The organism is Coprococcus sp. AF102-57, from assembly GCF_027686195.1.
Taxonomy (GTDB): domain Bacteria; phylum Bacillota; class Clostridia; order Lachnospirales; family Lachnospiraceae; genus Allocoprococcus; species Allocoprococcus comes.
In genome coordinates, this window is record NZ_JAQCSY010000014.1 from 18,747 (window position 1) to 76,417 (window position 57,671).

At 41.9% G+C, this 57,671-nt stretch carries 49 protein-coding genes and 2 pseudogenes (1 of these 51 only partly in view); 16 read left to right on the forward strand and 35 right to left on the reverse strand.

The window, feature by feature from the left end; all coding sequences use genetic code 11:
• The 5 genes from PGZ10_RS10070 to PGZ10_RS10090 form a co-directional block, all read left to right on the forward strand.
• Positions 1-1,318: HD domain-containing phosphohydrolase (locus tag PGZ10_RS10070; protein WP_270541320.1), on the forward strand; the 1,318-nt coding region annotated here is incomplete at its 5' end.
• Between the two features lie 21 nt (positions 1,319-1,339).
• The gene (locus PGZ10_RS10075) at positions 1,340-10,285 is read left to right on the forward strand and encodes a Cna B-type domain-containing protein (RefSeq protein ID WP_270541321.1); all 8,946 of its coding nucleotides are present in this window, start codon (positions 1,340-1,342) and stop codon (positions 10,283-10,285) included.
• Positions 10,286-10,400: 115 nt separating this feature from the next.
• The gene (locus PGZ10_RS10080) at positions 10,401-12,011 is read left to right on the forward strand and encodes a SpaH/EbpB family LPXTG-anchored major pilin (protein ID WP_270541323.1); all 1,611 of its coding nucleotides are present in this window, start codon (positions 10,401-10,403) and stop codon (positions 12,009-12,011) included.
• 136 nt (positions 12,012-12,147) lie between these two features.
• Positions 12,148-13,002 (forward strand): class C sortase, encoded by an 855-nt coding sequence (locus PGZ10_RS10085; protein ID WP_270541325.1) that lies wholly within the window; start codon positions 12,148-12,150, stop codon positions 13,000-13,002.
• Positions 12,986-13,687, forward strand: coding sequence for a pilin N-terminal domain-containing protein (locus PGZ10_RS10090; RefSeq protein ID WP_117814247.1), 702 nt, complete (start codon positions 12,986-12,988; stop codon positions 13,685-13,687). The genes PGZ10_RS10085 and PGZ10_RS10090 overlap by 17 nt, the downstream gene beginning before the upstream one ends.
• 163 nt (positions 13,688-13,850) lie before the next feature.
• On the opposite strand, the gene PGZ10_RS10095 is transcribed toward PGZ10_RS10090, so the two are convergent.
• The gene (locus PGZ10_RS10095) at positions 13,851-14,276 is read right to left on the reverse strand and encodes a hypothetical protein (RefSeq protein ID WP_270541326.1); all 426 of its coding nucleotides are present in this window, start codon (positions 14,274-14,276) and stop codon (positions 13,851-13,853) included.
• Between the two features lie 152 nt (positions 14,277-14,428).
• On the opposite strand from PGZ10_RS10095, the gene PGZ10_RS10100 reads away from it, so the two are divergent.
• The 5 genes and pseudogenes from PGZ10_RS10100 to PGZ10_RS10120 all read left to right on the forward strand — a co-directional run bounded on the left by PGZ10_RS10100 (position 14,429) and on the right by PGZ10_RS10120 (position 17,410).
• Positions 14,429-14,896: a recombinase family protein gene (locus PGZ10_RS10100; protein ID WP_270541328.1), complete on the forward strand. Its 468-nt coding sequence runs from the start codon at positions 14,429-14,431 to the stop codon at positions 14,894-14,896.
• Positions 14,897-14,951: 55 nt separating this feature from the next.
• Complete coding sequence (locus tag PGZ10_RS10105) at positions 14,952-15,251, forward strand: hypothetical protein (RefSeq protein ID WP_270541331.1); 300 nt, start codon at positions 14,952-14,954, stop codon at positions 15,249-15,251.
• A gap of 107 nt (positions 15,252-15,358) precedes the next feature.
• Positions 15,359-15,565, forward strand: a pseudogene (locus tag PGZ10_RS10110) (8-oxo-dGTP diphosphatase MutT); the annotation flags it as partial.
• 2 nt (positions 15,566-15,567) lie between these two features.
• Positions 15,568-16,578, forward strand: a complete 1,011-nt coding sequence (locus PGZ10_RS10115; RefSeq protein WP_270541333.1) for an O-acetyl-ADP-ribose deacetylase — start codon at positions 15,568-15,570, stop codon at positions 16,576-16,578.
• A 169-nt stretch (positions 16,579-16,747) separates the two neighbouring features.
• On the forward strand, positions 16,748-17,410 hold the full coding sequence (locus tag PGZ10_RS10120) for a vWA domain-containing protein (RefSeq protein WP_270541335.1): 663 nt from the start codon (positions 16,748-16,750) through the stop codon (positions 17,408-17,410).
• Positions 17,411-17,474: 64 nt separating this feature from the next.
• Here the strand turns inward: PGZ10_RS10120 and PGZ10_RS10125 are convergent, their stop codons facing one another.
• Positions 17,475-19,361, reverse strand: a complete 1,887-nt coding sequence (locus PGZ10_RS10125; RefSeq protein ID WP_270541337.1) for an ATP-binding response regulator — start codon at positions 19,359-19,361, stop codon at positions 17,475-17,477.
• A 125-nt stretch (positions 19,362-19,486) separates the two neighbouring features.
• On the opposite strand from PGZ10_RS10125, the gene PGZ10_RS10130 reads away from it, so the two are divergent.
• Both PGZ10_RS10130 and PGZ10_RS10135 read left to right on the forward strand, forming a co-directional pair.
• On the forward strand, positions 19,487-20,380 hold the full coding sequence (locus PGZ10_RS10130) for a NifB/NifX family molybdenum-iron cluster-binding protein (RefSeq protein ID WP_117558367.1): 894 nt from the start codon (positions 19,487-19,489) through the stop codon (positions 20,378-20,380).
• Between the two features lie 114 nt (positions 20,381-20,494).
• A complete protein-coding gene (locus PGZ10_RS10135; protein ID WP_270541339.1) occupies positions 20,495-22,027 on the forward strand; it encodes a hypothetical protein in 1,533 nt (510 codons plus the stop codon).
• 6 nt (positions 22,028-22,033) lie between these two features.
• Here PGZ10_RS10135 and PGZ10_RS10140 read toward each other — a convergent pair whose 3' ends face one another.
• The gene (locus PGZ10_RS10140; RefSeq protein ID WP_270247173.1) at positions 22,034-22,177 is read right to left on the reverse strand and encodes a hypothetical protein; all 144 of its coding nucleotides are present in this window, start codon (positions 22,175-22,177) and stop codon (positions 22,034-22,036) included.
• A gap of 143 nt (positions 22,178-22,320) precedes the next feature.
• Here PGZ10_RS10140 and PGZ10_RS10145 point away from each other — a divergent pair, with 143 nt between their 5' ends.
• On the forward strand, positions 22,321-23,715 hold the full coding sequence (locus PGZ10_RS10145; protein ID WP_270541340.1) for an MATE family efflux transporter: 1,395 nt from the start codon (positions 22,321-22,323) through the stop codon (positions 23,713-23,715).
• An 80-nt stretch (positions 23,716-23,795) separates the two neighbouring features.
• Positions 23,796-24,500, forward strand: coding sequence for a DNA alkylation repair protein (locus PGZ10_RS10150; RefSeq protein WP_270541341.1), 705 nt, complete (start codon positions 23,796-23,798; stop codon positions 24,498-24,500).
• A gap of 21 nt (positions 24,501-24,521) precedes the next feature.
• On the opposite strand, the gene PGZ10_RS10155 is transcribed toward PGZ10_RS10150, so the two are convergent.
• The 4 genes and pseudogenes from PGZ10_RS10155 to PGZ10_RS10170 form a co-directional block, all read right to left on the reverse strand.
• A complete protein-coding gene (locus PGZ10_RS10155; protein ID WP_055157081.1) occupies positions 24,522-25,598 on the reverse strand; it encodes a tyrosine-type recombinase/integrase in 1,077 nt (358 codons plus the stop codon).
• Positions 25,599-25,773: 175 nt separating this feature from the next.
• Positions 25,774-26,772, reverse strand: a pseudogene (locus PGZ10_RS16840) (Gfo/Idh/MocA family protein); the annotation flags it as partial.
• 27 nt (positions 26,773-26,799) lie between these two features.
• Positions 26,800-28,170 carry a sodium-dependent transporter gene (locus PGZ10_RS10165; protein ID WP_117834759.1) on the reverse strand — a complete coding sequence of 457 codons (1,371 nt, stop codon included), beginning with the start codon at positions 28,168-28,170 and terminating at the stop codon, positions 26,800-26,802.
• A 278-nt stretch (positions 28,171-28,448) separates the two neighbouring features.
• A complete protein-coding gene (locus tag PGZ10_RS10170; RefSeq protein WP_055157086.1) occupies positions 28,449-28,868 on the reverse strand; it encodes a LysM peptidoglycan-binding domain-containing protein in 420 nt (139 codons plus the stop codon).
• A gap of 235 nt (positions 28,869-29,103) precedes the next feature.
• Between PGZ10_RS10170 and lexA the strand changes: the two genes are divergently transcribed.
• Positions 29,104-29,724: a transcriptional repressor LexA gene (gene lexA / locus PGZ10_RS10175; protein ID WP_055157087.1), complete on the forward strand. Its 621-nt coding sequence runs from the start codon at positions 29,104-29,106 to the stop codon at positions 29,722-29,724.
• Between the two features lie 273 nt (positions 29,725-29,997).
• On the opposite strand, the gene pepV is transcribed toward lexA, so the two are convergent.
• The 10 genes from pepV to PGZ10_RS10225 all read right to left on the reverse strand — a co-directional run bounded on the left by pepV (position 29,998) and on the right by PGZ10_RS10225 (position 38,677).
• Positions 29,998-31,365, reverse strand: coding sequence for a dipeptidase PepV (gene pepV, locus PGZ10_RS10180; protein ID WP_117558351.1), 1,368 nt, complete (start codon positions 31,363-31,365; stop codon positions 29,998-30,000).
• A gap of 78 nt (positions 31,366-31,443) precedes the next feature.
• Positions 31,444-31,893, reverse strand: coding sequence for a D-aminoacyl-tRNA deacylase (dtd, locus tag PGZ10_RS10185; protein WP_055157091.1), 450 nt, complete (start codon positions 31,891-31,893; stop codon positions 31,444-31,446).
• Between the two features lie 143 nt (positions 31,894-32,036).
• Complete coding sequence (locus PGZ10_RS10190; protein ID WP_270541343.1) at positions 32,037-32,672, reverse strand: cytidylate kinase-like family protein; 636 nt, start codon at positions 32,670-32,672, stop codon at positions 32,037-32,039.
• Positions 32,673-32,755: 83 nt separating this feature from the next.
• Entirely contained in the window at positions 32,756-33,673 is a 918-nt protein-coding gene (locus PGZ10_RS10195) for an RluA family pseudouridine synthase (RefSeq protein ID WP_022221013.1), read from the reverse strand.
• Positions 33,663-34,190, reverse strand: coding sequence for a signal peptidase II (lspA, locus tag PGZ10_RS10200; RefSeq protein WP_270541345.1), 528 nt, complete (start codon positions 34,188-34,190; stop codon positions 33,663-33,665). The genes PGZ10_RS10195 and lspA overlap by 11 nt, the downstream gene beginning before the upstream one ends.
• Before the next feature lie 25 nt (positions 34,191-34,215).
• Complete coding sequence (locus PGZ10_RS10205) at positions 34,216-34,992, reverse strand: YlmH/Sll1252 family protein (protein ID WP_008370265.1); 777 nt, start codon at positions 34,990-34,992, stop codon at positions 34,216-34,218.
• Between the two features lie 17 nt (positions 34,993-35,009).
• A complete protein-coding gene (locus PGZ10_RS10210; protein WP_008370263.1) occupies positions 35,010-35,555 on the reverse strand; it encodes a cell division protein SepF in 546 nt (181 codons plus the stop codon).
• A 28-nt stretch (positions 35,556-35,583) separates the two neighbouring features.
• Entirely contained in the window at positions 35,584-36,282 is a 699-nt protein-coding gene (locus PGZ10_RS10215; RefSeq protein ID WP_008370261.1) for a YggS family pyridoxal phosphate-dependent enzyme, read from the reverse strand.
• Between the two features lie 17 nt (positions 36,283-36,299).
• Positions 36,300-37,715: an HlyD family efflux transporter periplasmic adaptor subunit gene (locus PGZ10_RS10220; protein WP_118198276.1), complete on the reverse strand. Its 1,416-nt coding sequence runs from the start codon at positions 37,713-37,715 to the stop codon at positions 36,300-36,302.
• 17 nt (positions 37,716-37,732) lie between these two features.
• Entirely contained in the window at positions 37,733-38,677 is a 945-nt protein-coding gene (locus PGZ10_RS10225; RefSeq protein WP_118198277.1) for a TIGR01212 family radical SAM protein, read from the reverse strand.
• A gap of 79 nt (positions 38,678-38,756) precedes the next feature.
• Here PGZ10_RS10225 and PGZ10_RS10230 point away from each other — a divergent pair, with 79 nt between their 5' ends.
• Entirely contained in the window at positions 38,757-38,963 is a 207-nt protein-coding gene (locus tag PGZ10_RS10230; RefSeq protein WP_022221010.1) for a DUF378 domain-containing protein, read from the forward strand.
• A 122-nt stretch (positions 38,964-39,085) separates the two neighbouring features.
• Here the strand turns inward: PGZ10_RS10230 and PGZ10_RS10235 are convergent, their stop codons facing one another.
• From PGZ10_RS10235 to mutS, 18 genes are all read right to left on the reverse strand, one after another.
• Positions 39,086-40,072 (reverse strand): D-alanyl-D-alanine carboxypeptidase family protein, encoded by a 987-nt coding sequence (locus PGZ10_RS10235; protein ID WP_243014308.1) that lies wholly within the window; start codon positions 40,070-40,072, stop codon positions 39,086-39,088.
• Positions 40,056-40,451, reverse strand: coding sequence for a methylglyoxal synthase (locus PGZ10_RS10240; protein ID WP_008370250.1), 396 nt, complete (start codon positions 40,449-40,451; stop codon positions 40,056-40,058). The genes PGZ10_RS10235 and PGZ10_RS10240 overlap by 17 nt, the downstream gene beginning before the upstream one ends.
• 14 nt (positions 40,452-40,465) lie before the next feature.
• Positions 40,466-41,590 carry an FtsW/RodA/SpoVE family cell cycle protein gene (locus PGZ10_RS10245; RefSeq protein ID WP_055157102.1) on the reverse strand — a complete coding sequence of 375 codons (1,125 nt, stop codon included), beginning with the start codon at positions 41,588-41,590 and terminating at the stop codon, positions 40,466-40,468.
• Positions 41,587-41,817, reverse strand: coding sequence for a cell division topological specificity factor MinE (locus PGZ10_RS10250; RefSeq protein WP_022221008.1), 231 nt, complete (start codon positions 41,815-41,817; stop codon positions 41,587-41,589). Before PGZ10_RS10250 ends, PGZ10_RS10245 begins: the two co-directional genes overlap by 4 nt.
• 11 nt (positions 41,818-41,828) lie before the next feature.
• Positions 41,829-42,620 carry a septum site-determining protein MinD gene (gene minD / locus PGZ10_RS10255; RefSeq protein WP_117558341.1) on the reverse strand — a complete coding sequence of 264 codons (792 nt, stop codon included), beginning with the start codon at positions 42,618-42,620 and terminating at the stop codon, positions 41,829-41,831.
• Between the two features lie 13 nt (positions 42,621-42,633).
• Complete coding sequence (locus tag PGZ10_RS10260; protein ID WP_242999992.1) at positions 42,634-43,278, reverse strand: septum site-determining protein MinC; 645 nt, start codon at positions 43,276-43,278, stop codon at positions 42,634-42,636.
• A 19-nt stretch (positions 43,279-43,297) separates the two neighbouring features.
• Positions 43,298-46,138: a penicillin-binding transpeptidase domain-containing protein gene (locus PGZ10_RS10265; protein WP_416810409.1), complete on the reverse strand. Its 2,841-nt coding sequence runs from the start codon at positions 46,136-46,138 to the stop codon at positions 43,298-43,300.
• A gap of 61 nt (positions 46,139-46,199) precedes the next feature.
• On the reverse strand, positions 46,200-46,727 hold the full coding sequence (gene mreD / locus PGZ10_RS10270; RefSeq protein ID WP_173826051.1) for a rod shape-determining protein MreD: 528 nt from the start codon (positions 46,725-46,727) through the stop codon (positions 46,200-46,202).
• 2 nt (positions 46,728-46,729) lie between these two features.
• On the reverse strand, positions 46,730-47,617 hold the full coding sequence (gene mreC / locus PGZ10_RS10275; protein ID WP_117823648.1) for a rod shape-determining protein MreC: 888 nt from the start codon (positions 47,615-47,617) through the stop codon (positions 46,730-46,732).
• Positions 47,618-48,640, reverse strand: a complete 1,023-nt coding sequence (locus tag PGZ10_RS10280; protein WP_118198279.1) for a rod shape-determining protein — start codon at positions 48,638-48,640, stop codon at positions 47,618-47,620. It abuts the gene before it with no gap.
• A 21-nt stretch (positions 48,641-48,661) separates the two neighbouring features.
• Positions 48,662-49,372 (reverse strand): RadC family protein, encoded by a 711-nt coding sequence (gene radC / locus PGZ10_RS10285; RefSeq protein WP_008370231.1) that lies wholly within the window; start codon positions 49,370-49,372, stop codon positions 48,662-48,664.
• A gap of 66 nt (positions 49,373-49,438) precedes the next feature.
• Positions 49,439-49,699, reverse strand: a complete 261-nt coding sequence (locus tag PGZ10_RS10290) for a DUF4321 domain-containing protein (protein WP_008370229.1) — start codon at positions 49,697-49,699, stop codon at positions 49,439-49,441.
• A 105-nt stretch (positions 49,700-49,804) separates the two neighbouring features.
• The gene (locus tag PGZ10_RS10295; RefSeq protein ID WP_118198280.1) at positions 49,805-51,457 is read right to left on the reverse strand and encodes an NAD(P)/FAD-dependent oxidoreductase; all 1,653 of its coding nucleotides are present in this window, start codon (positions 51,455-51,457) and stop codon (positions 49,805-49,807) included.
• On the reverse strand, positions 51,450-52,685 hold the full coding sequence (locus PGZ10_RS10300) for an aminoacetone oxidase family FAD-binding enzyme (protein ID WP_270541347.1): 1,236 nt from the start codon (positions 52,683-52,685) through the stop codon (positions 51,450-51,452). Before PGZ10_RS10300 ends, PGZ10_RS10295 begins: the two co-directional genes overlap by 8 nt.
• 1 nt (position 52,686) lies before the next feature.
• Positions 52,687-53,982 (reverse strand): methionine gamma-lyase family protein, encoded by a 1,296-nt coding sequence (locus tag PGZ10_RS10305; RefSeq protein WP_117558327.1) that lies wholly within the window; start codon positions 53,980-53,982, stop codon positions 52,687-52,689.
• Entirely contained in the window at positions 53,982-54,947 is a 966-nt protein-coding gene (miaA, locus tag PGZ10_RS10310; RefSeq protein ID WP_182438560.1) for a tRNA (adenosine(37)-N6)-dimethylallyltransferase MiaA, read from the reverse strand. Before miaA ends, PGZ10_RS10305 begins: the two co-directional genes overlap by 1 nt.
• A 9-nt stretch (positions 54,948-54,956) precedes the next feature.
• Positions 54,957-57,077, reverse strand: a complete 2,121-nt coding sequence (gene mutL / locus PGZ10_RS10315; protein WP_118198282.1) for a DNA mismatch repair endonuclease MutL — start codon at positions 57,075-57,077, stop codon at positions 54,957-54,959.
• A gap of 33 nt (positions 57,078-57,110) precedes the next feature.
• Positions 57,111-57,671, reverse strand: the final stretch of a protein-coding gene (gene mutS, locus PGZ10_RS10320) for a DNA mismatch repair protein MutS (RefSeq protein ID WP_330674269.1). It continues 2,091 nt past the right edge of the window; the window shows 561 of its 2,652 coding nt (coding positions 2,092-2,652); its start codon lies beyond the right edge, outside the window; its stop codon occupies positions 57,111-57,113.

Below are 57,671 nucleotides of genomic sequence, written 5' to 3' on the forward strand. Positions count from 1 at the left end.
GTTAAAGCAAGCAGGAATCATAAAAGCCTATGAAGGTACAAATGGTGGCTATATGCTGGCAAAACAACCGGAGAATATTTCTCTGATGGAAATTATATCGTGTGTAGAGGAAACAATGGCAATTAATCGTTGTTTGGAAGAAGATCGTTTTTGTTCCAGAAATTTAGAAGATACCTGCAAGATACATAAAATATTGTTGAGTTTGCAGAATACATACAATAATAAATTAGAGAGCGTAAAAGTTTCAGATGTTATCCGCCCTGGAGAAGATGAATATTTTGGACGATTTTATGTTGTATTAAAACTGAACTTGAAGGAAAAAAGCTACGAGTGTGTATATTCACATATCCGTGAAGTGTATGAGAAAGTAAGGAAAACAGAAAGCTATGAAGAGTTCATAAGCCAATATGTAGAAAGATACGTGTATGCTTCTGACAAAAAAATGGTTCATGACTTCTTATCAAGTGAAGGATTAGAAGAAAGACTAGTTGATGGATGTATGGAAAAAGATCTTCCATATCGCAGGATTACTGGAAAAGATAAGAATGCATATGTTTGGATGGAAGCAAAAAAATATATAGATGCAAATGAGAATACTGCAATTATTACCTTACATAATGAGAAGATTGTCCAGAACACAGTTATAAAGATGGAACGAGAACTCATAAAAAAAGAACAAGATATGACAAAGCAGTATTGGGATATGGTATCACTTTTAACTACTGTATTGAATCATAATCAGATAGTTGAATCAGGGCATCAAGATGATATTAGCTTTTATACAAAACAGGTATATCTTCAATTGCAGAAGAATTATCCGGAATATGGGATTACAGATGAAGAAATTTCGTCAGTAGCTCATTTGGCACCGATTCATGATATTGGAAAGATAAAAGTACCACTTGAAATTTTAAATAAGAATGGAAAATTGACAGATGAAGAAATGAATGTAGTAAAACAACATCCATTAGTAGGTGCAGCGATGACCCGGAGATTCCCAGAAGGAGTAATAACGGAAAAGCTGAACCAATATAGTTATGAAATATGCAGACATCACCATGAAAGATATGATGGATCAGGATACCCGGATGGTTTAAAAGGAAATGCGATTCCAATGTGTGCGCAGGTCGTTGGGATTGTTGATGCTTACGATGCATTGATCAATGATCGGCCATACAAAAGAAAATATGAACATGAAGAAGCGATACGGATGATTTCAAATGGTGAATGCGGAGCGTTTTCTAAAAAACTGATCCTATGCTTGACGGCGGCAGCAAAGCAGCCAGAGTGGTTAAAAGTAACAAAAAGTCAAGCATGACAGAAGATTTGAGGCAATTTTATGAACAAGAAATTGAGTGTTTTAAGACGAATTACAGCAGTTGTTCTGTGTGTTACATTATTATCTTCGCAAGTCGTAGTTGCGAATGCTGAAGATTCAGAAAAAATGGGTGTGCAGACCAATAGTGAAATTACAGATATATCGGAACAGGATGGTTTCAGCAGTGATGCATCTGAAATATCTGATATCACGGAAAGTGATATTCCTGATTCTTTTGAAGGAGAATCAGAGCCAAATACAGATATTAGTTCTGAAGTAACAGAGGAATTTGGTAATTCTGAAGATCAAGGATTTACAGATGGAGAAGAAACAATTATCGAGGATGAAAACACCTCAGATACTTTGGAAGAAGCAAATCCAGATTATGAAGATGGAAAAATATGTATCTACAATTACCAGCAACTTCTGCAAATCGGTACAGGAATACAGATGTTTTCCGGAGACAAAGATGGAAATGTTGGTGAAGGGGATAAGGTTCTTGCAGATGGTGCAGAACTTACCTATGCATCAGACGCTTCCTATTGTTTGATGAATGATATTCCAATAGATAATGAAAATGTCTGGAACTTCCCATCAGATTTTACAGGTAGCATCACTTCATCATCAGAGCGCACGGGCAACACAGTATATGATTCAGTGACTGACACGATTTATGTGTATAACCGATACCAGCTTGAATTGATGAAAGGGGAATCATCAGACAGCGAACCTGTAATGAGCGAGGATTACATTGCTGAAAAAGTTGGAATGGGACAGGTTTTTACACTGGAAGATGGTTCCTATCTTACTTACAGCAAAACACATAATTATGTGCTTGCTTCTTCATTTACAACAGAAACACCGGAGCTTCTTGCAAATAAGGCTGGGACAGAGGAGACAACTCAGGATATTACTAGCGCATATCCGTCCGACTATGAAGGAAGAAATTATTTCGGTCAGGTGGTAAAAAAGATTGGTGATAAAAATTATATTCTGATTGGAAATGAAACACAGCTTCGGGCAATCGGAACAGATACGGATGTGACAGAGCCAATCTGGCGAGTATATGAAACAAGAGAGAAAAAGTCGGGATTGTTAGGAGGATATACAGACTGGAAACCAGCAGCTGATACACAGACATACAAGACAGAACTGTATTATCCGGGTGATGCGGATATTGTAAAGTTTAATGACACATATAATTGGTCTGGAAAAGAATTGTATGGAAATAAAAAAGGTGACCATAAGCTGGGAGATACAGATGAGCAGGATGGTGGGGCTTTGTTAGGAACAGGTGCCACAAAACGATATCACTATGTGAGCAGTACGATTCAGGAGTCAGCTGATATGACAGTAACTGCAACAGAAAGTACTTCCAGTGATTCCAAAGTGGAATCCGTTGAAGCAGATGCAACCGTAAAAGATAGCAATTCGATTGATATGACTCCATCAGACAGCGAGGCAGCAGCTGAGACAGGAAGTAATGATGAAACCTTTACAAGTGGTGAGGATGAAAGTGATTTTTCAGATGATGCGAATCCGGAAAGTATTACGGTTGATGAGAACAAAACTTACGTCCTTACCTATGATACATCCAAAAGTAGTAATACCAATATTGCAGGCACAGGATATAAATATAGCAAGGATGCGAATTACATTATCTTTCGTGATATTGATCTTTCCAAAGAGAGTACCAATTCTAATGGGAAAGATGATAACTGGACACCTATAAAGAACTTCCAGGGAAATATGGAAGGTCGTAAGGGAATGACAGAAGGAGCTAATGTCAAAATCAGTAATGTAAAGATTGTACAGGACGCAGCAATCAATCAGAGCGCTTATTCAAATGGAAGTAGCTCAGACACGGAATATGGTGTTGGATTTTTCAGAAGTTTATCGACCCCATATGACAGTTCATTACAGATTTCATCAAAACAGGTTTTCGTAAAAAATCTCACCTTATCAGGAGTGTCTGTTTTAACTACAACGAGTTCTATAAAAAAAGATTTTAGTTTGCTTGGTGGAGTGTTGACCTTAGTTTTAAAAGTCCTGGGATTATCAAGTGGGTTGGAAAAGGATCCAAAATCTTTTTCAACAGGTGCTTTTGCTGGCGTTGTAAAAGGGAACGTACAAATATCAGACTGTCATGTAGAAGGATTATCAGGAGTATCTAATGCAAACAGCTGGACGGGTGGTTTTGTTGGGTACAGTTCAGGTATTACAAAATATGAAGCTCTATCAGGAGCACTTAAAGGAGTAACGGACGCACTTAGTAAGTTATTAAACCTGATTCCGGTATTAGGCCTTGGTGATCTGATTACAACGCTTTTGAATGGAGGCGTTCTAAGTGTCGGAAACCTGATTCCGATTGGTTATGTGAATCCGGTGTTCAGCAACTGCTCAGTAGCTGGTAGTGATACGATATCCGGACAGAATTATACAGGTGGATTTGCAGGAGAATCAATAGGTGCTGTAATGACTGGATGTTCAGTGAATGGTGCTGAGAGCGTCAATGGTATAGATTACTCTGGAGGCTTTATTGGCCGTGCTTCCAATGCAGTTGTTGCAGGTGCACTGGATCATCTGGGAATCCAAATTGCTGATTTTCCGGTTAATACTGTAATGCTTGGATGCAGTATTAATGGCAGTGCAAATGTATCTGCAACAGGAGGTTCTGGTAAGGAAAGTGGTTATGCAGGCGGATTTATAGGAGAAATGCGTAACAGTTATGCTGTGGATTGCAGTATTTCTTCTCTTGGTACAGTGTCCGGAAAAGATTATACCGGAGGATTTGCAGGTCTGGCAACCCTTGGTGCTGTTACATCTATTGATGAAAATAAAGGTCTGCTTGATCTCGTGAAAAATCTTCTTACAGGTTTATTAAACGGTACTACAACGGATATGGATATCCTGAATCTTGTAGGACTTCGGCCTTCCGTTATAAGTGGATGCACCATTGGTGGAAGTACGATATCCATAACTGCCAGTGGCAAAAATGCCGGAGGACTTGTAGGATATGCCGGAGCTGTTCAGGTTTCTAATACTTCAGAACTTGCAGACGGTTCAAAATCGACTACAAAAGCCTTGAATCGTGTACTTGCAAAAAACAGTATTTCTTACAGTTTTAATGATCATTCTAATAGTATTATTGCATCAGAAAGCATGTCCGTTTCAGCATCAGAGAATGCCGGAGGAGTCTTAGGTTACGCTAAAATGACCAGTGTCAGTGATGTCCTTGGCGGAACAGTTACAGCAGCAGACTATATGCGTTTTGAATGTAAAGATTGTTCCGTAAACGGAGGCTCTTCCGGGCTTACTGTCACTGCGTCAGATCAGGAAAATGGTTGTGCTGGAGGTGCTATTGGTTATGGAACCGGTGGAGAAGTAAGGAGAACATCCGTCACAAATCTGAATTCCGTAATGGCTGGAAAGTCTGCAGGAGGATTTGCCGGATATTTCGGAAGCGGCACCCTTGCCAATGTTGGAGGTATTAAACTTCTTGGATTACCGCTACTAAAAATTGACAGCCTTCTTTCTGTAGGCCAGATGATTGAGACATTTACAGTTGACAGCACTGTTACAGGTGTTTCCTCAGGATATAGTGTGTCTACTGGCAATGAGAAAGGTTATAGTGGTGGCTTTATTGGAGAATGCATTAGTGGACGAGCAAGGGACACAAAAATCAGCAACCTGAAAACGGTTACTGCATCTGCAGCATCCGGAAAAGCCGGGGGCTTTGTAGGTTTTGCCAAAGCCGGAGATGCATTAAGTGCCGGGGATTCCACTACATCACAACTGACAGGAATCGAATTGGAGAACCTGCTAGGCGTTGTCAGTGCACTGAGACCGGAGTTCAATAATACTTCTATTGCATATGTTTCGAATGGTTCTGACCCTCAGGTATCCGCTGATATGGCGGGCGGCTTTGTGGGAGACGGACAGGCAGTAGATATCAACTATGGAAACAACAATTCTGGATTCAAAGCTGACACAGACACGAATTCATCTTCGAATGAATCTACAGGTGAAAAGAATAGTGAAGAAGCAGATTTCATTTCAGCAGTCACGAATAGCGAGAATGAAACAACAGAAGGTGAGACTGGTGCGATTGCAACAACAAATATTACCGGACTTTCCTATATAAAGGGAACCAGCTATGCCGGTGGTTTTGCAGGAAGGCTGATGCCTGGTGATGTGGCACAGACAGGTTCTATTAAGTTACTGGGTCTCTTAAATGTAAATCAGCTTCTCAGTGTCATGGATGTGGCGTATCCGAGAATTTCCGACTCTTCTATCGAGGGAGACAGCTTAGTTGTAACAGCATCTGGAAAAAATGATGATGTGGCGCTTGGAGATGCCGGAGGATATATCGGTAATGGAAAAGCAGTCATGGTGAAGAACTCTGATGTGACCAATGTAAAAGAAGTCACTGCACCGTATCATGCCGGTGGCTATATCGGAATCATGCGTTCCGGAAGTGCGGCGGAGGCAGGAGATGCCACAGGAGATCTTTTGAACAGTGTCCTTGGTAAGATTCTGAGTCTGAAGGAACTGGCAAGTGTCCTGCAGGCTGCATCCAGCAAAATTACAAACTGCAAAGTTGCTGGTACCGCAGATGGTTTGACTGTTACGGCTGACAGGGGATTTGAAAACGCAGAAGGCTATGCAGGCGGCTTCGTTGGAGAGATGCAGAGCGGTCATGTAGATAATTCATCAAATGCTGTTGACGCTGGAAAAGGAACGGCAGTAGAAAATCTTCTGAAAGTAGAAGGTCTTCGTTATGCCGGAGGCTTCGGAGGTCTGGTAAAAGCCGGAGCGGTTGCAGAGATTGGAGATAAGTCATCAATTCTTACAAAAGTAGTTGATCTGACAGGATTACTTTCCCTGGTTAATGCTTTTGTTCCTGTGATCAGTAATGCCAGTGTTAATTCTGTAGAAAAAGGGTTTACCGTTACCGTTACAGGTACTCTTGAAAAAGACAGCACCAACGATGCGGATGCTGGAAGTGCCGGAGGCTTTATCGGATGCGGAACCGGTGTACAGATCAGCAATTCCGATGTAAATAAATTGCAGCATACAGGTGTCAGTGAGCCAAAGAATCTGCAGCAGGAAGATGGTAGCAGTTATTACGGAAGCGACAGTGCATATGCGGTAAGTGGTTATCGTTATGCCGGCGGCTATATTGGGAAAGCTGCTATGGGAAGTACGGCAGCCATCGGTGGAGCAAGTGTTCTGGATCATGTTCTTTCTACGACAGGACTGTTATCAGCACTGACTGTAGTTGCATCTATCATAGACAGCTCAGATGTTTATGGAGCGATAGGTGGATTTAATGTTATTGCAACAGACGGAGACGGTGATACCGGAAAAGCCGGAGGATATGCAGGAGAACTTCTTGGAGTTCAGATTCAGAATAGTAATTCTTATAATTTTGCACATATCATAGGGCGTGAAAGTGCCGGTGGATATGTTGGAACCATGGAGCCGGGGAGTGCGGCAGATGTGGTCGATGGATTAAGTGCTCTTGGAGGACTTATTAAGGCAGATAATCTTCTTGGAGTTTTACAAGCCTTTGTTCCAGTAATCAAAAACAGCGAAACAACAAGTATTCCATGTGGAGGTGCTGTGAGGGCTCAGGCTGAGAGTGATGATGGCATTTATCGTGGACTTGCCGGAGGATATGCAGGTTACAACTACGGCGGTCAGATCTGGGGAAAAAATACGGATAAGTGGAAAGGCTCTGCATATACAGGAACCGTAAGGGAATGTGCAGCCTATCGTATCCGATCCGTATATGGAACAGAATATGCCGGAGGTTATACAGGACTGATGCGGTGTGCGAATGTTGCAGATACAGGAAGTCTGAAGGTTTTGTTCGGTCTTATCAAATTGGATAATCCGCTGACGCTTCTTCAGGCAGTGTATCCGACAGAAAAGAATACAGCAGTCTATGGACCGCTTCGTGGACTTGATACGGATACTTGGAATAAGTGGGTTGGCGCTGTCGGCTCTTATGGAAGTTACGGTAATAAATTACAGGCACTTGGTGAAGTCAATGATCAGGATCAGTTGAATGAGATCATTTCTCAGTATGCATATGGATACGCAGTCACAGCAGGACGGAGTATTCTTGCAAGTAAAGCAACACAGGGAGGTTCTGCTGGAGGCTATGTAGGTCGGATGGAAGGCGGTACCGTTACGAATGGTACTGCCGTAGATCTTCAGTTAGCAGAGGCTTATAGAAGTAGTGGTGGTTTTGCTAGTGAGATGCTTACAGGTTCTGTGGCAAACACAGGTGACGTTTCACTGGCAGGTCTTAAGGTTATAGGTGCAGACAGTCTGGCAGCATTAAAAACCTTTGTGCCGGTTGTAAAACAGTCCCATGTGGAAGGCTATCGTTCCGGTGCAAGAATCAAAGCAACCGGTATTGCAGACAAAGACCCGGCAGGATTTGCCGGAGGCTATGTGGGAAGGATGATCGGCGGCCAGATCTGGGGAGATGAAACTACCTCCTGCAGTATCATAAATTTAAGGCGTGTAGATGGAACTTCCTATGTAGGCGGTTTTGCTGGAAAAGTAGATCCGGGGAGTGTGGCAGCTATTGATACAGCTACAAAACAGGGACTTTTGAATAAGCTTCTGGATGTTCTTATGGTAAATGCTCCGGCAGAGCTGATCAAGGTTTTGAATGCAACTGTTTCCACCATTCGTTGTGCATCTGTGTCAGCTTGGGATGACTGGGGCGTGATTGTAAACGGAACCTATCAAAATGGAAGCAATACAGGGTACGCAAAGGCAGCTGGAGGATTCGCAGGAAGTCTTTGTGGAGCAGTTCTTGGCGAGAAGGATAAGCCAGAAAGCGGAATCCGTGCAGACAAGATTCGCTCTGTAGTAGCAGGTGAATATGCCGGAGGATGCTTCGGTATTGCGGATGTTTCCGGTGCCGCAAACATTAGTGCAGGTAATGAGACCTCGGTATTACAGTATCTTTTAAAACTTGGAAAAACCGATGTGTTGGATGCGTTCCGAAGCTATGTATATTACGGAAATGTCACAGGAAGTCCAGATGCAGGGCTTGGCGTCAGTGCTAACACAGCAACAGATACAGGACAGAATAATCAGGTTGCATACAGCGGAACAGCTGGCGGATTTGGTGGTTCACTGTTAAATGGATCTGTCAAAAACAGTAGAGTAACAGGATTAAATTATGTAACTGGACTGAACAGCGTTGGCGGTTTTGTAGGATACTCCGGAAAAAGCGGAGTTGTAAAAATGGAGAAGCTGGATGTGCTGGGAGATAAATTTGGACAGCTTCTGGGCGGTGCCCTCGGCGTTCTGGATATTTTTGGTTCCCACATAGATGACAGTAGCGTGACAGGAGTGCCTGGTGGTTATACGGTTCAGAGTAAAGGCGGAAAGGAGCAGATCGCCGGAGGCTTTATCGGCTATGCAAATCTTGCCAGAATGTCAGGTTGCAATGCCGGAGATGCCCAGAATCAGGAAAACAGTCTGAAACTGGTAGAATCCGGTGGAACAGCCGGTGGCTTCGCTGGAAGAACAAGCTTTGCCTATCTTGCAGATGTAAAACTGGATTCCACAGTGGTGGATGCATTATTCGTAGTTCTAGATCAGCTTGTAAGGGCATTGTATTTGGATAAGATCCAGGATTCCGACTTGTTGCATATTAATCTTGGAATTGTGAAGGTTGATGCGCTGTATGAAGGAAATCTTCTCCATGTGAATCTGCTGGGACTTGATATTTCCGTCGGACTGTCCAAAAAATCGGCAGACAACGACCAGCAGACAGATTTTGCAATCATTAAGATCGGAGATTCCTCTATTAAGCTTCCATGTGATAAGAATGGAATCATAACAAAAGATAATGATGTAAAGTCCAATATTAGTGTCAACTTGATCAAGGCAAACAGGACAAAAATTACAGACAGCAATGTATATGGAATCAGTACGGGATACGATGTCTATGCCGGCGGTGCCGGAAATGATGCAGACGGTACTGCAACAGATGGACGAAGCGGAGGCTTTGTAGGATACAACGACGAAGGACTGCTGAAAAATAACAACATGTATTACTGCGATGTGGTCCGTGGAACATCTAAGCTGGTGGGACCATTCAGTGGAAAAAGTGATCTGGAATCTGTATATGACTTTAATACAAAAGCAGGTGTAGAAGGTGAGAATAACAATTATCGTATTTACCGAAAACCGGCGATTAGTTTTGATGAGATCAAAAAGAATTCGAAACTTCTGACAGATACGTTCAGCCAGGAAAATGGATGGAGCATCTTCTCAGTAAAGCATGTAGTGCAGGTAGATGAGTATAACACATTGCAGGATGCAGTTATGGCAACAAAAGATTCTTCTGAAACAGCAGATCTGAATGCTTATGTATCAGATGCAAAAGCCGTTCTGATGTCAGATACCAAAACGACAGTCAATATAGGTGACAGCACATCACCGGAACCGTCTGATACGCAGGATCCATGTGATGAGAATGTAAACTTGACGATAAACAAAGTCTGGAAAGATTTTCGAAATATGGATGGTATCAGAACAGATTTCATTAAAATCAAGATTTCTAGAAGCTGGACGGATGCAGATGGAACAGAACATACAGAAGATGTATCGGGATATGATAATTATGTGATTACAGGCGATCCTTCAAAATCTACATGGCAGGAGGTAATAAAGGAACTTCCGGCATATAAGACAGATGGAGATGATATTTATTATTACAAATATTCTGTTACAGAAACGGAAATAAACGGATATACAACTACAATAAAAAGCTCTGATGATGGATTTACCTTCACGATCATCAACCGGCATTTTGCACTGCTTCCGGATACCGGTGGCGAGGGCATCATGATGTTCATCATAGCAGGTGGTTTGTTGTTAGCGTTCCTGCTTTATACCGGACGTAGAAAGAAACGGAAACAGACGATGTAGGAAAGGGGGAGCAGAGTCATGAGAGAGATATGGCTGCGTGGGGAACTTCCACCGTAAAGGCTGAAAGAATCCCCAGCGAACCAATAAAAAATCAAAAGAAAGTGAGAAGAGGAACATGAAGAAATTAGTATCAAGATTTATGGCAGTTCTGATGGCAATGACCATGATACTGTCCATGAGCATGACTGCATTTGCAGCAGAAGCTCCAAAAGGAACCCTGACAGTCAACAATACAGTAGCAGGAAAGAATTTGGATTTGTATCAGATTTTTACAGCAACAAAAAGTGGCGAGAATGTAGCTTATACACTGAACAGTGCATATGAGGGATTTTTCCAGAGCAAAATTTCTGGTGCTTCTACATTAACAGGTGAAGCATTAAGTGAAAAAGCTTATGAATATGTTAAAACACAGGTTGGAACAGATGGAAGTAATGGCGCAGCGTTTGCAAAAGATATCATGGGATGGATTCTTAGTGCATCAGGTGAAACCAAAACAGCTGTAGAATCTACTCATAGTACTACAACTACAGCAGACACAAAGACAGTAATTGAAAATCTGGCATATGGATACTATGTAGTTTATCCATTAGGTGCAACAGATACATCTACAGCACCTGGAAATGAAGCAGTAAAATCCGTAGCTTCTTTAGTCAGCGTTACAGGTGATGATGCTACAGTTAATATGAAGAGCAATTACCCGACAGTAGTAAAAAAAGTAAATGACAAAAATGCAGATGATGTCAACATTGGTGATACAGTAACTTACACACTGACATCTAAAGTACCGGATATGACAGGTTATACTTCTTATGTATTTAACTTCAAGGATACATTATCCGCAGGTCTTACTTTTAAAGAAATTACCTCTGTGACAGTTGGATCAGGTGAAAATGTGCAGAATGTTACTGCAGGTACTGGCGATAATACTTATACATTAACACAGGACGAACAGAACATTACAATTATAATGAACAATTTCCTTGCTTCTAATGCAAATAAAGCAGGACAGGAAATTAAAGTAACTTATACAGCAACCTTAAATAAAGATGCCGTAACTGGATTTGATCCTAACACCAACAAGGCTACTGTTGAATACAGCAATAAGCCAGGAACAGATGACAAAGGTGAATCCGAACCAAGTAAAGTAGACGTACATACTTTCAATTTCACAATCTTCAAATATTATTTAAAAGGTGAGACTCAGACTGGACTTGCAAAAGCAGAATTCGAGCTTTACAAGGCAAATGGTGAAGTAGCTGGAGACAAGGTTAACATTAAAAAAGTAACTGATGGTGAATACCGTGTGGCAACATCTGAGGAAGCTGCAGCAGAAGGTTTCAAATCCGATGTAATCGTATCTGGTACCAACGGTAAAGTTCTTGTAAAAGGTCTTGATGCCGGAACTTACTACTTAAGAGAGACAAAAGCTCCAGAAGGATACAATAAACTTCTCAGCGACATTAAGGTTGAGATTAAAGCAACTTATGGCGAAGATGGAAAACTTGTAAGCTATACAGTAGATTACACATACAATGGAAAGACTACAAATGGTACTGCAATCACAAACAAAGATAGCTCTCCAGAAGTAGCTGTAGAAAACAAGACAGGTGCACAGCTTCCATCTACTGGTAGCAAGGGAGCCCTTATGGTAACACTGGCTGGTATCGTTCTTTTCGGTGCATTAACAGCAAGCAAAGCTTTTGGCAAAAAGAAAGCAAAAAACTAAGGCGTCCTGAAGTTTAAGAATGGACAAAAAGACAGTTCATCTTCCCGGTATTGCGCCGGGAGGATGTCTGCTTTTTCTGAAATATCCAGTGTGGACTGGGTATTTCAGAAGAAACAGACAAAAGGTGAAAGGTATTATGAAAAAAATAGTGAAAATACTAAGAGGAATTGGATATCTGGCGGCATTTTCTTTAATCCTGTATCCGGTAGTGAGCAATTACATCAATCAGATGAACAGCACAACGATTGCTACAGATTATGAACAGGAAGTTTCTCATCTGTCGGAAGAACAGGAAAATGCAATGATCGAGCAGGCGCAGGAATACAATGAAAGCCTGATTGGAATTGGTTCCATAGCAGATCCGTTTTCAGAAAGTAATGAAAACCAGACAGAAGATGATGAGTATAACAATCTTTTGAAAATTGATGATACTGGAATGATGGGATATATTGATATTCCAAAGATTGATGTTGTCCTTCCGGTTTATCATGGAACATCCGAAAAAGTACTGCAGTCAGGTGTAGGACATCTGAAAAACACCTCGCTTCCGGTAGGCGGTGAGAGCTGTCATGCGGTATTATCCGGACACCGTGGACTTGCAAATGCCAAGATATTTACCGACCTGAACAAGATGGAGGTTGGAGATGTATTTTATATTAAAGTTCTTCATCATACCTTTGCCTATCAGGTGGATCAGATTCTGACAGTATTGCCATCAGATACAGATTCTTTACAGATTGAAAAGGGCAAGGATTATGTAACACTGGTCACATGCACTCCTTATGCAGTTAACACGCACAGACTGCTTGTACGTGGCACTAGAATTCCGTATGAAGAGGCACAGAAGATAGATGAGGAAGTTGGTCTTCAGCGCACAATCCCATTCAATGTGATTCTATTGATTGTTGGAATTGTTGCTTTCATCATCATATGGGTGAGCATTAAGTTACATAAACGCAGGAAGGAGAAAAAACATGAGCAGAATAAGTAAACGTAAGCGAATATATATGTGTATGGCCAGTGTGATGTGTATGCTTTTACTCCTCATTCCGTTACCTGTGTCTGCGAATGATCTGGGAAGTATATTATTAAAAGCAACTGTTGAAGATGAGACCACGGTATATAAGCTAAGTAATACTGAATTTACGATGTATCAGGTTGGAACATATAAAAACAATTCATGGGCATTAGTGAGTGAGTTTGCAAAGTCTGGAGTCATATTTGATTTTGATGATTCTTCCGCTCAGGCAGAAGCTGCAAAAAAACTGGAAAAATATGTACAGGATAACAACATCAAAGGAATGTCCGGAAAGACCAACTCAGACGGAGAAGTTATGTACAGAGATCTGGAAAAAGGAGTGTATCTTTTTGTCCAGACACAAAAAACACAAATTAGCAATCAAGTATATCAAAGCGAACCTTTTATCATAACAGTTCCAGGTAATTATGATGGTCAGATAATTTGGAATGTAACGGCAGAACCTAAATTTAAAAATGAATCGATACCACCAATTACCACGAATACGCCACCAGTTTCAGAAGAACCATCAGGTGATAATAGCAGTCATACTCCAAATGTAAAAACGGGAGATGATACGAATGTAATTATGTGGCTTTCTTTAATGGGAATATCCTTAGTCATATTTAGTATTTGTAAAAGAAAAGTCCATAAATAATATGAGAAGATCGAGAAATCCAGGTCTTCCCGTTTCGTTATATAACTGGCATAACCCAAAAACAAATACCTCCGGAGGTGCACCGTATGGCGTCACCTGGGAGGAAATGGGTTTTAAACCATGGGAAGATTTGGAAGAAAATGAGTGAGTTGTCAGTGCAATCTTATTTATCTCTTGTGATAGAAACAAGTTCCCGTTTTGCTGGAAGTAAGTCTGAACTGATCTCAGGAGCATCGAGCAGTGCAGTGAAATTCTGTCTGATGATATCCAGTGTCTTTTGCTTTTTCTGCAATTTCTTTTTTTCCCGGACAGTAGCAGCCTGTTCAGATTCAAGATTTTCTATCCGCTTCTGGATTTTATTAGAGCTTGGGATTTTGGTAACACCGAGATCCTGAAGCTCTTTTTTTAGTGAATCGTGCAGTTGGTATTCTGCCTGATGTTTGGTTCGGTATGCTTTTGGATTTTTAGTAGATTTGCAATCTTCAATTACTTTACGGCAGAGCCGGTAAGAATCACCGTGTTTTTGAATGACTTTCTGCGTGCTCAGATTACTGTTGATTTGTGCAATTCTTTGGTCGGCAACTTTCATAGAAGCTTCAATGTCAGATACATGCTGCCTGAAATCCTCATAATTCAGCAGGTTATTTTCGGAAAGATAAGTTGAAGGTGCGGGCTGCCTCTTTCAGATTATTGAGCTTTGCCCAACGTTCAAATCCTTCACGATTGCCGGTTGTAACATACGTGGAGATATTGATATACAGGCGAGCTTCTCTTCTGGATAATGAGATTTATATTGGAACCAGAATCTGGGGAAAAACACGTTGCAGTATGCATACCGGTCATAAAGCAGTTCTGAATGATGAAACAGAATGGGTTCGCCTGGAAAATCATCATACAGCAATTATAGACAGGGCATTGTTTGAAAAAGCAAATGAAATGCATCCGAAAAAACGGAGAATTGTTGCAGAATCACGCACCAATTTTACGCTGGAAAGACGAAAAAAACAGCCGGCATTGCTGTTATGTGCCAACTGTTGGCGTTCTCTGTTAAAAGAAACAGAGCATCTGCTGAAATGCTCAGATGCCCGAACCAATGGAGATCCGATGGAAACCGCTGGAGGAGAATATCCTTGGGCTTGTCCATCAGTATGTAGCGTCAATGTTGGAAAAAGAAAAGAAAGTATCTTCCAAAAGGCAATGCGAATATAAAGAAATCAATACTGCAGAATTGCAAAAACAGAGCCGACAGTTGACCTCGGAAAAGATGAAACTCTATGATGATTACAAAGATGATCGTATGGGTCGTGATTTGTATAAGCAGAGAGTTGAAAAGATAAGTGGACAGCTGGATGAAATCAAACGAAAAATAGAAGATGCGGAGAATAGCAAAAAGCTTCTTGAACAAAATGAACTTTCTGATAAAATAAAACTAAAAGATTTCTTGGGAATTCAGAAGTTCGATACAGAGAAGCTGCGTGAGATTATCAAGGTGATCTGTGTTCATAGTCAGGATGAAATTGAAATCGAATGGAATTTTGACGATATTTTTTCAGAACAGAGATAACTTGAGCAGGACAATAATGACTTATCAGAAGATAATAAAGGTGCTTGGACTACCTGATGGAAACGTCAGATAGTCTTCGGCAGAAAAAAATTAAATTTTTTTGTCCTATACTTGACACCGTAGAATATGACTATCCAAAATTCCACCTATCAATGGATTGTTTTATCTGTAATGTAAAATCCGGCGATCTGATCCTAAAAGAGCATGAAGCTGCCAAATGGTTCACCAAAGAGACTCTTTACAGCGTAGACTGGCTTCCGGCAGATCAGGCGCTGATTGGAAAGATTGAAAATTATTTAGAGGAGCATGCCTAATTATGCCATTACAAATCGTCAGAAATGATATCACCAAAATGTCCGTAGACGCCATCGTCAATGCCGCAAATTCCTCCTTGCTCGGCAGCGGTGGAGTGGATGGCTGCATTCACCGTGCAGCAGGGCCAAAGCTTTTAGCAGAATGCCGCACATTAGGCGGCTGTCAGACCGGAGATGCAAAGATTACAAACGCCTATGATCTGCCTTGCAATTATGTCATTCACGCAGTAGGTCCTATTTGGAGAGGCGGACAGTTTCATGAGCGGGAGCTGCTTACTTCCTGCTATGAAAATTCCTTAGCACTTGCAAAAGAAAAACATTGTGAAACCATAGCATTTCCACTGATTTCTTCCGGAATTTACGGCTATCCGAAAGCTCAGGCGCTGAAGGTTGCAATCGACGCGATCAGCGCATTTCTTATGGAAAATGATATGACGGTATACATCGTCATTTTTGATAAAGCAGCTTATCGGATCAGCAGCAAACTGTTTTCTGATATTGCATCTTATATCGATGATCATTATGTAGAAACACACATTAACAAAACATCCGAAGCAATGAGGCGCCAGAAGCAGTTCCGGGAAATGGATCTCTGTGAAAGCATATCTTTACCAGAGCCATCAAATGTACCATTAAGTAAGGCTGCAACTTTGGAAGATGCCTTGCAGCAAATGGATGAAAGCTTTTCTGAAATGCTGCTTCGGAAGATTGATGAAAGTGGAATGACCGATTCCCAGTGTTATAAGAAAGCCAATATTGACCGGAAATTATTTTCCAAGATTAAAAATGACAAGTACTACAAACCATCCAAACCGACTGTTCTTGCATTTGCGCTGGCACTTGAGCTTCCGCTTCCGGAAATTCAGGATATGCTGATGAAAGCAGGATTTGCCCTGTCTCATTCCAGCAAATTTGACGTAATCGTTGAATATTTTATCTTGAAGCAAAAATATAGTATTTATGAAATCAATGAAGCACTCTTTGCCTTTGATCAAAGTCTGATTGGAGGCTAAGAAGAAAATAGTTTGGCAATTTTGCACACAGCGTTGTTCGCCTGATATGATTCTCTAGAAATTTTCTGATCCATAAAAAGTGTCGCTTTTCATGCGACCATTTCCCCTGAAAATGGCAGTATCCTATAGTTACAAACAAAATAAGCCATTACTTAGGAGGAAATTTAGCATGAGAAAAAATCTGACAGAAGTTGTATTTATTTTAGATCGCAGCGGATCCATGAGCGGACTGGAAAAGGACACCATAGGCGGCTTCAATTCTATGATTGAAAAGCAGAAAAGAGAGGCAGGGCAGGCGCTGATTTCTACCGTGCTTTTTAACAATAACAGTAAAGTCCTTTATGACAGAGTAGAGGTGCAGAAGATTCCCTCTATGACAGAAGACGATTATTCTGTGTACGGCTGTACGGCTCTCCTGGATGCGATCGGCGGTGCTATCCATCACATTGGAAATGTCCACAAATATGCGCGCACGGAAGATGTACCAGAGCATACCGTTTTTATCATCATGACAGATGGTATGGAAAATGCAAGCCATATGTACAGCAGTGATAAAGTAAAGCAGATGATTCAGCGGCAGCAGGAAAAATACGGATGGGAGTTTCTGTTCCTCTGCGCAAATATTGATGCGATTGAAACAGCCAATCATTTTGGAATTAACGCAGATAAAGCTGCCAATTATCAATGTGACTGCGAAGGAACTACATTGAATTACGAGGTGTTAAATGACGCAATTTCTGCTGTTAGGTGCAATGCAGCGCTTGATTCTAGTTGGAAGAAGCGAATTGATAAAGATTATCAAAAACGTGGACAACATAGCCGCGTAGATTAATGAAACACACAAAGAGCAGAGGATGAACTTTCCAAAGTTCTTTCCCTGCTCTTTCCACATTCATTTATTCCATCACTTCCCCGATCACCTTCATCATCTCATCCACCCGGAACGGTTTCATAATAAACCCATCCATCCCGGCATCCAGCGCATGTTTCCGGTCTTCCTCAAATGCATTTGCAGTCATGGCAATGATTGGAATCTGTGCCTTCTTCACATCTGCAAGCTGACGGATTTTCTGTGTCGCTTCGTATCCATTCATCCGTGGCATTTGTACATCCATCAGGATAAACTGATATGTGCCTGCTTCCTTATCTTGAATTTCTTCCACACAGGCGCATCCATCCGGAACCCAGTTCACAAGAATCCCTTTATTTTTCAAAACTTCCATGGCAATTTCTGCATTTAATTCATTATCTTCCACCAAAAGTACATGCATTCCGTCAAGACCTATTTTGTATTCCTTTGCTTTATCTGATTGATGAAGCTGATTTTTCGTTGCAATCCGAAGGGGAAGTGAAATCTGTATTTTGGTTCCCTGACCGGAATTACTTTGGATTATCACATCACCATGCATCAGATCTACCAGTTTCTTCACAATCGCAAGTCCAAGCCCTGTTCCTTCAGTCTTGCTCTCGGTAGAAGTTCGCTCTCTTTCAAATGCCTCAAACGCATGTTTCTGAAATTCTTCATTCATACCGATTCCGGTATCCTTTATCGTGAATTTGTATTCGGCAAATCCAGGTGCGATCATTCTCTGGACGCAGCTAAATGTGATCGTTCCTCCCGCTGGGGTAAATTTAACTGCATTATTCAGTACATTTACCAGAACCTGCTGCAGTTTTGTCGCATCACACCATACCAGTGGATTCTCTATTTGATCCTCAACTTTGAAATCAATCATTCCCTTTTGGATGCTGTATTCGAGCATCATTTTCAGATTTTCTTCCATTTGCTTCAGGTCAGTTACCATCTCCACAATTTCTGCCTTTCCACTTTCGATTTTAGACAGATCCAACACATCATTGATGATCTTCAGAAGAATCTCACCAGATGCCTGAATTTTGGAAATTGCATTTTTTACAATTTCTTCATCATCCGGATGTTCTGCAATGATATCAGAAAATCCAATGATCGCATTCATCGGGGTACGGATATCATGGGACATATTTGCCAGGAAAGCATTCTTTACCTCACCGGCTACTTTCGCTTTCCGTGTCGATTCTTTTTCCAGTTCCAATGCATTGGACAGTCTTTTCCGGTGTTCAAACTCCATCTGATCTTGCTGGTGCTCCACCATGAACAGGTAGGAGAGCAGTGCTCCGATTACCAGGCAGTACGGTTGGAACGGATACGCCCCATAAAGTGGAATGATATAGGTATTTACCAGAATTCCGATCAGTGGGACTGCTGAAAACAGTGCCGATTTTATGAGATATCTGACACCCTTTGTATTGTTCATGAATAAAATGAAGAATGTCTGTGCAAATGTATAAACGTAATAAAACAGATTGAGTACGGCAAACACTCCGAAAAATGTACCGCGTATATAGGTCCGGTTCCGTGAAAATCTCCAGACAATTCCCGTCGGAACTGAGAGAAGAACCATCAGAACCAGGAGAATGAACGGAATCATTTCCGCAAATCTTTGCTTCTTTGAACGGTTAATCCCCATATAACTCTGCATAAACAAATGCCACACATATGGCATGATTACATAAACCAGATAAAAGAAAAACACAACCAGCTTAAACTGCAAAAGGTTTCCTGACTTACCTAAGAGTTCTTTCATAAACAATGCATCCATTAACACATAAAGCTCTACCATGCCAATAAAGATCATCGTATATTTTTTACTCGGGCTCCATGTAATATAATAACGGATCCTTAAAAAGATGATCGTCAGTATTATCATCATAAATATTGCGTTGCTCAAATAAATACTACTCATTTTCCAGTCCCTTTTTTCTTTCGTTTTGTCTCATTATTTCTTTCATTATTGTATACTTTTTCTATGCGTTTCGCAATCCATATGTTATACTATTGAGTAAAGGTATCTCAAGGAGGATTTTACAAATGAAAATAGCAGTAACATACGAAGGCGGATCTATTTTCCAGCACTTCGGAAAGACAGAAACTTTTAAAATGTATGAGGTAGAAGACGGAAAGATCACTTCCATGCAGATTGTTCATGCTGGTGGCGCCGGACACAGTGCGCTTGCAGGATTCCTTTCTGAGCAGAGTGCAAATGTTCTGATCTGTGGCGGTATCGGAGAAGGTGCACAAGAAGCGCTGAAAGAAGCCGGTATCAAAGTTATATCCGGTGCAGCAGGAGAAGTAGATGCGGCAGTGAATGCCTATCTTGCAGGAGAACTGGAATCTGCAGGTACAAATTGTGACCATCACCACGAAGAAGGTCATTCCTGCTGTGGACAGCATGAAGAAACAGCAACAGAAGAAGCTTCTGCTGAAGAAGAACATTCCTGTGGCGGACACTGCAGTGGATGCAGCGGATGTGGTGGCGCACATGTGCCGGATTTTGAAGGTCCGAATGTCGGAAAGACCTGCCGTACCCATTACAGAGGTACCTTTGATGATGGTACCCAGTTTGATTCTTCCTATGACCGTGGAGAGCCATTGGAATTTGTATGCGGAGCCGGACAGATGATCCATGGTTACGATAAAGCCGTTGCAACAATGGAAGTAGGACAGACCATCAACATCCATCTGATGCCGGAAGAAGCTTACGGCATGCCGGATCCACGCGCCATTTTTACGCTGGAAATCGCACAGCTTCCTGGATCAGAAGATCTGGAAGTCGGTGCACATGCATATCTGACCAACCAGTACGGACAGCCATTCCCGGTAACCGTAACCGAAAAGACAGAAACCAACATCACATTTGATGCCAACCATGAGATGGCTGGAAAAGAACTGAACTTCCAGATCGAACTGGTAGAAGTAAAATAGTAAATATGAAAAGTGATTTAAGCGCCCCTTTTATTTCGTCATAAAGGAGGCGCTTAAATACTAAGATTATATTTTTGGAAATCGATAATTAGACAACAGAAAGGAGATTTGCCCGTGCTAGATTCAGAATTAAAAACATATCCATGGAATCCAACCGTAAAAAAGAAAGCCCACCGCGTGTTCATGCTGAGATGGTTGATCGTCATCCTGGCTGCCGCTGCAATCTTTTTTCTGACCTATCAGAAACTCACTACCAATGTCTGGGGACTTACGGCTTTCCTTTGCCAGCTTCTTGCCGTTATCGAACTTGCTTTCGGGCTCCAGTTTGTAGAAGCCGGATGGAGCAGAAAGATATCGAGTAGAATGCCACTGGACGAACATTATGAGTATGCGCTTTATATGTATCATATACAATCTGTCCGCGATCTTGCTACGAATAACCGCATGCTGCTCCTGATTGCAAGCCTTGAAATCCAGCTTGGGAAATACGATCATGCTACACAGACAATTACACAGATTTCTGTTGGAAAATGTACACCAGTCCAGTTAAAACAGTTGTATTATATGCAGATCTTACTGGCAGCAGAAGTGGGAGATACTGATACAAAAAATCAGTTTTTAACCCGTTATACAGGAATTCCTGACACAAACGGTGAATATCCATCTGAAGCAGAACTTACCACCTGGATTGAAGCAGAAGAAATGGACAGACTTATTTCTGCATTAAAAAAATTTACTCCAACAAGAAAAGAGCATATCCTGCGTACTTGTCTGATTACAATCGTTCTGGCATACAGTACCTTTTTCTACGGTGCATGGTATGGTATCAATAAAAGCGCAGGATATGCAATCCGCTATTATTTTGCTGAAATATCCGCCATCTGCGTTTCCGTCACCTTGTCCTGCCTGCTGATCTGGGGCATGATCTGTCTGTATAAAAAGCAAAAAAGCCTTCTTAATAGGAAAGCAACCAGACGAATAATTGCCGTTTCTTATGCCGCACTGACTCTTTTCTTACTTTCTCTGATTGGTTACAGCTTTTTAATTGTGAGCTTTGGCGTAGAAGGAACGGAAACCGTAACCGGTCAAGATCAGCATTATATTTATCTTTCCGTACAGTCTGATTACGGCATCGCTACACAGTACCGAACTGATAACCTGATTTATATGCAAAAAACGGGTTTGTTTTTGCCGAATACAGACACTTTAACAGAATCCTCTGTACCAGATTCCGACCCGAATGATTCGGAAACACAAGATAGTAGTACCACTGATTCTACCGAAAATTCTCCGGCACAGGAATCCCAGAAGGCTTCACCGCTTCAGGACGAAATGCGTGCTGTGTATCAATATATCCAGCAACAGAATCCCCTTCCGGATATGAATTTCACTTACACGGCAAATGCAAAGGGCGAAAATTACGCGATCCTCTCTGAGACAACAGAAGAGAAGGATGGCACAACAGTAAATGTCAATTACTGTCTGTATGATAACGGTTCTAAGACAGATGAAAATAATAATACTTTCGAAGAATTGGTTCTGGAAAAGGTATATCCGGATGGTGGATATGAGACAGAACTGGTTGATTTCTATCTGGTAAATCCGGAGACTTTGGAAGTTATAGATGAGCAGAAATCAAGCTGGTAATTCTATTTATCCTATTAAAAAATACTTATCAAATGATAAAAGCATCCGAAGATTACCGGTCTGCTCATAAAGCGTCTTTCCGGCATCTGTAAGCGCAATTTTCTTTGTGCCTCGCAAAAAGAGTGATACCTGTAATTCTTCCTCCAGCATCTTCATCTCCTGATTATTTAAAAATGAAAATATATTATCCATATGATTTTTATTGAATTATCATATAAAAACAATAATTTACATATATATTACATCATGTTAGAATTAAAAAGCAAGAAAAATAAAAAGGAATGAATTTACAAATGAAACGAGTCGATTTTGAAAATGGAACGATAACCAGTAATATCCTTGGAGCATCGCTCCCGATGCTGGTCGCCCAGATTTTAAGCTTACTTTATAACATTGTAGACCGGATTTATATTGCACGTATCCCGCACATCGGAACTGCAGCACTTGGTGCAGTCGGTCTTTGTTTCCCGGTAATTGTCATCATTACCGCATTCAGCAATCTATTCGGAAGCGGCGGTGCACCATTATTTTCGATTGAGCGCGGCAAAAATGAGCCACAGGAAGCGAAAAAAATTATGAATATTTCTTTTTCCATGGTCTGTATCTGTGCCATTGTACTCATGGTAATTGGCTTTTTATTTGCCCGCCCGATCCTGGTACTGTTTGGTGCCTCAAAAGACGCTCTAATCTATGCATATCCGTACCTGATGCTTTACCTGATCGGAACTCTGCCTTCTATGATTGCAACCGGTATGAACTCGTTTATCAATGCACAGGGATATTCAACCATCGGCATGCTTTCAGTTACCATAGGGGCAGTAACGAACCTGCTGCTTGACCCGTTGTTTATTTTTGTGTTCGGACTTGGCGTGCGCGGTGCCGCAATTGCAACGGTCATTTCTCAGACACTTTCTGCTGCATTTGTATTTTTCTTTCTTACAAAGAAAGCAGAACTGAAAGTGAGGCTCCTCAAAAAAGAGGAACTTGCCAGCTGTACAGCTTATGCAAAAAACATTGTAAGCCTGGGAACTGCCGGATTTATCATGCAGTTGACAAACAGTCTGGTAACGATTGTCTGCAACAATGTACTTTCCGTCACAGGCGGAGATATCTACATTTCTGTTATGACCATCGTATCCAGTGTCAGACAGCTTGTAGAAACTCCGATTTATGCAATCAACGAAGGGACTTCGCCAATCCTGAGTTACAATTATGGTGCAAGACGCCCATGCCGTGTAAGAAAAGCCGGTGCCATGATGGCACTTATGATTCTCGGATACACAGCTGTGATGTGGAGTATTATCATCATCGCGCCGAAAACCCTGATCGGAATTTTCAGTTCAGATGCTACGTTGATGAAAGATGCAGTTCCTGCCCTGAAGCAGTATTTTGCAGCGTTTATCTGCATGGATATGCAATACATTGGCCAAACGGTCTTTAAATCCCTGAATAAGAAGAAGCAAGCAATCTTTTTCTCACTACTTCGGAAGGTATTTATCGTCGTGCCTCTGACATATCTAATGCCGTATGCCCTGCATATGGGAACAGACGGCGTATTTCTCGCTGAGCCGGTTTCTAACGTCATTGGTGGAGGATTATGCTTCATCACCATGTTACTTACCGTATTGCCGGAATTAAAGCGTATGGAGCGGAAGAATGCTCTCTATGAGACAGGCACGATCTTATAAATGCGTAAACCACTGTCAAGCTGTAGCAAATTTCGTTATACCGAATTATAAATCTACAAGATTTCAGGAGGAAATGACAAATGAGCAGTAGAGAAGTAATAGAAAATGTACAAGCAGATCTCTTTGCAATACAGGATCTTGTTTATCGGGATTTTCAGGCAAAACTGATGCCGACAGTCAATAAGGAAACCGTCATCGGTGTGCGGATTCCTTCTTTGCGCGCATACGCAAAAAAATTCGGTAAAACAGACAATGTTTCTGCATTTCTTGAAGTGCTTCCACATAAATATTATGAAGAAAACAACCTTCATGGACTGCTGATTGAACAGATTAAAGCGTACCCATCCTGTATTGCCGCACTGGACCGTTTTCTCTCGTATATAGATAACTGGGCAACCTGTGATATGATCGCGCTCCCGACAGTAAAAAAACATCTGGACATATTTATCCAGGAAGTCTGCCGCTGGATAGCATCGGATCACCCTTATATCGTCCGTTTTGGAATTGGAATGCTGATGCGGTATTATCTGGATGAACAGTTTAAACCGGAATATCCCAAAAAGGTAGCCGAAGTTAAATCGGACGAATATTATGTAAACATGATGCGTGCCTGGTATTTTGCTACCGCTCTTGCAAAGCAGTATGACCAGATCATTCCTTATCTGGAAGAGAAAAGGCTGGACACCTGGACACATAATAAGACGATTCAGAAAGCAATTGAAAGCTACCGGATCACGCCGGAACAGAAGATCTATTTAAGGACATTAAGAGTAAAGAAACAATAAGTTTTACCGAGCTTTGACAATTTACGGTTCCCGCAATTTTACCACATTTGCAGCACTACGTCGTCTGTCTTCATCGATTGCAGCGTAGTGCTTTTTCGTTGTATTGACATCTTTGTGCCCCAGAACATCCGCTACCAGGTAAATATCCCCCGTTTCCTTATAAAGGGCAGTACCATAGGTACTTCTGAGCTTATGTGGCGTGATTCTTTTATTTGTAATCTGACTGGCATACTTTTTAACCATATTTTCAACCGCCTGCACACCGATCCGGCGTCTTTGGGTTGATAAAAACAGAGCATTTTCATAGCCAGCAAGGGGCGTTACCGCTTTACGGTATGTCTCCAGATAATTGCGAAGTGCTTTTTCCACCTCTTCACCAAAATAAACAACCATCTGGCTTCCACCTTTTCGTGTCACCATGACCCCATTATTGTTGAAATCCACATCTGACAGGTCCAGTCCAACTAACTCCGATACTCGAATACCTGTTCCAAGTAGAAGAGTAATGATCGCAATATCACGTTCTTTCGTCTTATTATAATAGGAGAGTGCCTGACCGGTTAATTTGGAACCACAGGATTCCACATAATCCAAAAGCTTTGCAACCTCATCGGTATCCAAACGTATGATCGCCTTATCATGTAGCTTCGGCATATCTACAAATAAGGTCGGATTTTTCTGAATTATCTGTCTTTTAAAGAAATAATTATAAAAGCTGCGTAATGCAGACATTTTGCGGAATAAGCCGCGTTCAGAGTTTGTGACCTGTTTGGTTTCTTTGGTATGAACATCTGTAGTATCATAGACCTTCAGATATTCCAGATATTCCTCAATATCAACCGGCTGAATAGCTTCCAGATCCTGTACCTGAAAGTCCTTAATTGAGTGATGTTTATAAACAGGATTTTCTTCAATTAAAAACTGAAAGAACAAACGGATGTCATATGCATACGATATTCGTGTCTTTGGTGATGTGGTTGGTTCAATGGCACGAAAATAATCACGTGCAAAGTCAGGCATGGTGTTTAAAACACCACGAAGACGAATAGTATTATCAATATAAGTTTCTTCCTGGTATGTTTTTGTATCAGATGGCATGATCCTAAGAACCTCCTAAATTCCATAAATTTCCCCGATATAGGTATGATTATAGCATGGTTTCGGAAGATTTGTCTATATCTTTTGGAAAAATCGGTATTTGTCGTATAGATTTGTTATTCAAAATACTGCTGTCCCAAGACAACTTTTTGCCAGGGACAGCTAATTATAATTACTAGCACGGTCTGTTTCCTTTTTCAAATGGATATTCAATCCCCCAGTCTTTTCTAAGTCCATCCATCTGTTCCATGATGCGAATACTTTCTTCATGCGGCATTTCCGTACATTCAAGTTTTCCTTCACGGATAGCCTTCATAGAAGCGCGTACTTCATATTCAAACCCAGTGATCTGTTCTGGCATTGTAATTTCCCTTACAAATTCCCGATCCGGTGTATATACTTTTACCGCTGTAATATCATTAATATTTTCCGCAATCAGATACCCCTTGGTCCCATATATCATACCATATTGTTCTGTACCGGTAAGTGCACTGCTTTGTATAGAAGCCATCGATCCATTTTTGTATTTCAGAATAATGGAATTCTGTGCATCCACTCCACTGTCAAATTTTACGCAGGAAGAAAGCGTTTCTTCAACATCATCGCCTAAAACCATGCTTGCAAAATTCAGTGGGTAAATACCTACATCTAATAGCGCTCCACCGGCAAGCTTCGGATCGATCAGACGTTCTTTTGTATGCATATCATATCCGAGATTTGCTGAAATCCCCTTTATTTCTCCGATTTCACCACTTGCAATAATATCATCGATTATTTTACGGGATGGAAGGTATCTTGTCCAAATTGCCTCCGTAATAAAGACTTCTTTTTCCTTTGCGAGAGCAAATACTTCTTTTGCTCCAACAGCATTTACAGTAAATGGTTTTTCACAAAGTACCGGTTTCCCATGATTGATACAAAGTTTGGCATGTTCTATATGAAACGGATGTGGTGTCGCGATATAAATCAACTCTACTTCCGGATCATTTACCAGTTCTTCGTATGAGCCATATGCCTTTTCAAATCCCCATTCTTTGGCAAATTTCTGCGCTCTGTCAAGATTTCTTGCAGCAACGGCATATGCAGCCGCATCGTCCATACCGTCCAGTGTTTTCGCCATATTTGCTGCAATTCGCCCAGCACCGATAATTCCAACTTTCATCTGTTCCATTTCTTTACACTCCTTTTTTCACATATTATTCTACATGGAAATCCATCCAAATGCATTCGCCACAGAACTGATCAAAATAATCAGAACAAAGATTGGACACAGATATTTAATCATAACAGCAAAAATCTTCTTTCTGCGGAATGCATTTTCTCCATGAATAATCTCTTCTTCTATCTTCTTTACCCCAACAACTCTAGCTACCAAAAGGCTTGTCATCAGTGCCGCGATCGGCATCATTACCGAATTAGTCAGAAAATCAAAGAAATCCAGGAACTGCATACCAATAATTTTCACAAATGCAAGTGGTCCATATCCAAGTGAAGATAAACTTCCTAATACTATCATAATCACACCAACAAGCACAGTAGACTTTTTACGACTCCAGCCGATTTCATCTTCAAATGTAGATACTGCACTCTCTGTCAATGCGATTGAGCTTGTCAGCGCAGCAAAAAGAACAAGCAGAAAGAACAGAATTCCAATTGCTGTTCCCAATCCCATATTCTCAAACACCTTTGGTATTGTAATAAACATCAGTGCCGGCCCTGCCTGTAACGTATCCGGATTTCCACCTGAAAACGCAAATACGGCTGGGATGATCATAAGTCCTGCCATAATTGCAATCGCTGTATCAAATACTTCTACATTTCTTGTAGAATCTTCAATCGAAATATCTTTCTTCATATAAGAACCAAATGTGATCAAAATTCCCATAGCGATCGATAGGGAATAAAACATCTGTCCCATAGCAGCTACCACAGACATCCATGAGAAATTCTTTAGATTTGGCACCAGAAAATACTTCACGCCTTCCATTGCACCTGGTCGTGTTACTGAGTAAATGGTAATGATCAGCGAAAGCACGATCAAAATCGGCATCATAAACTTTGAAACACGCTCAATTCCATTCCGAACACCTGCATAAATAATAATCAGTGTAATCAGACAGAATATGATAAAACAGATTTCTGTAGAAAATCCATTTGAAATAAACTCTGAAAAATATCCATCTTGAGCCAGACTACTGCTGTTCCCTTTTACATATTCCAAAAGGTACTTGATAACCCATCCTCCAATTACAGAATAATATGGTACAATCAGAACCGGAATAATCGCATTAATCCATCCACCAAAAGAAATCCATTTTGACTTTCCAAAAGATTTGAACGCACCTACCGGACTTTTTCTTGTCATACGGCCAATTGCTGATTCAGCAATTATCATCGTATAACCGAAAGTAAGGGCTAACAGAATATAGATAAGCAGAAAAATTCCTCCGCCATATTTCGCCGCAAGATAAGGAAACCTCCAGATATTTCCAAGACCTACAGAAGCTCCTGCTGCTGACAGTACATATCCTAATTTACCGGAAAATGTACTCCTTTTTTTATGATTATCCATAACAAAATCTCCTCTTTTATTCTAAAATTAAATACACCTGTTTGATTTTATCATGATAATCCTTTAAAGTCACTAGTAAAATCAAGTATAGCCTTAAAAATATAAAATTTCTTAGTATAAAATTAAAAAGTCCGGAAAGACTAAGACGGGGTGAGCGATGGGATCTTGGTTAGAGACCTTAAGAATGTCTTAGTCTTTTAGACTTTTATAAAAAATAGAGTGTATATAATGTGCTGTCAGGCAGATTATTCGCTGCTACCTGACAGCACAGATGGTCTTTAATAAACAGAATCATCTCCATAATACGAAACAACCAGATAGTCTCCTTCCTGGAGATTATTCCTGTCTTTTAAACTTAAATGATTTGCTTCTGCCAGCTCATCCATATATTCATATATGGAATCTTCTGTTCGTCTGTATCTTTGTGCAATGCTCCAGAGTGAATCCCCTTTTTCAAGCTGGACACTTTTATAATATCTCTCTCCGGAAGGTTCTTCAGCTTTGCTATCGTGCGCACTGGAGAAAAAGCTTCCAAATCCAAAACTCAATGACATAACCATCACCAGAGCCGCAATCCCTGTCACAAACCGTCTGATAGAATTCGTCTTACGGTGCTTTGCATAATGACAGTGCTTCTGTCCTTTTGCTCCTGCATGATATCGATCTGCATACATATCTTTTCTTTTCTCTGATCTCATGATAAATTCCTCCCTTTTCTTCTGTAATCTTTTCAGTTCTCCTATATACCAGAAAGCATGTTCCCGAACAACTGTTCTGTTATCAATATACAGCAAGAACATACGTTTGTCAATATGCAAATCGAACGTATTTTCTAAACATTTGTTTGCTATTTTTTCTTCTGTATGATATGATAATTTTAATAGTTCGGATAATAATTCAAATTGATATAGATACAGATTTAGGAGGTCTTTTATGAGTAAAGGTAATATTAGCAAGAAACAGGAAGAGATACTTGAATATATTAAGTCCCAGATCCTGCAACGTGGTTTTCCACCGGCTGTACGTGAGATCTGTGATGCTGTGAATCTGAAGTCAACTTCTTCTGTACACTCTCATCTCGAGACTCTTGAGAAGAACGGATACATACGACGTGACCCAACCAAACCACGTGCAATCGAGATTCTGGATGATTCATTTAATCTCACAAGACGTGAGATGGTTCAGATTCCGATCGTAGGCCATGTAGCTGCAGGAGAACCGGTTCTTGCACAGGAGAATATTGAAGATTACTATCCTGTTCCTACTGAATATATTTCATCAAATAAAGAACTCTTTATGCTGAAAGTTCAGGGTGAAAGTATGATAAATGCCGGTATACTGGATGGAGATTATGTCATTGTGGAAAAGCAGGCAACTGCAGAGAACGGTGACATGGTTGTTGCTCTGATTGATGACGGTGCAACGGTAAAGACGTTTTACCGAGAAGAAGGTGTGATCCGTCTTCAGCCGGAGAATGATGCAATGGAACCATTTATCCTTGAAGATGTTACGATTTTAGGGAAAGTTGCTGCTGTTATGCGCTTCTTCCGTTAATTTTTAAAAAACAGGTGATTACTTGCAGAAGCATCTCAGATAGAAGTGCTTTTTGCAAGTAATCACCTGTTTTTTATATATGTTCTTCTCCATATCCTTTTTTCTCTTACTATCATAAATATTTTTTCAAATGCATCAAAAAAGCCGGATAAAATATACAGGTATTCTCAACCTGTCATCTTATCCGGCTATTGTTTCCATTGAACAACTCACCCTTCGATGCTCGTATCTATATATGACATATCCAGATGATCCAGTCAGTACTGTTTCCTACTATTTTTTTGCAAGTTCGTACATCGCTGCTGCCGTAATCTGCAGTGCACGGAGAAGCTTTTCTACTTCCACATGTTCATCTGGCTGATGGATCACGTCTGCTTCACCTGGAAATACCGGTCCGAATGCAACCATGTTCGGGAATTTCTTTGCGTAAGTTCCACCACCGATTGCAAGTGGTTCCAGGTGCTCGCCGGTCTCTTCTTCATATACATGAACGAGCTTCGTCACCAGTTCAGAGTCTTTTGGTACATAAAGAATTTTGTGGTTATTTTTCCGGAGCACATCGAATGTGTAACTGTTGATATGATTGATCAGTGTATCATCAACAACTTTCGGATCTGCATTTTTTGGATAACGGACATCTAATGTAAAATATGTCTCTTCTCCATCATAATAAACGATACCAAGGTTTACGGTTGTCTCACCAGTTTCTTCATCCACATAATGTACTCCCAGTGATTCTCCATTTGTCTCCGTTCCGATCTCTTTCAGAAGAAATTCCATCAGTTGCTGGAATTCTCCACCAAATTCATTCTCTTTCACTGCATTCAAAAGAAGAATTGCTGCATTTACACCAAGATGCGGGGTACTTCCATGTGCACTTCTTCCCACCGCTTCAACGATTGTTTTTCCGTTTTCATGCGTCACAGTAATTCCTTCTGTCTCTGTTACCTTAATGTCTCCTTTTACGACCAGTTTACAAGTTGGAATCACGACATTATCAGCGATTCCACCGCCGAAATATTCCACTTCGATATGCCCTTTGTCATAAACCTTAGAACCACCTTTGATACCGGTCGTTCCTTTTTCACAGAAAATAACCGGAAAATCTGCATCCGGAGTAAATCCGATCGTCGGCATCTCATATCCGTTCTCTACGTAATACGCCGCACATGAAGAGCCACATTCCTCATCAGATCCAAAAATAACACGGATTCTACGGTCAATTGAAAGATTCAGGTCACGGATCGCCTTCAATGCGTAAATTGATCCAATGATAGGTCCCTTATCATCCAGACATCCTCTTCCCCAAAGGATTCCATCGTGGATCTCGGCACCATAGGCAGGATAAGTCCAGCCGGTATCACCAGCCGGTACAACGTCTACATGACCGAGAACGCCTACCATCTCTTTTCCTTCTCCATATTCTACCCAGCCGATACGATTGTCTGCCTGCCCAACCTTGAAGCCAAGTTTGCGGCCAAGTTCAAGGGCATCTTCCAGAGCAGCCTTCGGTCCAGGACCATATGGCGCGTCTGGCTGTGCCTCACCACGCACGCTTTCAATTCTCATGTTCTGTTGAATTCCAGCAAGAATTTCATCCTTCATCTCCATAATCCTGCTGTTTAATGCTTCATAACTCATTATTACATTCCCCACTTTCTTGTGTATTCCATCTGTATTCTATTATACACGATACATCTTTAGAAACCAAATAATATTTTAACAAATCTGTTCCGAATCCAGCACGATCGTAAATGGACCGTCATTTAAAAGAGACACCTTCATATCTGCACCAAAGCTTCCTCTTTCCACAACCGGGATCACTTTCTTACATTCTTCAATAATATATTCATACAGTTCATTTGCCATATCCGGTGCACCTGCCTCAATAAAACTTGGGCGGAATCCTTTTTTACAGTTTGCATATAAGGTAAACTGGGAAATCAGAAGAAGTTCTCCATCCACATCCTTCAGGGCAAGATTGGTCTTTCCGTTCTCATCTTCAAAAATGCGAAGTCCTGTCAACTTCTTTACCATTTTGTCTGCAATCACTCTGGTATCATCCTGTGCCACTCCGATCAGCACCATAAATCCTTTTCCAATCTTTCCGATCACTTCTCCTTCTACCGCAACCTCGGCATGTGTTACTCTCTGAATTACAAATTTCATGTTTTCTTGTCTCCTCTTTCTTCTCTTTATTTGACACTATAATGCCTGTGTTCCGAAATTATCAGAACATAAGTATTTTGCTACAGGTCTAAAAAACGGGGGATTTTTATTTCCCCCGTCTTATAACATTATAATCTCTGTTCTTACTCTTCCAAGCTTGCCTTTAATTCAAGAAAATCTTTGATAGCTTTCACACATCCGTCAACACCAAACTTGGAACTGTTTATACAAATATCATAACTTTCGGCATCGCCCCATTTTTTGTTGGTATAATAATTGTAATAGCTTGCCCTGCGTTTATCTGTCTTATGTATCAGATCTTTTGCTTTGTTATCTGTCAGTTCATTCAGCTTTGCTACATTTTTAATCCTGTCTTCCAGATCTGCATGAATGAATACACTTAGTACATCATCCCGCTCTTCCAGTGCATAATCCGCACATCTTCCTACCAGTACACACGGTCCTTCCTCCGCAATCTTTTTGATCGCATCAAACTGCGCAAGGAAAATCTTGTGATTTAGTGGCATTTCATTGACAGAACCGGATGCAAATCCCATAGAATATGTATCCATTACCAATGAATAGAGAAAACTGTTCGTCGGTTTTTCATCATGTGTCTCAAAAAGCTCTTTGCATATCTTACTGTCCTTTGCTGCCCGTGACAACAATTCTTTATCATAAAACTCAATTTCCAGTTCATCTGCCAGACGTTTTCCAATCTCGCGTCCTCCGCTTCCAAACTGACGACCTATTGTTATAATTGTATGTGTTTTACTCATAAACGTCACGCTCCTTTGCAGGTCATTATTCCATAATTATCCTATACATATTATATAACAATTCATAATAAATGTATAGATTTTCATGACATTTTGCGTAGTTTTTTCAATAAATTTTCAAAATATTCCGGAAGTGGGGCATCAAATTCCATATATTTTCCGGTTCTCGGATGGATAATTCCAAGAATTTTCGCATGAAGTGTCTGCCCCTGTAGTGTCCACGGACATTTTGCCGGACCATATACACAGTCTCCAAGCAACGGATGATGGATACTTGCCATATGCACACGGATCTGATGTGTGCGACCGGTTTCGAGCTCACAGGCAATATAAGTATAATCGCCAAACCGCTCCAGGACCCGGTAGTGTGTCACTGCATTTCTGCCGTTTTTCTCATTGATACTCATTTTCTTCCGGTCAATCGGATGGCGTCCGATCGGCGCATTCACAGTACCGGAATCCTCTTTGATATTACCGTGTACAATCGCATGATAAATCCGCTTAATGCTGTGCTCTTTTAACTGCTCTGCAAGGATCTGGTGTGCGGTATCATTTTTACATACCAGAAGAGAACCGGTAGTATCCATATCGATCCTGTGTACGATTCCCGGACGCATTACACCGTTGATTCCTGAAAGACGGTCTTTGCAATGATACATGATCGCATTGACCAGGGTTCCGGTATAATGACCTGCTGCCGGGTGCACTACCATACCTTTCGGCTTATTAACCACCAGGATATCATCATCCTCATAGAGAATATCCAATGGTATATTTTCCGGCAGGATATCCGGTTCCGTCAAATCCGGTATCGTAATCTGAATTTGATCTCCTTTTGCAACCTTATAGTTAGATTTGATTACTGTGGAATTTACCTTTACATTTTTTTCTTTTATCAGTTTTTGAATATAAGAACGGGAAAGCTCCGGCACTTTCTCTGTGAGAAATTTGTCGATTCTCTCCCCTGCATTTTCTTCACTCTGAAATTCTTTAATCTGCATGTTTCTGCTCCTGTCTGCGCGAATAAATAGAAAAATCTTCGTCCTTATAATAAAAAAAGATCAGCAGAACCAGAACGATAAACGTCACAGTCACATAAATATCCGCCACATTGAAAATCGGAAAATCAATCAGTGAAAAATAAAAAAAGTCAACCACATATCCTCTGGTCAGACGGTCAATAAAATTCCCGATTGCTCCGGCTGTCAGAACGATCATGCAGATTCTGAGTGGCAGATATCTTTTTTCTATCGGAGTTCTGCCATAAAACCAGCTCACAACAACAAGAATCACAACGGTCATGATGACAAAGAACCATCGCTGGTTCTGAAAAATCCCAAATGCAGCTCCTCTGTTTTCAAGATAATGCAATTCAAAAACATTATTCCACAACACAAATGCAGACTGCTCCTTCAAATGTGCAATTGCCAGAAGCTTTGTATACTGATCCAGAAGCACCAGGATTACGATTCCAAGTGCTGCAAAAATATATTGTTTTAACCCTGGTCTGTTCTTCATATGCTCTCCTTTACTGCTAATGCCATTAGATATACTTTCGGATTGTAACATAATAACGTCCCTTTTTTGTCTCGGAAAGAACTCCTTCGTACTGAAAACGTCCCATCTGTCTTACGGAAATGATATCGTTGTCCTTTACATGATATCCATTACTGGTAATCAGCTTTCCGTTTACATATACACGCCCAGCCTCAATCAATGCAGTAAGTTTACTTCTGGACGAAGAAAAAGCCAGTGAAAGAAGGGAATCCAGGCGTACTGACGCAACAGTCCCCTTAATCTCTTCGTACTTTGGCTCCCATTTAAAATCTGCATTTTCTACTTCTACGGCACGAACGGTTGTATGACGTACCCTGGTCAGTTCTTTTACAAGAAACTCCGTCAGTTCCTGATGTACAAAAACATAAGCTTCCTTATCGTGAATCAGAATATCTCCCGTCTTTGCCCGTGTGATCCCAAGGTTCAGAAGTGCACCCAGATAATCTCTGTGTGATAATTCCTCAGCAAATTTCGGCTGTAGCGGACTGATCTTCAGAATGCGGATCGGATATGTACTGCGGATACTTTCCTCATCCATATACATATAAAAAGCATCAGGTAGAAATGCTGCCATCTGACGCTCTGACGGATCATACCCGCCAAAGGTCCTGTATGGAACAGGGAAAGAATCCTTCGGCGTAGTATGTAATATATTCAGTTCATTCAGGTTCAGGAAATCGGAATACATAATGATTCCTCTCTGATAAGCATTGTTAGACAGCTCAATCAGACGTTTGCGAAGTAAAGTCTCTTCTTTTTCCATACCCTGTCTTCTTTCTTCTAGTAACGGTTCTGGATCGGCACATCGAACGAAGTATTCAGAAGATCCTGCATATCGCCGGAAATATCAACATTTGCCGGTGTTACCAGAAAAATATAACTTGAAATCTTCTGAAGATTACCATCAATTGCAAAAGCAGATCCTGATGTGAAATCAATAATTCTCTGCGCGATCTCAAGATCCATACCTTCCAGATTCAAAATAACAGTTCTTCCCGCGAGAAGAGTCTCTGTAATCTCACGTGTATCATCCATTGCGTTTGGTTTGATTACACAAACTTCCATTGCAGGAGCATTTCTGCGTGTAGAAGGCTGGCGCATCGGGGTGACTTTATTTGAACGACCTGATTTTTTAAGCTGATAATCTTCCTCTTCTTCTTCGTAAGCAGCCGGTTTATCTTTCTTTCCAAAAATATTCTTTTTTGGCTTCTCTTCTTCATATGACTCATCTTCAAAATCGTCATCTTCATCGTAGAAATCATCATCATACTCATCATCGTCGCCGTTTAATTTCATAACGTCTAAAAACTTATCTAATACTCCCATTTTTCTTATACACTCCTATCTGTGGTATCTAAATCTGATGAGCATAATTTCGCTCGCCAAAAATTGCTGTCCCTATCCGAACCATGGTGGCTCCCTCTTCTATAGCAACTTCAAAATCATTGGTCATCCCCATTGAAAGAATACTCATGTTAACATTATCAACTTTTTCCTTTGCAATGTCAACAGATAATTTTCGTAAGTTTGCAAAATGTATACGATTTTCTTCCGGGTTTTCTACAAACGGAGCAATTGTCATCAATCCTTGTACTTTTATGTGTTGAAATCTGACAATTTCATGAATAAAATCCATAACTTCCTCTGGCATCAGACCGAATTTTGTATCTTCTTTTGCCATGTTTACTTCGAGAAGCACATTTACAACAATACCTTTTTTCGCTGCTTCTTTATCAATTGTTTCCGCAAGACGAATAGAATCAACAGAATGGATCAGCTCTGCCTTATCGATGATATATTTTACTTTGTTGCGCTGCAGATGACCAATCATCTGCCAGTGAATATCCTTTGGCATTATGTCATATTTTTCATCCAGTTCCTGCACTTTATTTTCACCAAAATAACGGCAACCGTAAGCATACGCTTCTTCCAGCATTTCTACCGGTTTGGTCTTGCTGACAGCAATCAGTGTTACATCCTCCCGTTTTCTGCCGGAGCGTTCGCATGCAGCGCATACACGCGCTTCCACATCTTTTAAGTTTTCTGTGATCATTTCTTTCACTCCATTTCTTATTGACTTACTATCTGATTATCCCGAACAGAATCTCCGTTCAGGGCAATATGATCATAATTGGATAGACTGTAGCTGTTTCCTTCTGCAATAATATAGTATTCATCACTCTCACTCAGGATCTGAACCTGCTTGAATACAGCATAGCCTTTATTGACATTATAAACTCCTTTGATGCTTTCGGTTTTCAAAAGATCCATCGTATCGGAAGATTCCGGCAACAAAAGAGTATCTCCTTTTTTCAGATTCTCTGTATCCAGATATGCAATACCCGATTCCGTATCCTCGTTAATGATCGTCACCGGAATAAATTCCGTTGTCGTCTTTCCTTTTTTGGTCGTCTGCCTGTAGACACCTTCGTTCTGAGAAGCCCCGCCGCTCGTGATATAATCTATCGGAACAGCATAACAGTCTTTCTCCGTTACCGAGGTTTTCGGAATCTTAAGCCCGGACTCGTCTTCCAGGATCAGTTCAATATTCACGAACCGTTCATCTGCATACCGGATCATGGAATCCTTAAAAGTAATATTGACATAAATATCATTTTTCTTTTCCGTAAGTCGCATAGTTCCCCACAGGTCCTTATTATCCTTCAGGAATCTGACCTCAACAGAAAGGGAATCTTCCCCGTTCATTTTTTTCTGGAAGGTTTGTGCCAGATCAGAGGTCAGGCGTACCGTTACCGTCCACTCTTCATCTGTGACCAGGCGATATACCGGCTGCCCTGCATCAATCTTCTGGTTGCCTGAAAGCTCTGTGACACTGTAATTTGCTTTATCAAACATCTCATCCGTGATATTATCTGTCGTCAGATTTTCATAGCCATCTACCGAAAGCTCCACGATTCCGTCATCCGGGCTTTGAAATGCATCTACATTTCCGGACTGCAGAATAGAATTCAGCTGTGCAACCCTGCTCTGTGTCGTATTGTTCTGTAAGATCGCTGTTACTTCACTTTTCAGATTTGATGCCGTCTTAAACTCCTCCGGTGAATAGGATTCATTAAATCCCTGTGCCTTCAGCAGAATACTGTTCCATTCATCTGCATTCAGGGAAACTTCTTCATTGCTGTCCTGATCCGTCTGTGTCTCGAGCTTGGAAGACGTAATGGTGTAAATATTGGTTCCAAGTGCAACCTTCTGTGCATCGTCTACAAAATAATTGACATATCCGCTTTTTTCAGCATTCACCACCGTTTCTTTTCTGAGAACTATTCCGGTAAGATTCCTGTCTTTTAAAATGCTTCCTTCCCGTACCTCATATACACTCACTCTGTCTTTTGTAAAATAGATCAGAACGGTAAAAACAAGATACAAAAAAATAATTCCAAACAGAATCGTACCAATATTTAAATGTCCTTTTCGTTTATATTTCTGGAGGCTGACGACCTCCGTATTCTTCTTTTTCCCAGCCAAAAATCAAGCCTCCAAATCTATTCGGATTTTAACAGACATAGTGCCGCACCATTCAGATAATCACAGCACCTGCCCTGATACCTGCCTTCCTCTTCCATCTTCTGCAGCAGTTCGTCCCTCAGCCTCCACCAGCTGCATCCCCAGTTACAGAACACCGCATCTTTCTCAGGAATTCTTGAAAACATTCGTTCTACTGCCACGGTTTCCGGAATCTGTTCAAGAAACGTAATCACTCTTTCAAAATATTCTTCCTTTGAACATACCGTTATTTTACCATTTTCATACCAATCGCACAACCGTGTATTTCTGGCAATATAAAGCGAATGCAGTTTCACAATATCCACACCAAGCGCAGTAAGGATTCTTGCAGTCTCTTTTGCATCCGCTGCCGTATCTCCCGGAAGATTAAGAATCACATGGGTACAGATTGAAATACCAGTATATCTTTTAATCCGCAGTACTGCATCGATAAATTCTGCAAGACCATGTCCCCTGTCGATCATCTGCAGTGTATGATAATTTGCTGTCTGTAATCCAAGTTCTACATTCATCTGAATTCCGGTCATCGCGCGGATATCTCTCATAATATCAAGATACTCAGCCGAAACACAATCCGGTCTTGTGGAAACAGATATCTCCACGACACCCGGAATCTTGGTAGCCTCCATCAGATAACTGCGAAATCTGTCCGGAGGAAGAAAGGTATTGGTATAATTCTGAAAATATGCAATATATTTGTTGGCATGGTATTTTCTCGTGATCATCTGTCTGGTCCGTGTCAACTGTTCTGTGACAGAAACTGCAGCCGACATTGCCTCAAATCCGGTTCCTGCACCGGCACAGAATGCACATCCATCTCCGTTAAGACGGTTCGGACATGTGACCGGAAGGTTCACCGGAAGCTTGTATACTTTTTCACCATATTTGTTTTTCAGGTAATCCGAATATTTATAATATAACATATTTTTCCTCTCATTTATGAATAATTACAAAATTTTAACACATACTAACCGCATAGAATCGTATAAGGAGGATATTTACATGAAATGGTTTGATAATACAGCACTCACCGTCGTGATCATCGGTGCTGTGAACTGGCTTCTGATCGGTATATTCCGTCTGGATCTTATTGCCTGGCTTTTTGGAAACATGTCATGGCTCTCACGTATCGTCTACACGATCGTCGGACTGTGTGGACTCTACCTGATCAGTCTTTTTGGTAGAATCGGATCCATGTCCGAATCTTAATACGCCCAGGTAATGTACCTGATACCATCTCGGTGTATTTTCTACATGCTTGAAAAAAAGAAAGGGGCTCCCAGACAAGAGATGCCCCTTTTTGTGTATACGATAAGATTCACACACCACATTTACTGCTGACCAGACGGGATTGCCTCGATCAATGATGTCATATCCTCATACAGAACCGGTTTTTCTGAGGCTCCCATAACAATCGATATGTATGGATTGTCACTGGAATCTTTTTCCATCAGAATCAGACAATATCCTGCTTCATCCGTTGTCCCGGTCTTCCCGCCTACGATCGTAACATTCTCCGGCACATCCACCTCTCCCTGCGCATAGAGATTGGTCGGTGTAAACAACGCCTCCTGGCTGTTACCGTCCACATCTGTATAATATGCGGTATATGCTTCACTCTGTATGATATTTACAAAATCTTCATGCTTTATGCACTCATTAAATATCAGATAAAGGTCATACGCTGTTGTATAATGATTGTCATCATGCAGTCCGTGCGGATTCATAAAATGAGTCCCGTTCGCCATCAATTCCTGGGCTCTGCGGTTCATCATATTAACAAACGCTTCTTCTGATCCACCTACATATTCCGCGATTGCAGTTGCTGCATCATTTCCAGAATACAAAAGAAGAGCTCCCAAAAGATCCCTGAGTGTCCAGACTTCTCCTTTCGCAAGACCGCACACCTGTGCATCCGCCGAAAAACTGGATGCATCTGCGTTTCCACTGATCGTCACCTGGTCATCCAAATTTGCATTCTCAATAGCGAGAAGTGCCGTCATGATCTTGGTTGTACTGGCAGGATACAGTCGTTCATGCGCTTTATAAGAATATAATACACGTTCTCCTGTAAGATCAAATAATGCAGCACTGTGCAATTCAGTATCTTCTGTATATCCCTCTAACGCCACATCATTTTGTGCTACACACAGCTCCTCTGCATAAAGCTTTCCCTGGTATAAATCCTGATTATAATTTTTAAGTTCATATGCTGTCACAGGTGTTGCTCCTTTTCCTCCGATGCAACCACCTGTAAACAGACTTATCGATGCCACACATACCAGTGCGGCACTTTTTGCTCTACTTATACATCTCACGCCAATCCAAGTCTCCTCTGTCTAATGCAAGTATAATGATTTCTGCCGTTGCAAGATTGGTAGCCATCGGGATGTTGTGCATGTCACAAAGACGAATGACATCATTTACATCCGGTTCATGTGGCTTTGGATTCTGTGGATCCCGAAGAAAGATCAGAGCATCAATTCCATTCTGTGCAATCTGCGCACCGAGCTGTTGTTTGCCGCCCAGCGGTCCCGCAAGATATTTGTGAATAGAAAGATTAGTAACTTCTTCGATCAGCCGGCCGGTTGTACCGGTCGCATACAACTCATGCTTGCTCAAAATCCCACGATATGCAATACAGAAATTCTGCATCAGTGTTTTCTTAGAGTCATGCGCAATAAGTCCGATATTCATTTTCTCAGCTCCTTTTACTGATATTTTTTAGGCTGAAGCCCTATATTTAATACAATGCCAATTCCCATATACAAGCTGATAAGCGAAGTCAGTCCGTAACTAACAAACGGAAGGGGAATTCCTGTATTTGGTAAGATTCCTGTTGCCACGCCGATATTGATAAACGACTGAAATCCTATCTGCGCGGCTACACCGCAGCAAATAATCCGCCCCGCCAGATCTTGTGCCCTGAGTCCTATCAATATGCATTGTACTACAATCAATAATAACAGACCAATCACGATACAGCAACCCACAAAACCTAATTCTTCACCTACAATTGCAAAAATAAAGTCTGTCTGTGGCTCAGAAATAAAATTTCCATTCTTCACGGATGTGGTTGTATTATTATTCAGTCCTTTACCGGTAAGCTGTCCGGAACCAATCGCCATAATTGCATTATTCTGCTGGTAAGCTTCATCACTTGCATATTTCTGCGGTTCCAGCCATGCCAGAATACGCTTTTGCTGATAATCGTGCAGAAATGGCTGATTTGGCTGTACAACAATACTGATAAAAATAATCGTAACCGGAACCAGAATCGCAATCAGGGTTCCGATAAATCGATAACTCAGTCCCGCCAGATACATCATAGCACAAAAGACAAGCGCTATGGATAAGGTTGTTGAAAGGTCTGGCTGAAGAACGATCAGGATCAGTGTTGGTGCAATCAGTCCTACTGCTTTCAGGATGGTTGCAGCACTGTTCAGATCATCCTCATGATTCATCAGAAATTTTGCAAAGAATACGACAACCAGTATTTTGCTGAGCTCTGATGGCTGAAAATTCGTCACTCCGATATCGATCCACCGCTGTGCACCATTTACATTGGTTCCAAACAGCTTTACACATACCAGTGCAATGATATTGATCCCGTATAAAATCCAGTAAAAGTTCAGAAGCCATACATAGTCTATCATCGAAAGAATGATCATCAGGATCACTCCGGCGACAAGTCCTATGATCTGTCTTCCCTGTACTGCCTGCTTTGCACTTCCGATTACCATAACTCCGATAATCGATATAGCAATAACAGAAATGACCAGACCGAATTTCACATCTTTTAAATGATAAGGTTTTGTCTTTTTTGGTAATCTCACGATTTTTCTCCTGTCAAGTTGATTCTAATCTGTGAACGTGTTATTTCCACTTTAAAATTATCTTCGGTTATCTTCATGTATTTTCCGATTGTGTGGTATAATTCTCCGCACAAAAGTTCATAAGTATCTGGCTGACACTGCACCCGGTCCGAAACAAGAAGGCTTTTCAAACGTTCTTTTGCAATGCGGACAGATGAATGGTGCATACCTCTTTCAAATACATGCATGATACATCCTCCTAATTTCTTTTAAACATATGGGAAAGTTTGTAAAACAGACCTTCCTGTTTATCCAGATCGAGAAATGGTACTTCTTCACCGGTTATACGCCGGCAGATATTGGTATATGCTTTTCCTGCCAGCGAATCCATATCTACAACCGTCTCTCCCTGGTTCGTTCCGATCACGACCTGTTCATCATCCGGAATTGCTCCGATCAGATCGATAGGAAGAATCTCTGTCACATCTTCTACTGACATCATCTCTCCTCTTTTCACCATATCCATCCTGATACGGTTAATAATAAGATTCAGTTTTTTCATGTGATTCTGCTCCAGCAGCCCAATGATGCGGTCAGCATCACGAATGGAGGATACTTCTGGCGTTGTCACAACAAATGCTCTGTCAGCTCCGGCAATCGCATTCTGGAATCCCTGCTCAATTCCTGCCGGACAATCCAGTAAAACGTAATCAAATTCATCTCGAAGCTCATTTGTAAGCTTGATCATCTGCTCCGGTGTGATCGCTGACTTATCCTTTGTCTGTGCCGATGGCAGCAGATACAGATTTTCATGACGCTTATCACTGATCATCGCCTGCTTCAAACGGCAGCCACCTTCGATCACATCGACCAGATTATATACGATCCGGTTTTCAAGTCCCATGACAACATCCAGATTCCGAAGGCCCAGATCCGTATCGATCACCAGTACCTTTTTCCCGAGCCTTGAAAGTCCGGCACCTATATTTGCTGTCGTTGTTGTTTTTCCGACACCGCCTTTTCCCGATGTCACTACAATAATTTCACCCATTTTTCAGATCCTCCTACCACTCCAAATTCTCCAGTGGATCGATATAAATGCGCTTGCCGTCAAGACGGGCGATACTTGGTCTTACGGTTTCGTCCTGAAGATATGTATGTGTTGATACAATATCTGCAATCTTCATCACATGCGGTCTCATCGACAACGCCGTAATAAACGCATTCCGATCTCCTGTTGCCCCGGCATGTACCGTTCCCCTTACCGCACCCAGCACAACAATATTGCCCTTGGATACTACGGTTGCACCAAACTCTACATCGCCAAGTATAATAATACTCTGCTCTGTCTCCAGTACCTGCCTTTGTCTGAGTGTACCTTTGTAGAACTGACCTTCTTTTCTGGTTAAACTGTTAAGAGAGTCTTCTACTACTTTTTTGTATAATCTTTCTGTATTTTCATTAGTATCAAAAATACAGACAATATGGATATGAGCGACATCAGTGATCAGACCAATGACCTCTTCTTCCTGTGGTTTTGTAAGAATCCGCCCTTCAAACGTAACCGCCATGGTCGCATCTTTGAAAAAGCGGGCAGATTCGGTAAATTTTTCTCTCAATTCCTTCAGAATCTCTGTATACTCTGCATCAGGATCCATATGAACAATCAGACCGTATTTATTACTTTTAATGATGACTTTCTGTTTCATACCTGTGATCCCCCTCAATCTAGTCTCCATGTGTCGATGATGAACCTGCTGCCGATGCATGCCCTGTGATCAGCTCATCACGGCTTGTCTCTCCATAATAATAGCGCATCAGGTCTCTTCCAATCTCTGACGGATATAAAGATTCATAACCATTTTTGATACGGATCGCAAATGCGACTTCCGGATCGTCACTTGGCGCATAGCCAACAAACAGACCGTGATCCGGATGTGTAGTACTCTGCTGTGCCGTACCGGTTTTACCTGACATTGTAATATTTCCCAGCGAAGAATATGTACTGTTGCTGGTAACAACTGCCCGCATTCCCGACTGAACAGCATCCCATGTATTTCCGGAAACACCCTCTATCTGGTTCAGCACATCCGGTTCGTAAGTTTTTGTTACCTTACCATCCTTATTTTCCACATGATCCAGAAGGGAAAGATTATAAACAGTTCCTCTGTTTGCAATTGCTGTAACATATCTTGCAAGCTGAGTTGTCGTATAGTTATTAGTACCCTGACCGATTGCAGAACGTACAGAGTCCTGATCAGATACCTGAGGTGACGATTCCGGAATTTCGATTCCTGTTGTCTGGTTCAGTCCAAACATAGTCGCATATTTCAGAAGCGTCTCACATCCCTGGTCAGAAGAATATCCCGACTCGCTGCTCTTTGCATTACTGAGCATCTGGTTTGTAAGTCCCAGACGGTATCCAACTTCATAGAAGAACATATTGCAGGAATGCTGGATCGCACTCGTCACATTCAGACTTCCATGCGACCCCGGATAAATCCAGCATCGTGGACTCGGTGAAATTTTTTCATAGAGTCCGCCGCAGCTGATATACGTACTGGTATCAATGACATCTTCTGTCAGTCCGGCAACAGCAACCAGTGGTTTGTAAGTAGATCCCGGTGCCGTCTTCTCCTGCGTCGCATTATTATATAACGGTGCTGACTGATCATTTAAAAGCTTTGTATAATAGCCTGAATCCATGGTATTTGCAAGCCGGTTATTATCATATCCCGGGTAGGATACACAGGCAAGAAGCTGTCCGGTCTTCGTGTCAGTTACTACGACCGATCCGGTAGATGGTTCCAGTCCAAGCTGTCCCGGTGTGATTTCCAGATCTTCAATCTTGGAATACATGAAATCATAGGCGGTCATTGTACCATCCGCAAGCTTATTATAAACATCTGCATCATAATTCAGAATTCCCTGCTCATAAAGCATCATACCAATCTGGCTTCCTGTGATTTCTTCATTGCGTATCATATACTTGTAGATCAGTTTGTCAAATCCGGAATCCTTAGGAAGATTTGCACTGATATACGCCAGAATCCCCTGATATACTTCATTCTGATCCGAATACTCACTGTCACTGTTCATATAATCAGTCAGTTTTGATGTATCGATCCAGTTCTTGGAGATCGCATAATTCAGATAAGTATAGAGACTGATGCTCTCATCATTTTCCCACGCAATATATGTAGAATCATTGGTATCAATCGAATCTTTCTGAATGATTGCTGCATTCTGGGTAAGTACAGTACTGATAATATAACTGAGATATGCCTGCATATCCTCATCACAGTCTTTATATGCCGGCGCACCTGAATCACTCAGCTGTGCCATCACATCTGCAAGCACTGCCTCCTTTTTGGAGGAAAATGACGCATACACACTTTTCTCAGTCTCCCCGGCATCCGCAGCCTCAAAATGTCCCACATTCAGAACCTCATTGGAAATAAATGCATTGTAAACATCACCAATCGGTATCTTCACATCACTTCCCTCTTCTGCCTGTGTACGGTCATAGGTCAGAGACGTAGTCAGATTGGAAAGGATGATTCCGGCAAGCTTTTCTTCCAGGAGATCATAAGCTGCCTTTTGCAGATTGGCATCAATAGAAAGATAGACATCATTTCCTGCTTTTGCCTTTTTCCCCTGCTTGGACTCAATGACCTTTCCCACACTGTTAACATAAAGTTTGATTTCACCTTTTTCACCTTGAAGTGTTTTATCCAGTGTCTGCTCCAACCCTGCTTTTCCAACCACATCCGTAAGAGAATACGAGTCCGACTCCTTTTCATCCAACGCATCATATTCATCTTGTGAAATTACGCCCGTATAACCAAGAATAGACGCAAAATATTTGCTGTCCGGGTAATAACGGATTGAATCCTCTTCAATATTAACTCCCTGAAGAGTATCCAGGTTTTCCATAATAGCAGCTGTTGTACTTTCACTGACATCACTTGCAATCGTTGTAGCCACATACTTCTGATAGCGATTCAGTCCCATGGAATACCGGATTGTTACCAGCTTCAGGATTTCTTCTTTGGACAGTTTCTGTTCGTCCAGCCCATAACCGTAGGTCTCATCTGTACAGAGATAATGCATCAGATCTGCCGCACTGTATGCCTTCTGCTTGTTACTGAGCTTATCAATGGTTGCTTTTCCAAACACATCCGCAAGGAACCGCAGACGCTGCACCTCGCTTGTCATGGAATAAGCATATTCTCCATTATCATTGAGAATAATTTTGAAATCATTGACAATAGAATCTCCATTCGATTCAACAATACTGATCACTTTCTCAATTGTTGCATTGATGATTTTATTTTTCTCTTTAACCGTATCATAGTCACCGTTGTCTTCAATCGTGACGGAATATGCGAGCTTGTTATCTGCCAGAACCACTCCGTTCCGGTCCAGGATACGACCTCTGGTTCCCTGTACCTCTTTTGTTTTCTGGATCTGAAGCTTATAGTCATCCAGATATGCCTGTCCGTTTACGATCTGTAAAGCAAACACACGCTGTATCAAAATTGCAGAAAGCACAATAAACACAAGCATCAGCACAAACACTCTAGATTTTACCAAGTCGATAAACCATCTTTTCAGACGATCCAATAAATCAAACAAATCTGCTAGCACTCCTTTTTTCTTCTTCTTCAAGTCTTCGGTTAATATGCAGAATGATCTGATACAGAACCAGTGTAACCAGAATCGTGTAAACCAGTTCCGGCATGATCACATGTCTCAGATAATTCAAAAAATGGAAATCACTTTTTAACATGAATAAAAGGACATAAATCACCATACCATATAGAAACTCACTGCCGGCAATAAGTGCCAACGGGAGTTTAATGTCTTCGTCATAAAATACTCTCTGGAAAAATCCGTTGCCATATCCGATCAGCATATAGATCAGCGCATAAAATCCAAGCAGATTTCCACCTAGTATATCTTTTAAAAGTCCACAGAAAAAGCCGATGATCATCCCTTCTTTTTGTCCCCTCATAAATCCAAATGAGGACGTCACGATAATCAGGAGATTCGGAATAATCGAGGCAAACGCCAGCTTTTGAAACACCGTTGTCTCCAGAAGAAAACAGACAGTGATCAACACAGCACAGATCAGGATCCTTTTAATCTTTTTCATGTCTATTCGCCTCCGTTATCGCTTCCACTTTCACCTTTTCCATCGATCAGATCCTGCTTTGTTGTTGTAATAACAAGAACTTCCTGTAATTCCTTAAAATCCGTAGCAGGAATGATATATCCGGATCTTGTCAGGTTATTGGAATCTACATTTACCTCTGAAATATATCCAACCAGAAGTCCCTGCAGATATTTGCTGCTGATATTCGATGTTACAACCTGTTCTCCAACCGCCACTTCATTTTCATTATTGGCAAGCTGTTCAAATTTTAAAAGTCCGTCCTGCACCGTCTGCAGATCTCCGCTTACAATACATTTGTCAAAGGTTGTCAGGATCATGGCACTTACATTTTTATCATCGATAATCGAACTTACTGTTGCCCAGTTCGGTCCGACTTCTGTGACGATTCCAACCAGTCCGGTTCCAGATAGGACATTCATATCTTTCCTGATCCCATCATTGCTTCCCTTATCAATCGTAAATTTCGAAAACCAGTTGCTATTCTCGCTGGCGATTACATTTGCAGCAACTTTCGGATAATCCGCTGTATTCTGATCCATCTTATATAGTTCTTTATATCTTTCCAGCGTTGCTGAATTCTGCTGCAACCGGTTATTCTCAGTCGTCATCTCTTCCAGGCGGGATTTCAGTTCTTTGTTTTCTTTTTTTATTTCCTGAAGTGTTGCAAAATTCTCTGAAACATCGCCGATCCACATCCCGACACGGTTGATTCCTTTCTGCATCGGCACGATCGTGTAACCTGCTGCCCAGGAAAGCGGTCCTTTCCCGGACTCTGCAAATCCGGAAAGTCCCATCAATACAATACATATGATAGCAAGGATCAGCAACCAGTATTTATTTGATGTCGAAAATTGATTCTTTCTTTTCATCTATCTTATCCACCTATAATTTTCATCCAACATTGAGTACGAAATTTTTTTAAGTTCTTTTGAATTGATCATCCGTCGCAGCCCTTCTACTGCACACAGATCCGGCTTAGCAGCCACATGCACCGGATATCCAGTCACAGCTTCTATGTACCGGTCAAGCCCCGGTAGCCTGGAAACACCACCCGTCAGACAGATTCCATTCTTTTTGATTGAACGGGCTACCTCCGGTGGGGTCCGTTCAATCAACTGACCAATCTGCGAAGTACAGGTTTCCAGAGATTCTTTCATCGCAGCCCGTACCGCACTGCTTGGGATTTCCTGGTATCTTGGTACACCAACAACCAGATTACGTCCGGCAACCACCATGGAAGCTTTTCCGTTTCCGCCAAGCACTCCAAAACGTTTTCTGAGAGCCTCGGCTGTCTGTCTTCCGATCAGAAAATCATAATTCCGGCGGACCATATTCTGAACTGCCACATCAAATGTCATACCACCAATCTTAAGCATTTTATTAAGTACCATGCCACCTGAACCTACTACAGATAATTCGGTTGTAGCCGCACCAAAATCAACGATCAGCATCCCTTTTGTCTTCCGGACATCAATTCCCATTCCGATACACTGCGCAACACCGCGTTCTACAATACTCACTTCTTTTGCTTTCGCCGTTGAATGAACAACCAGATCAAAAAACGCCCGTTTTTCAACTTCTGTGACATCCGTAGGTACTGCGATCAGATATTCTGATCCTCTTGTAAAACGGCGCTCTTTCTTCAGCAGATTCTGAAGAAGATACTGCATATCCGTAAATCTGCTGATTACACCTTCTTTCATCGGAAACACCACTTCAATATTTCCCGGTGTTCTCTCGAACATCGCATATGCTTCATCGCCGACAGCCAAGATCTCTTTTCCGTCCACAATAGCAATTACATTCTTCTCTTTCCACGTACTGTCCTGCTTTTTATCATACACCTTGATCTCATAAGTTCCGAGATCAAGACCGTAAATATTTCGCGCCATAATCTAAAGTTCCTTTCCATACTACTTTTCCTTAAGCAGCTTCTGCTCTGCGAGTGATACATAGCAGTTATCACCAATAATGATATGATCCAGAAGTTCAATTCCAAGAAGGCTTCCGCCCTCCCGGATGCGCTGTGTCACAAGAATATCTTCCCTGCTCGGCATCGGATCACCACTTGGATGATTGTGCAACAATATAATATAGACTGCGTTCTTTTGCAATGCCTCTATAAAAAGCTCTCTCGGGGAAATTACGGACATGTTTACTGTCCCTCTCGAAATTTCGCTTTCTCCGATCAGTCTGGAACGCGTATTCAGCATCAGCAGTTTCAAATGCTCCTGCCTGTAATAGCGCATATCTTCCATATAATATGCTGCAATTGTATCCGGTCTTGAAAAATCCAGATCTTCTCTGGCTGAAAGCTGGGACATTCTCTTGGAAAGTTCACAAAGACATAAGATCTGAATAGCCTTTACTCTTCCGATTCCACTGATTTTCAGCAGTTCTTCTTTTGTCCAGCTTTGAAGATGGGCTTTGGCTTGTGGCTGTGTACCTTCTCCGGGATAAAAAAGCTTCCTGGCAAGATCCAGTGCACTCTCTCCCTTTGTTCCAGTCCTTAACAAAACAGCGAGCAATTCAATATCTGTTAAACTGCCCGCCCCAAAGCGTTCACATTTTTCATATGGCCGCTCTTCTGATAACATTTCTCGAATGGTATTTTTTTGATTCATCCTTTTGCAGGATTTGTTGATTCACACCAGACTCTCCACCCTTGTATATGGGATGCTTTATACATCCTATAAGAAACGATAAATGAATATGGAGATAATCACTCCAATAATGCTTGCGATCGTGATCTTAATCGTAAGACCAAACGTAATAACGACAAGTCCGAGGTTCAAAACAATCGGTGTCTCTACCCCGAAAGTCTGTCCATAAGAAAGCCAGCTAAGTGCTGGAACCCCTTCTGCAAGCACACCGATAAAGCCACCCAGAACAATCCCTGCCAGAATCAGCAGAAATAACGCCCAGGCATTCTTACTTCCGGCTCCTCTCATCTGTACTCCTCCTCTTTTGAATCACAAACTGGTATCATTTTAGCATATTTTAAAAAACGTGTATAGACTTTTTAAATATTATTTTTTTCTTAACACAGCTGTTTTCTATAAAAACGGTGCATATTTTTGTCGAATTTTCTCTGCGATTTTAATACCGTCTGCTGCCGCCGACGTAATCCCGCCGGCATATCCTGCGCCCTCTCCGCAAGGATAAAGTCCTCCAATCACGCTTTCCAGCGAATGATTATCTCTTACGATCCGTACCGGCGAAGAGGTTCTGCTCTCCACTCCGGAAAGAACGGAAAGAGGATGCGAAAATCCTCGAATTTTCTTGTTAAAATCTTCCATCCCATCCACCAGCGCACTACTGATCTTTGCCGGGAAAATCCCCGCCAGGTCTGTCTCTTCATACGCACCCTTCATACATGGCTCATGTCCCTGATACCAGACTTCTGCTTCGGTCTTTTCCTTTTCTTTTCCGGTCACACTCCGGTAAAAATCCCCGTATCTCTGTACCGGAATTTTTCCTTTTCCTGCTTTGTAAGCTGCCTTTTCCAGTTTTCTCTGGAATGCAATTCCGGCAAGCGGATGGTCGCTTTCAAAATCCTCCGGTGTAACCGTCACAACGATTGCGCTGTTGGCATTGTGGCTGTCGCGGGCATGATAGCTCATTCCGTTGACCGCAAGATATCCCTCCTCCGAAGACGCATTAACCACATAGCCTCCCGGACACATACAGAATGAATATACACCTCTTCCATCCGGCAGTTTTGCAGTCAGCTTATAGGCTGCTGCCGGAAGAGATGCCTTTGCATCCCCATATTGGGAATGATCGATCAACTCCTGCGGGTGTTCTGCACGTACACCAACCGCAAAGGATTTTGCCTCCATCGGAACCTTTTTCTCGAAGAGCATCGCAAAGGTCTCCCGCGCACTGTGTCCCGGTGCCAGAACCAGCGTCTCCGTCTGTATTTCTTCTTTTTCTTTTTTCAGAAGATCTTCATATATGATCCCTCTGATCCGCCTTGTATTTTCTGTAAAAAGGACCTCTGTCATCTGTGTATGGAAATGGATTTCACCACCCCACACAAGGATTTTCTCCCGCATATTTCTGATCACAGTCCGTAGAATATCCGTTCCAATGTGTGGTTTATTCACATAAAGAATGTCTTTTGGTGCTCCGTTTTCCACGAAAATCTCCAGCACCTTACGATTGCGCCCCACCGGATCCTTGATCAGTGTATTTAGTTTTCCGTCTGAAAACGTCCCTGCTCCGCCTTCTCCAAACTGCACATTAGAATCCGGTTTCAGCACCCCCGTCTTCCAGAACTCCTCAACATCTTTCTGTCGCTCTTCTACCGGTGCCCCCTGTTCCAGAAGAACCGGCTGATACCCATATTCTGCAAGAAAATACGCACAGAAAAGTCCGGCAGGACCGCATCCGACAACTACCGGACGTGACTTCAATTTTTCGTTGCCTCCTGCCGGAAAAACATATGGCATTGCTTCATGGAGTTGCACATTGCCTGCACGCTTTTTTCGGGTAAGCATCTTCAAAAGCTGTTTTTCATTGTCCGCTTTTACATCCACAGTATAGACATAGAACAGCTCCGGCTTCTTTCTGGCATCCAGAGACTGCTTGATAATCTCATAGCTCTGTACCGCTTCTGTCCTGCACATCAGTGTGTGCACAATCTTTTTCTTCAAATCCTCTTCCGTATGCGTAACCGGAAGCTTCAGCTGACTGATTCTAAGCATTTGCCGCTCCTTTCCCTGCCAGATAACCACTGGTCCATGCCCACTGCAGATTGTAACCTCCGCAGATTCCATCTACATCCAGAATTTCTCCTGCAAAATAAAGTCCTTTTACAAGCTTCGACTCCATCGTGTCCGGATCAATCTCGCTTGTATCTACACCCCCCGCACAGATCTGCGCCTGTTCAAACGGATTTGTCTTATCAATATAAGTCCGGAAATGCTTACAGATCCGGCAAAGTCTTTCCAGATTCTCTTCACCAAGGTCATGCACCGGCATTGTTCCCGAAATTCCAATTCTCTTAAGCAGCGCACCGGCAAGCTTTTTGTGGAATAATCCATTAAAATACTGTTCCATCACAAAACCATCCAGCCTTATCTTCCGTTCCTTTAACATCTGCAAAAATTCTACATCTCCAAAATCCGGCATAAAATCCAGTTCTGCAAAAACTTCTTTCTTTTCATACAGACCTCTCGCCGCATAACGGCTGATCTGAAAGACCGGGATCCCGGAAATACCATAATCCGTAAGCTGCAGCTCGCCGATATCAGAAGCCGTTTCTGTCCCATCGATAAAAACCGTTACTTTTCCATGAGTACGCACGCCTGCAACTTGCCGGTACAGCTTTTCCCTGCACCGAAGCTGTACCAGAGCCGGGACAACCGGAACCAGCTTATGTCCCAGCATTTTTGCCAGGTCATATCCACTTCCGTCACTCCCTAGCTTTGCAGCTGCCTTTGATCCGGCCGCAAGGATCACAGCCTCACCGGAAATCATTCCTTTTTTCCCATCTTTTGAAAAACTGATCTGAAAACCATTTTTCTTTGGTATGATCCCAAATACGCGAACTCCGGTATGAATCCGGATCTTTGCCAGTTTCAGCGCAGACTCCAGTGCTTCCCTCACTGCCGAGGCTTGCTCAGACCAGGGATACAGATAGCCATTTTTATCCTTCGGATAAATTCCAAGATTTTTAAAAAAAGACGTTGTCTCAGGCTCAGAAAATTTTCCGATTGATTTCCATGCAAATCCGCTATTGTCGCTTCGATAGCAGGATGGATCCTGAAAACGATTGGTAAAGTTACATCTGCCATTACCCGTCGACAGTATTTTTCTGCCAATTATTTCATTCTGTTCCAGAAGCAGTACATCTGCGCCGTTCTGCGCCGCCGTAAGTGCAGCCATACTGCCAGCTGCTCCGCCGCCGATGATGATGACTCTTTTTTTCATTCTATAATTCCTTTACAATTCCTTTTTCATATAACTTCTGAAGAGACATTAAAATACCAAGTTTTGCATGCGCCCAGGTGAGACCTCCCTGAAAATATACTGCATACGGTTCTTTGATCGGTCCATCTGCACTCAGTTCGATGGACGATCCCTGTACAAATGCCCCTGCCGCCATAATCACATCACTGTCATATCCCGGCATTGCCCACGGTTCCGGTGTTACATAACTGTCAACCGGTGCTGCCGCCTGGATTCCCTGACAGAATGCAATTACACCTTCCGCACTTCCAAGTGTTACCGCCTGAATGATATCATGGCGTTCCTCTTTTCCGTCCGGTACAACTGCATAACCAAGCTTTTCATATACATTCGCCGCAAAAATAGCACCTTTTAATGCACCTGCAACAACAGTCGGTGCAAGGAAAAGTCCCTGATAAAACGACTGCATCACACCAAGTGAAGCACCCACTTCTTTTCCAAGTCCAGGAGAAGTAAGGCGGTAAGCACACTGCTCGATCAGATCCTTTCTTCCAGCCACATAGCCACCGATCGGGGCAAGTCCGCCGCCCGGATTCTTGATCAGGGAACCGACAACCAGATCCGCACCCACATCACTTGGCTCCTTTTCTTCTACGAATTCACCATAGCAGTTATCCACCATACAGATGACTTCCGGTTTGATCTTCTTGACAAATGCAATTGCTTCCCCAATTTGATCCACAGAAAAACTCGGTCTTGTCTGATATCCTTTGGAACGCTGAATCGTGATCAGCTTTGTTTTCTCGCCAATCGCTTTTTCAATCGAATCAAAGTCAAAGCTTCCGTCCGGCAGCAGGTCCACCTGGTTATAGATTACTCCATATTCTGCAAGGGAACCTGTGGATGGGCGGATTCCAATGACCTCTTCCAGTGTGTCATAAGGCTTTCCTGCGATGGAAAGCAGTTCATCACCAGGTCTTAAATTTGCAGAAAGTGTTAAAGCAAGTGCATGGGTTCCACAGGTAATCTGTGGTCTTACCAGCGCATCTTCGGTATGAAAGACATTTGCATACACCTTTTCCAGCGTATCTCTTCCGAAATCATTGTATCCATAGCCAGATGCATAGTTAAAGCATTCTGCATTCACCCTTGCTTCCTGCATGGCATGAATGACCTTCAGCTGGTTCAACTCTGCCATCTTATCGATCTTATCAAAACGTTCTTTCAGTGATTTTTCAATTTTTTCTCCAAAGTCATAAACTTCCGGTGAAATTCCGGTCTGTTCATATAATTTCTGTATTTTCTGACTGATATCCATTAGTCTGTAATCTCCTTTTCTTTCAGTATCGCAAGCATTGCTTGCAAAATCTTCTCTTCATCGTATCCGAATTCCTCTTTCTGGATCCAGTTCACATCCCGCTCTCTGCGGAACCAGGTCAATTGACGTTTTGCAAAATGACGGGTATCCCTTTTCAGGATCGTTACCGCTTCTTCAAGTGAATTCTTTCCATCCAGATAATCCAGAATTTCCTTATATCCAAGTCCCTGCATTGAAACCATTTCCCTTGTGCATCCTCTGATCTTTAAAGCAGTCACCTCATCTACAAGCCCCTGCTCCACCATCAGATCCACACGACGATCAATCCGCTCATACAAACGGCTACGCACATCATTCAGAACAAAATACGCAAACCGATACGGGGAATCCTTCTCCCGTTCTGCTTCATTATGTTCGGAAATCTTTGTTCCTGTCTCATGATAATATTCCAGAGCACGAATCACCCGTTTTACATTATTTGCATGAATTGCATCTGCCGATTTTGGATCCGCTTCCCGCAGCCTGTCATGGAGTGCCTGCGCACCATGCTCCTTTGCATACGTTTCCAGCTTCTTTCGATAGGCAGTGTTTTCTTCTCCCTTTTCAAAATCAATGTCATACAAAAGCGCCTGGATATAAAATCCCGTGCCACCTACAACAATCGGAATACGTCCTCTCTTATAGATCTCTACCATTGCATCTTTTGCCATCTTCTGAAAAACAGCTACATTAAATTCCTCTTCCGGATTAAGCACATCGATCAGATAATGTTTCACACCTTTCATCTCTTCCGGCAAAATCTTCGCGGAACCAATATCCATGTGCCGGTATACCTGCATCGAATCCGCCGAAATGATCTCTCCTCCAATTGCTTTTGCAAGGCCAATCGACGCAGCCGTCTTTCCGACAGCAGTTGGGCCTGTCAATATGATCAGTGGCTTTTTCTTCTCTGTCATCTGTGTCATGTTCTTCTCCTACACAATACGCTTAAATTTCTTTTCCAGTTCCCGCTTTGTCATCGCAATGATCGTTGGTCTGCCATGCGGACAATGATATGGATTATCCAGGGACAACAGTTCATTGATCAGTTCATCCATTTCTGCATAGGACAGCTTCATATTTCCTTTGACAGCCGCCTTGCAGGACATGGATGCAATCTTCTCATCAATCAGCTCTGGTTCCAGACTGGTCGATAACCCATCCGACAGGGAATCCAACATTTCAAGAAGCAGTTCCTTTTTGGCGATTCCAAACAGATTATCCGGAATTGCGCGAACTGCGTACTCGTCACCACCAAATGGCTCAATTTCAAACCCGATTGCCGTAAAGCGGTCTTTAAATGTCTCCAACACATCAATCTCCTGCATAGAAAGGCTCAGGATGATCGGTGGGCTCAAGTATTGTGAAGTATACTCTCTCTTCTTCATTCCTGCAAGGGTCCTTTCATAAAGGACTCTTTCATGTGCGGCATGCTGGTCTACAATATAGAGGCTGTCACGATACTGGATCAGCCAGTAGGTTTCAAAGACCTGTCCGATGATCCGGTATTCCTGTCTTGCCTCTTTCTTTAAAATCTGCTCTTCAAACAAATCTAACTGTTTTACTTTTTTTGCTTTCAAATCCTTCAAAAACAGATTTGACTCTGTTTTTTCCGGATCGCACTCTGTTTTTTCTTTGCTTTTATCAGAATGTGCTCTGTTTTCTATTCCTTTATTCTGGATATCTACAGCCGGATTTTCATCTAATGCAGCCATCTTTGACTCTTTAGCACCGATATTCTTCTCTTGCTCTCCTTTTGCTTCTGCAAGATGACTGGCATAAACCCGCTCTCTCATCTTCTGCATAAAATAATCCAGCTTTTCGTCACCGGTTGAGACTGTCTTTTCTGTACTTATCTGTGTCTGAAGTTCTGCTGACGGCATCTCTGACTGCGACCAGGATTCCGCTCGCTCTGCCCCCTCCTGAACGGAACTCTTTCGCATCTTGGGTAAAGTGCCATCTGTCCGATATGGATTCCCCGCATCTCTTATAACAGTTTTCTTTTCCTGTCTTTTTTCAGACATTCCCGGTACTTTGATCTCAGACATTTCCACTTCGGGAATCAACTCCGGCTCATGCAGACCCTTACTGATCGCCTCATAAAGCAGATTGTAAATCCCCTGCTGGTTACTGAACCTAAGTTCCATCTTGGATGGATGCACATTTACATCAATTTTTTCCGGATTGATCTCAATCTGGAATGCAACAAACGGATAACGATGCTGCATCGTAAAATCTTTGTATCCATCTTCAATCGCTTTTGCAAGAATACTGTTCCTTACATAACGCCCGTTGACAAAATAATTTTCAAAATTTCGATTTCCGCGGTTAATCACTGGCTTTCCCAGATATCCGGACAGCCTTACACCATCTTTTTCAAATTCCAGTGGGATCAGATTGTTCGCAATTTCCCGTCCGTAAATGTGGTAAATGACATCTTTCATCTTCCCGTTCCCGGAAGTATGCAGCTTTACCTGTCCATTGTTGATAAACCGGAAGGAAATATCCGGATGCGAAAGGGCAAGTCTGGTCAGCAGATCACTGATATGGCTTGCCTCTGTCATCGGCGTCTTCAGAAATTTGCGCCTGGCAGGTGTATTAAAAAACAGCTGACGCACCAGAAAGGTCGTCCCATCCGGCGCTCCGGTCTCCTCCGGCGTTCTTCCTTTTCCGCCTTCTATGATATATTTTGTCCCAAATACATCTTCTCTTGTCTTTGTGATCAGTTCCACTCTTGCAACTGCCGAAATACTCGACAACGCTTCTCCGCGGAACCCAAGAGAAGACAAATGTGTCAGATCCTCTGCACTGCGGATTTTGCTGGTCGAATGGCGCAGAAATGCATTTTCCACGTCCTGTTTCGCGATCCCACAACCATTATCCGTAATTCGTATCAGAGAAATCCCGCCCTCTTCAATCTCCACAGTCACCGCTGTAGATCCTGCGTCAATCGCATTTTCCACCAGCTCTTTCACAACAGAAGCCGGGCGTTCAATCACTTCCCCGGCTGCTATCTTATCAATTGTAATCTGATCCAGCAATTCTATATGCGGCATTCGATTCTTCTTTCCTTTCTCTTATGGATCAGCCTACCATCTGTTCCGCAGCTTATTCTGCAGCTGATACAGTTTGTTCATGGCATCCATTGGCGTCATATGGCTGATATCCAGTTCCTTTAACTCATTTAACACATCATCATCTTTTACAGTATCAAACAGAGAAAACTGTGTCAGATCCACCTCATCCAGCTTCTTCTGCGTTTTTTTCTTCGTCTCACTTCCCTGTACCGCAATATCCTTTACTTTTCCGGTAATATCCGCTGTCACCAGCTCTTCTACGATCTCTTTGGCGCGGTTAATGACCGGATCCGGCACTCCTGCAAGCTTTGCGACCTGGATACCATAACTCTTGTCTGCTCCACCCTTTACGATCTTACGCAGGAATACGATATCATCACCTTTTTCCTTGACCGCAATACAATAGTTGTTGACATTGCTAATCTTGCCTTCCAGCTCGGTAAGCTCATGATAGTGGGTTGCAAATAAGGTCTTTGCCCCAAGAAGCTTGCTGTTGCTGATATACTCGACAACCGCCCAAGCAATACTCAATCCATCAAAGGTACTGGTTCCTCTTCCGATCTCATCCAGGAT

Excerpts from the sequence above, each read along its gene's own strand:
- PGZ10_RS10075 (WP_270541321.1), top strand. The coding sequence starts at position 1,340 with ATGAACAAGAAATTGAGTGTTTTAAGACGAATTACAGCAGTTGTTCTG.
- PGZ10_RS10080 (WP_270541323.1), top strand. The coding sequence starts at position 10,401 with ATGAAGAAATTAGTATCAAGATTTATGGCAGTTCTGATGGCAATGACC.
- PGZ10_RS10085 (WP_270541325.1), top strand. The coding sequence starts at position 12,148 with ATGAAAAAAATAGTGAAAATACTAAGAGGAATTGGATATCTGGCGGCA.
- PGZ10_RS10090 (WP_117814247.1), top strand. The coding sequence starts at position 12,986 with ATGAGCAGAATAAGTAAACGTAAGCGAATATATATGTGTATGGCCAGT.
- PGZ10_RS10095 (WP_270541326.1), bottom strand. The coding sequence starts at position 14,276 with ATGAAAGTTGCCGACCAAAGAATTGCACAAATCAACAGTAATCTGAGC.
- PGZ10_RS10105 (WP_270541331.1), top strand. The coding sequence starts at position 14,952 with ATGAAACTCTATGATGATTACAAAGATGATCGTATGGGTCGTGATTTG.
- PGZ10_RS10115 (WP_270541333.1), top strand. The coding sequence starts at position 15,568 with ATGCCATTACAAATCGTCAGAAATGATATCACCAAAATGTCCGTAGAC.
- PGZ10_RS10120 (WP_270541335.1), top strand. The coding sequence starts at position 16,748 with ATGAGAAAAAATCTGACAGAAGTTGTATTTATTTTAGATCGCAGCGGA.
- PGZ10_RS10125 (WP_270541337.1), bottom strand. The coding sequence starts at position 19,361 with ATGAGTAGTATTTATTTGAGCAACGCAATATTTATGATGATAATACTG.
- PGZ10_RS10130 (WP_117558367.1), top strand. The coding sequence starts at position 19,487 with ATGAAAATAGCAGTAACATACGAAGGCGGATCTATTTTCCAGCACTTC.
- PGZ10_RS10140 (WP_270247173.1), bottom strand. The coding sequence starts at position 22,177 with ATGCTGGAGGAAGAATTACAGGTATCACTCTTTTTGCGAGGCACAAAG.
- PGZ10_RS10145 (WP_270541340.1), top strand. The coding sequence starts at position 22,321 with ATGAAACGAGTCGATTTTGAAAATGGAACGATAACCAGTAATATCCTT.
- PGZ10_RS10150 (WP_270541341.1), top strand. The coding sequence starts at position 23,796 with ATGAGCAGTAGAGAAGTAATAGAAAATGTACAAGCAGATCTCTTTGCA.
- PGZ10_RS10155 (WP_055157081.1), bottom strand. The coding sequence starts at position 25,598 with ATGCCATCTGATACAAAAACATACCAGGAAGAAACTTATATTGATAAT.
- PGZ10_RS10165 (WP_117834759.1), bottom strand. The coding sequence starts at position 28,170 with ATGGATAATCATAAAAAAAGGAGTACATTTTCCGGTAAATTAGGATAT.
- PGZ10_RS10170 (WP_055157086.1), bottom strand. The coding sequence starts at position 28,868 with ATGAGATCAGAGAAAAGAAAAGATATGTATGCAGATCGATATCATGCA.
- lexA (WP_055157087.1), top strand. The coding sequence starts at position 29,104 with ATGAGTAAAGGTAATATTAGCAAGAAACAGGAAGAGATACTTGAATAT.
- pepV (WP_117558351.1), bottom strand. The coding sequence starts at position 31,365 with ATGAGTTATGAAGCATTAAACAGCAGGATTATGGAGATGAAGGATGAA.
- dtd (WP_055157091.1), bottom strand. The coding sequence starts at position 31,893 with ATGAAATTTGTAATTCAGAGAGTAACACATGCCGAGGTTGCGGTAGAA.
- PGZ10_RS10190 (WP_270541343.1), bottom strand. The coding sequence starts at position 32,672 with ATGAGTAAAACACATACAATTATAACAATAGGTCGTCAGTTTGGAAGC.
- PGZ10_RS10195 (WP_022221013.1), bottom strand. The coding sequence starts at position 33,673 with ATGCAGATTAAAGAATTTCAGAGTGAAGAAAATGCAGGGGAGAGAATC.
- lspA (WP_270541345.1), bottom strand. The coding sequence starts at position 34,190 with ATGAAGAACAGACCAGGGTTAAAACAATATATTTTTGCAGCACTTGGA.
- PGZ10_RS10205 (WP_008370265.1), bottom strand. The coding sequence starts at position 34,992 with ATGGAAAAAGAAGAGACTTTACTTCGCAAACGTCTGATTGAGCTGTCT.
- PGZ10_RS10210 (WP_008370263.1), bottom strand. The coding sequence starts at position 35,555 with ATGGGAGTATTAGATAAGTTTTTAGACGTTATGAAATTAAACGGCGAC.
- PGZ10_RS10215 (WP_008370261.1), bottom strand. The coding sequence starts at position 36,282 with ATGATCACAGAAAACTTAAAAGATGTGGAAGCGCGTGTATGCGCTGCA.
- PGZ10_RS10225 (WP_118198277.1), bottom strand. The coding sequence starts at position 38,677 with ATGTTATATTATAAATATTCGGATTACCTGAAAAACAAATATGGTGAA.
- PGZ10_RS10230 (WP_022221010.1), top strand. The coding sequence starts at position 38,757 with ATGAAATGGTTTGATAATACAGCACTCACCGTCGTGATCATCGGTGCT.
- PGZ10_RS10240 (WP_008370250.1), bottom strand. The coding sequence starts at position 40,451 with ATGAATATCGGACTTATTGCGCATGACTCTAAGAAAACACTGATGCAG.
- PGZ10_RS10250 (WP_022221008.1), bottom strand. The coding sequence starts at position 41,817 with ATGCATGTATTTGAAAGAGGTATGCACCATTCATCTGTCCGCATTGCA.
- minD (WP_117558341.1), bottom strand. The coding sequence starts at position 42,620 with ATGGGTGAAATTATTGTAGTGACATCGGGAAAAGGCGGTGTCGGAAAA.
- PGZ10_RS10260 (WP_242999992.1), bottom strand. The coding sequence starts at position 43,278 with ATGAAACAGAAAGTCATCATTAAAAGTAATAAATACGGTCTGATTGTT.
- PGZ10_RS10265 (WP_416810409.1), bottom strand. The coding sequence starts at position 46,138 with ATGCTTGTGTTTATTGTGCTTTCTGCAATTTTGATACAGCGTGTGTTT.
- mreD (WP_173826051.1), bottom strand. The coding sequence starts at position 46,727 with ATGAAAAAGATTAAAAGGATCCTGATCTGTGCTGTGTTGATCACTGTC.
- mreC (WP_117823648.1), bottom strand. The coding sequence starts at position 47,617 with ATGAAAAGAAAGAATCAATTTTCGACATCAAATAAATACTGGTTGCTG.
- PGZ10_RS10280 (WP_118198279.1), bottom strand. The coding sequence starts at position 48,640 with ATGGCGCGAAATATTTACGGTCTTGATCTCGGAACTTATGAGATCAAG.
- radC (WP_008370231.1), bottom strand. The coding sequence starts at position 49,372 with ATGAATCAAAAAAATACCATTCGAGAAATGTTATCAGAAGAGCGGCCA.
- PGZ10_RS10290 (WP_008370229.1), bottom strand. The coding sequence starts at position 49,699 with ATGAGAGGAGCCGGAAGTAAGAATGCCTGGGCGTTATTTCTGCTGATT.
- PGZ10_RS10295 (WP_118198280.1), bottom strand. The coding sequence starts at position 51,457 with ATGCTTAGAATCAGTCAGCTGAAGCTTCCGGTTACGCATACGGAAGAG.
- PGZ10_RS10300 (WP_270541347.1), bottom strand. The coding sequence starts at position 52,685 with ATGAAAAAAAGAGTCATCATCATCGGCGGCGGAGCAGCTGGCAGTATG.
- PGZ10_RS10305 (WP_117558327.1), bottom strand. The coding sequence starts at position 53,982 with ATGGATATCAGTCAGAAAATACAGAAATTATATGAACAGACCGGAATT.
- miaA (WP_182438560.1), bottom strand. The coding sequence starts at position 54,947 with ATGACACAGATGACAGAGAAGAAAAAGCCACTGATCATATTGACAGGC.
- mutL (WP_118198282.1), bottom strand. The coding sequence starts at position 57,077 with ATGCCGCATATAGAATTGCTGGATCAGATTACAATTGATAAGATAGCA.